49 protein-coding genes and 4 tRNA genes are annotated in these 56,373 nt (G+C 69.5%); 27 read left to right on the forward strand and 26 right to left on the reverse strand.

Annotated elements, in window-relative coordinates:
• From ACFO27_RS00005 to ACFO27_RS00015, 3 genes are all read right to left on the reverse strand, one after another.
• The coding region (locus tag ACFO27_RS00005) for an ExbD/TolR family protein (protein ID WP_376815433.1) at positions 1-464 on the reverse strand (464 nt) is incomplete at its 3' end.
• Position 465: 1 nt separating this feature from the next.
• Entirely contained in the window at positions 466-1,386 is a 921-nt protein-coding gene (locus ACFO27_RS00010; protein ID WP_376815434.1) for a MotA/TolQ/ExbB proton channel family protein, read from the reverse strand.
• A gap of 9 nt (positions 1,387-1,395) precedes the next feature.
• Positions 1,396-2,217, reverse strand: a complete 822-nt coding sequence (locus tag ACFO27_RS00015) for an energy transducer TonB (RefSeq protein ID WP_376815435.1) — start codon at positions 2,215-2,217, stop codon at positions 1,396-1,398.
• Between the two features lie 211 nt (positions 2,218-2,428).
• Between ACFO27_RS00015 and ACFO27_RS00020 the strand changes: the two genes are divergently transcribed.
• Genes ACFO27_RS00020 through ACFO27_RS00030 form a run of 3 tightly spaced genes read left to right on the forward strand, consistent with a single transcriptional unit; the run spans position 2,429 to position 5,540 of the window.
• Positions 2,429-3,592 (forward strand): COG1470 family protein, encoded by a 1,164-nt coding sequence (locus tag ACFO27_RS00020; RefSeq protein ID WP_376815436.1) that lies wholly within the window; start codon positions 2,429-2,431, stop codon positions 3,590-3,592.
• Between the two features lie 14 nt (positions 3,593-3,606).
• A complete protein-coding gene (locus tag ACFO27_RS00025) occupies positions 3,607-4,575 on the forward strand; it encodes an ABC transporter ATP-binding protein (protein WP_376815437.1) in 969 nt (322 codons plus the stop codon).
• Positions 4,572-5,540, forward strand: coding sequence for an ABC transporter permease (locus ACFO27_RS00030; RefSeq protein ID WP_376815438.1), 969 nt, complete (start codon positions 4,572-4,574; stop codon positions 5,538-5,540). Before ACFO27_RS00025 ends, ACFO27_RS00030 begins: the two co-directional genes overlap by 4 nt.
• A gap of 61 nt (positions 5,541-5,601) precedes the next feature.
• On the opposite strand, the gene ACFO27_RS00035 is transcribed toward ACFO27_RS00030, so the two are convergent.
• Together ACFO27_RS00035 and ACFO27_RS00040 are read right to left on the reverse strand one after the other, a co-directional pair.
• On the reverse strand, positions 5,602-6,372 hold the full coding sequence (locus ACFO27_RS00035) for an SDR family NAD(P)-dependent oxidoreductase (protein WP_376815439.1): 771 nt from the start codon (positions 6,370-6,372) through the stop codon (positions 5,602-5,604).
• 382 nt (positions 6,373-6,754) lie between these two features.
• Positions 6,755-6,839 (reverse strand) — tRNA-Leu (locus tag ACFO27_RS00040).
• A 109-nt stretch (positions 6,840-6,948) separates the two neighbouring features.
• On the opposite strand from ACFO27_RS00040, the gene rnr reads away from it, so the two are divergent.
• The 6 genes from rnr to ACFO27_RS00070 all read left to right on the forward strand — a co-directional run bounded on the left by rnr (position 6,949) and on the right by ACFO27_RS00070 (position 12,834).
• Complete coding sequence (gene rnr / locus ACFO27_RS00045) at positions 6,949-9,387, forward strand: ribonuclease R (protein ID WP_376815440.1); 2,439 nt, start codon at positions 6,949-6,951, stop codon at positions 9,385-9,387.
• 138 nt (positions 9,388-9,525) lie between these two features.
• Positions 9,526-10,278: a 23S rRNA (guanosine(2251)-2'-O)-methyltransferase RlmB gene (rlmB, locus tag ACFO27_RS00050; protein ID WP_376815441.1), complete on the forward strand. Its 753-nt coding sequence runs from the start codon at positions 9,526-9,528 to the stop codon at positions 10,276-10,278.
• A 118-nt stretch (positions 10,279-10,396) separates the two neighbouring features.
• Positions 10,397-11,638, forward strand: coding sequence for a cystathionine gamma-synthase family protein (locus ACFO27_RS00055; protein WP_376815442.1), 1,242 nt, complete (start codon positions 10,397-10,399; stop codon positions 11,636-11,638).
• 255 nt (positions 11,639-11,893) lie between these two features.
• Complete coding sequence (locus ACFO27_RS00060) at positions 11,894-12,172, forward strand: HU family DNA-binding protein (RefSeq protein WP_043681629.1); 279 nt, start codon at positions 11,894-11,896, stop codon at positions 12,170-12,172.
• Between the two features lie 101 nt (positions 12,173-12,273).
• Positions 12,274-12,349 (forward strand) — tRNA-Val (locus ACFO27_RS00065).
• 263 nt (positions 12,350-12,612) lie between these two features.
• On the forward strand, positions 12,613-12,834 hold the full coding sequence (locus ACFO27_RS00070; RefSeq protein ID WP_376815443.1) for a hypothetical protein: 222 nt from the start codon (positions 12,613-12,615) through the stop codon (positions 12,832-12,834).
• A 35-nt stretch (positions 12,835-12,869) separates the two neighbouring features.
• On the opposite strand, the gene ACFO27_RS00075 is transcribed toward ACFO27_RS00070, so the two are convergent.
• Genes ACFO27_RS00075 through ACFO27_RS00095 form a run of 5 tightly spaced genes read right to left on the reverse strand, consistent with a single transcriptional unit; the run spans position 12,870 to position 20,973 of the window.
• Positions 12,870-14,219, reverse strand: coding sequence for a TolC family outer membrane protein (locus tag ACFO27_RS00075; protein ID WP_376815444.1), 1,350 nt, complete (start codon positions 14,217-14,219; stop codon positions 12,870-12,872).
• Positions 14,220-14,227: 8 nt separating this feature from the next.
• On the reverse strand, positions 14,228-17,170 hold the full coding sequence (locus ACFO27_RS00080) for an NHLP bacteriocin export ABC transporter permease/ATPase subunit (protein WP_376815445.1): 2,943 nt from the start codon (positions 17,168-17,170) through the stop codon (positions 14,228-14,230).
• 4 nt (positions 17,171-17,174) lie between these two features.
• A complete protein-coding gene (locus tag ACFO27_RS00085) occupies positions 17,175-19,376 on the reverse strand; it encodes an NHLP family bacteriocin export ABC transporter peptidase/permease/ATPase subunit (RefSeq protein ID WP_376815446.1) in 2,202 nt (733 codons plus the stop codon).
• Positions 19,373-20,647: an NHLP bacteriocin system secretion protein gene (locus tag ACFO27_RS00090; protein ID WP_376815447.1), complete on the reverse strand. Its 1,275-nt coding sequence runs from the start codon at positions 20,645-20,647 to the stop codon at positions 19,373-19,375. Before ACFO27_RS00090 ends, ACFO27_RS00085 begins: the two co-directional genes overlap by 4 nt.
• Positions 20,644-20,973 (reverse strand): hypothetical protein, encoded by a 330-nt coding sequence (locus ACFO27_RS00095; protein ID WP_376815448.1) that lies wholly within the window; start codon positions 20,971-20,973, stop codon positions 20,644-20,646. Before ACFO27_RS00095 ends, ACFO27_RS00090 begins: the two co-directional genes overlap by 4 nt.
• A 167-nt stretch (positions 20,974-21,140) precedes the next feature.
• Between ACFO27_RS00095 and ACFO27_RS00100 the strand changes: the two genes are divergently transcribed.
• From ACFO27_RS00100 to ACFO27_RS00130, 7 genes are all read left to right on the forward strand, one after another.
• Positions 21,141-21,788, forward strand: a complete 648-nt coding sequence (locus ACFO27_RS00100) for a response regulator transcription factor (protein WP_376815449.1) — start codon at positions 21,141-21,143, stop codon at positions 21,786-21,788.
• Positions 21,789-21,860: 72 nt separating this feature from the next.
• The gene (mnmH, locus tag ACFO27_RS00105; RefSeq protein ID WP_376815450.1) at positions 21,861-22,937 is read left to right on the forward strand and encodes a tRNA 2-selenouridine(34) synthase MnmH; all 1,077 of its coding nucleotides are present in this window, start codon (positions 21,861-21,863) and stop codon (positions 22,935-22,937) included.
• Between the two features lie 34 nt (positions 22,938-22,971).
• Positions 22,972-24,033 (forward strand): selenide, water dikinase SelD, encoded by a 1,062-nt coding sequence (selD, locus tag ACFO27_RS00110; RefSeq protein ID WP_376815451.1) that lies wholly within the window; start codon positions 22,972-22,974, stop codon positions 24,031-24,033.
• A 25-nt stretch (positions 24,034-24,058) separates the two neighbouring features.
• Complete coding sequence (locus tag ACFO27_RS00115; protein WP_376815452.1) at positions 24,059-25,570, forward strand: helicase HerA-like C-terminal domain-containing protein; 1,512 nt, start codon at positions 24,059-24,061, stop codon at positions 25,568-25,570.
• A gap of 21 nt (positions 25,571-25,591) precedes the next feature.
• The gene (locus tag ACFO27_RS00120) at positions 25,592-26,194 is read left to right on the forward strand and encodes a DNA-3-methyladenine glycosylase I (RefSeq protein WP_376815453.1); all 603 of its coding nucleotides are present in this window, start codon (positions 25,592-25,594) and stop codon (positions 26,192-26,194) included.
• A 28-nt stretch (positions 26,195-26,222) separates the two neighbouring features.
• On the forward strand, positions 26,223-26,678 hold the full coding sequence (locus tag ACFO27_RS00125; protein ID WP_376815454.1) for a DUF3293 domain-containing protein: 456 nt from the start codon (positions 26,223-26,225) through the stop codon (positions 26,676-26,678).
• A gap of 36 nt (positions 26,679-26,714) precedes the next feature.
• A complete protein-coding gene (locus ACFO27_RS00130; protein ID WP_376815455.1) occupies positions 26,715-28,409 on the forward strand; it encodes an FMN-binding glutamate synthase family protein in 1,695 nt (564 codons plus the stop codon).
• 201 nt (positions 28,410-28,610) lie between these two features.
• Here the strand turns inward: ACFO27_RS00130 and ACFO27_RS00135 are convergent, their stop codons facing one another.
• Positions 28,611-30,176 (reverse strand): diguanylate cyclase, encoded by a 1,566-nt coding sequence (locus tag ACFO27_RS00135; RefSeq protein ID WP_376815456.1) that lies wholly within the window; start codon positions 30,174-30,176, stop codon positions 28,611-28,613.
• Between the two features lie 148 nt (positions 30,177-30,324).
• Between ACFO27_RS00135 and ACFO27_RS00140 the strand changes: the two genes are divergently transcribed.
• The 6 genes from ACFO27_RS00140 to ACFO27_RS00165 all read left to right on the forward strand — a co-directional run bounded on the left by ACFO27_RS00140 (position 30,325) and on the right by ACFO27_RS00165 (position 35,301).
• Positions 30,325-30,401, forward strand: a tRNA-Met gene (locus tag ACFO27_RS00140).
• Between the two features lie 68 nt (positions 30,402-30,469).
• On the forward strand, positions 30,470-31,345 hold the full coding sequence (locus tag ACFO27_RS00145) for a DMT family transporter (RefSeq protein ID WP_376815457.1): 876 nt from the start codon (positions 30,470-30,472) through the stop codon (positions 31,343-31,345).
• A gap of 158 nt (positions 31,346-31,503) precedes the next feature.
• Positions 31,504-31,830: a BON domain-containing protein gene (locus ACFO27_RS00150; RefSeq protein ID WP_376815458.1), complete on the forward strand. Its 327-nt coding sequence runs from the start codon at positions 31,504-31,506 to the stop codon at positions 31,828-31,830.
• Positions 31,831-31,845: 15 nt separating this feature from the next.
• On the forward strand, positions 31,846-32,595 hold the full coding sequence (locus tag ACFO27_RS00155) for a hypothetical protein (protein ID WP_376815459.1): 750 nt from the start codon (positions 31,846-31,848) through the stop codon (positions 32,593-32,595).
• Between the two features lie 142 nt (positions 32,596-32,737).
• Positions 32,738-34,261: a GGDEF domain-containing protein gene (locus tag ACFO27_RS00160; protein WP_376815460.1), complete on the forward strand. Its 1,524-nt coding sequence runs from the start codon at positions 32,738-32,740 to the stop codon at positions 34,259-34,261.
• Positions 34,222-35,301, forward strand: a complete 1,080-nt coding sequence (locus ACFO27_RS00165; RefSeq protein WP_376815461.1) for an ADP-ribosylglycohydrolase family protein — start codon at positions 34,222-34,224, stop codon at positions 35,299-35,301. Before ACFO27_RS00160 ends, ACFO27_RS00165 begins: the two co-directional genes overlap by 40 nt.
• Before the next feature lie 8 nt (positions 35,302-35,309).
• Here ACFO27_RS00165 and ACFO27_RS00170 read toward each other — a convergent pair whose 3' ends face one another.
• The 7 genes from ACFO27_RS00170 to ACFO27_RS00200 all read right to left on the reverse strand — a co-directional run bounded on the left by ACFO27_RS00170 (position 35,310) and on the right by ACFO27_RS00200 (position 41,235).
• The gene (locus ACFO27_RS00170) at positions 35,310-36,041 is read right to left on the reverse strand and encodes a hypothetical protein (RefSeq protein ID WP_376815462.1); all 732 of its coding nucleotides are present in this window, start codon (positions 36,039-36,041) and stop codon (positions 35,310-35,312) included.
• Positions 36,041-36,973, reverse strand: a complete 933-nt coding sequence (locus tag ACFO27_RS00175; RefSeq protein ID WP_376815463.1) for a 2-hydroxyacid dehydrogenase — start codon at positions 36,971-36,973, stop codon at positions 36,041-36,043. The genes ACFO27_RS00170 and ACFO27_RS00175 overlap by 1 nt, the downstream gene beginning before the upstream one ends.
• A gap of 4 nt (positions 36,974-36,977) precedes the next feature.
• A complete protein-coding gene (locus ACFO27_RS00180; RefSeq protein ID WP_376815464.1) occupies positions 36,978-37,892 on the reverse strand; it encodes a M14 family metallopeptidase in 915 nt (304 codons plus the stop codon).
• Between the two features lie 108 nt (positions 37,893-38,000).
• Entirely contained in the window at positions 38,001-38,672 is a 672-nt protein-coding gene (locus ACFO27_RS00185) for a methyltransferase family protein (RefSeq protein ID WP_376815465.1), read from the reverse strand.
• Positions 38,673-38,724: 52 nt separating this feature from the next.
• Positions 38,725-40,047, reverse strand: a complete 1,323-nt coding sequence (locus tag ACFO27_RS00190) for a sensor histidine kinase (RefSeq protein WP_376815466.1) — start codon at positions 40,045-40,047, stop codon at positions 38,725-38,727.
• Positions 40,044-40,763: a response regulator transcription factor gene (locus tag ACFO27_RS00195; protein ID WP_376815467.1), complete on the reverse strand. Its 720-nt coding sequence runs from the start codon at positions 40,761-40,763 to the stop codon at positions 40,044-40,046. The genes ACFO27_RS00190 and ACFO27_RS00195 overlap by 4 nt, the downstream gene beginning before the upstream one ends.
• A gap of 262 nt (positions 40,764-41,025) precedes the next feature.
• Entirely contained in the window at positions 41,026-41,235 is a 210-nt protein-coding gene (locus ACFO27_RS00200) for a hypothetical protein (RefSeq protein ID WP_376815468.1), read from the reverse strand.
• A 233-nt stretch (positions 41,236-41,468) separates the two neighbouring features.
• Here ACFO27_RS00200 and ACFO27_RS00205 point away from each other — a divergent pair, with 233 nt between their 5' ends.
• The 4 genes from ACFO27_RS00205 to ACFO27_RS00220 are packed head-to-tail and all read left to right on the forward strand — an operon-like array spanning position 41,469 to position 46,775.
• Complete coding sequence (locus tag ACFO27_RS00205) at positions 41,469-42,959, forward strand: GGDEF domain-containing protein (RefSeq protein ID WP_376815469.1); 1,491 nt, start codon at positions 41,469-41,471, stop codon at positions 42,957-42,959.
• Positions 42,960-42,974: 15 nt separating this feature from the next.
• Positions 42,975-43,703: a response regulator transcription factor gene (locus ACFO27_RS00210; RefSeq protein WP_376815470.1), complete on the forward strand. Its 729-nt coding sequence runs from the start codon at positions 42,975-42,977 to the stop codon at positions 43,701-43,703.
• The gene (locus ACFO27_RS00215) at positions 43,700-44,812 is read left to right on the forward strand and encodes a FecR domain-containing protein (protein WP_376815471.1); all 1,113 of its coding nucleotides are present in this window, start codon (positions 43,700-43,702) and stop codon (positions 44,810-44,812) included. Before ACFO27_RS00210 ends, ACFO27_RS00215 begins: the two co-directional genes overlap by 4 nt.
• A 49-nt stretch (positions 44,813-44,861) precedes the next feature.
• Positions 44,862-46,775 (forward strand): CHASE2 domain-containing protein, encoded by a 1,914-nt coding sequence (locus ACFO27_RS00220; RefSeq protein WP_376815472.1) that lies wholly within the window; start codon positions 44,862-44,864, stop codon positions 46,773-46,775.
• Between the two features lie 61 nt (positions 46,776-46,836).
• On the opposite strand, the gene ACFO27_RS00225 is transcribed toward ACFO27_RS00220, so the two are convergent.
• The 3 genes from ACFO27_RS00225 to purB all read right to left on the reverse strand — a co-directional run bounded on the left by ACFO27_RS00225 (position 46,837) and on the right by purB (position 48,987).
• A complete protein-coding gene (locus tag ACFO27_RS00225; RefSeq protein ID WP_376815473.1) occupies positions 46,837-47,079 on the reverse strand; it encodes a hypothetical protein in 243 nt (80 codons plus the stop codon).
• 366 nt (positions 47,080-47,445) lie between these two features.
• A tRNA-Lys gene (locus ACFO27_RS00230) sits at positions 47,446-47,521 on the reverse strand.
• An 89-nt stretch (positions 47,522-47,610) separates the two neighbouring features.
• Positions 47,611-48,987, reverse strand: a complete 1,377-nt coding sequence (gene purB, locus ACFO27_RS00235) for an adenylosuccinate lyase (protein ID WP_376816366.1) — start codon at positions 48,985-48,987, stop codon at positions 47,611-47,613.
• Positions 48,988-49,268: 281 nt separating this feature from the next.
• On the opposite strand from purB, the gene ACFO27_RS00240 reads away from it, so the two are divergent.
• A complete protein-coding gene (locus ACFO27_RS00240; RefSeq protein WP_376815474.1) occupies positions 49,269-49,883 on the forward strand; it encodes a glutathione S-transferase N-terminal domain-containing protein in 615 nt (204 codons plus the stop codon).
• Between the two features lie 79 nt (positions 49,884-49,962).
• Here ACFO27_RS00240 and mnmA read toward each other — a convergent pair whose 3' ends face one another.
• From mnmA to ACFO27_RS00265, 5 genes are read right to left on the reverse strand one after another with little or no spacing between them, the layout of a single operon-like run.
• The gene (gene mnmA / locus ACFO27_RS00245; protein ID WP_376815475.1) at positions 49,963-51,081 is read right to left on the reverse strand and encodes a tRNA 2-thiouridine(34) synthase MnmA; all 1,119 of its coding nucleotides are present in this window, start codon (positions 51,079-51,081) and stop codon (positions 49,963-49,965) included.
• Complete coding sequence (gene glcF / locus ACFO27_RS00250) at positions 51,074-52,303, reverse strand: glycolate oxidase subunit GlcF (protein WP_376815476.1); 1,230 nt, start codon at positions 52,301-52,303, stop codon at positions 51,074-51,076. Before glcF ends, mnmA begins: the two co-directional genes overlap by 8 nt.
• Positions 52,304-52,312: 9 nt before the next feature.
• Complete coding sequence (glcE, locus tag ACFO27_RS00255) at positions 52,313-53,407, reverse strand: glycolate oxidase subunit GlcE (protein ID WP_376815477.1); 1,095 nt, start codon at positions 53,405-53,407, stop codon at positions 52,313-52,315.
• An 11-nt stretch (positions 53,408-53,418) separates the two neighbouring features.
• Positions 53,419-54,915, reverse strand: a complete 1,497-nt coding sequence (locus tag ACFO27_RS00260) for an FAD-linked oxidase C-terminal domain-containing protein (RefSeq protein WP_376815478.1) — start codon at positions 54,913-54,915, stop codon at positions 53,419-53,421.
• Between the two features lie 16 nt (positions 54,916-54,931).
• Entirely contained in the window at positions 54,932-56,344 is a 1,413-nt protein-coding gene (locus ACFO27_RS00265) for an FAD-binding oxidoreductase (protein ID WP_376815479.1), read from the reverse strand.
• Positions 56,345-56,373: the final 29 nt, after the last annotated feature.

Genomic DNA, 56,373 nt, shown 5'->3' on the forward strand with positions numbered 1-56,373 from the left:
GGCGCCGGCGCGGCGGCGGAGCCTTCGGGCGCCTCGGCGCCCGGGGCCGCCTGCCCCGGCGTGGTGACGAAGCCCAGGCGCTTCATGCCCGCCTGGCGGGCCGCGCCCATGATGCGCGCCAGCAGGCCGTAGCGGGTCTCCACGTCGGCGCGGATGCGGACTTCGGGCTGGGGATCGGCCCCGGCCTCGCCGGCGAAGCGGGCGGGCAGCTCTTCCTCCGTGATCGGCTGCTCGTTCCAGAACAGCGCCCCGGACGGATCGATGGCCAGGTCGATCACCACGGGCTTCTGCTCCACCGGCTGGGCCGTGACCTGGGGCACGTTGATGCGGATCGAATGGCTGAGCAGGGGCGCCGTGATGATGAAGATCACCAGCAGCACCAGCATCACGTCGATCAGCGGCACCATGTTGATCTCGGACATGGTGGTGCCCGGTCCCTTGGAATCGAAGCTGCCGAACGCCATGTCAGGCTCCCCGGTGGCTGGCCAGGCTGATGGTCCGGCCGTTGCGCTCGTGGCTGCCGTCGGCCACCTGCTGGCCAGTGGTCAGGAAGGTGAACAGGTCGTGTGCGAAGGCGTCGAGCTGCGCCAGGTAGACGCGGTTGACGCGCACGAAGGCGTTGTAGCCCAGCACGGCGGGGATGGCGACCGCCAGGCCCAGGCCGGTCATGATCAGGGCCTCGCCCACGGGGCCGGCGATGCGGTTGATGGTGACGCCGTCGGTCATGCTGATGCTCAGCAGGGCGTGATACACCCCCCACACGGTGCCGAACAGGCCCACGAACGGCGCGGTGGACCCCACGGACGCAAGCACCGTCAGGCCGTTTTCCAGGCGCGCCGTCTCTTCGTCGATGACCTTGCGGATGGTGCGCGTCACGAAGGCCGCGGTGGAGCCGCTTTCCTCCAGTTTGAGCGCGCCGTACTTGGTGTGGTGCTTCTGGGCGTGGATGGCGTGGCTGGCCAGGTGGGCGAAGGGCTCGTCCGCCCCATGCGTGGAAATTTCATTCTCCACCTGCTCCAGGGAACTGGCGGCCCAGAATTCCGACAGGAACTTCCGCGACCGGCGGCGGATGCGCAGGTGCGTCAGCCCCTTGGCCAGGATCAGGTACCAGCTCGCCAGGGACATCAGCATCAGGAAGACGAACAGGGACTTGCCCACCGCGTCGCTCTGGCCGATGAAATGCAGCACCCCCTGGCCGCCCGTTTCCACGGCCCCGGACGACAGCGCCGCCTGGGCGGCCGTCGCCGCCCCCGTGGCAGCCGCGGTCGCCGCCGCGTCGGCGGCCGCCGATACGGCCGGCGCCGCGCTCGCGGCGGCCTGGGCGGCGTCCGTCCCCACGGCCTGGGCCAGCGTCAACGCCGCGCTCCCGATCAGATCAAGCATCATGTTCCTGTCCTATAAGACGAAATCGAAAGGAATGTCCACCAGCGCCTTGTAGGCGATGCCGTTTTCCGTATACGGACGGAAACGCGCCTGGCGCATGGCATCCACCGCCGCCTCGTCCAGGCGCGCATGCCCGGAGGAAGTGCGCACCGACACATTGGCCACCTGGCCCAGCGGAGAAATCAGCACGCGCAGCACCACCCGCCCCTGCTCGCCCCGGCGCTGCGAGACGCGGGGATACACCGGGCTGGGCCGCTTGCCCAGGTAGTCCACCTGGCCGATGGTGCGAGGCCGGTCGGGATCCACGGGCACCGGCTCGCCGCGCGCCTCGGACGCCTGCCGCGCGCCGCCCGCCGCGGCGCTCGGCGCCGCGCTGACCTGCGGCGCGGGCGGCGCGGGCCGGGGATCAGGCTTGTGCACGGGCTTGGGCCGGGGTTTCGGCTTGGGTTTGGGCTTGGGCTGCGGCTTGGGTTCCGGCGGCGGCGGCTCGGTGATGGATTCGGGCTCGGGCGTCTCGACGACCGGTTCGGGTTCGGGCTCGGGTTCCGGTTCGACTTCCGGCTCGGGTTCGGGCTGGATGACCGGCTCGGGTTCGGGTTCCGGTTCGGGCGGCGTTTCCACCGGCGGCTGGGGCGCGGGCGCGGCCGCCGGCTCGGGTTCGATCGCCGGCCCCAGCTCCACGAACTGCACGTCCAGCGCCTCGGGCTGGCCTTGGGCGACCTCGACCACCGGCGCCGACAGCACCATGGCCAGCACGGCCGCGTGCAGACCCAGGGCCACGCAGGCGGCGACGATCTTCAGCGGGGAAAGGCGCGAGGAGAAACCGGAGGGCATGGACCAGCGGACAGCGGGAAGCGAGAACAAGATCTTAGCAGAAATGATAACGGTTCTCAATACAAGAACTACTCTCGGCGGACATTCGGCCCGTGAAGAAACGAAAAATTACATTTTTCATGAAACTTGAAACCGCAACGACCTGTCCCTTCGATCTGGAGACCGGATCCGGACCGGGCAGATCAACCAGAACCAGAGACTGAGCGACACCATGTCCAGACACCTCGCATTGTGGGCCGCCGCGTTGTGCGCCCTGAGCTTCCAGGCAGCCGCCCTGGCCGCGGAGACCGCGCCCGCCGGCATCTACCTGTCCACCGACTATCCTTCCCTGACCCTGAAGGCCGGCGAGACATCGACCATCGCCCTGCATCTGCGCAACCGCGCCACACCGCCCGAGCGGCTGGCGCTGTCCGTGGACGGCGTGCCCGCCGGCTGGAAGGCCGACCTGCTGGGCAACGGCCGCCCGGTCGGATCGGCCATGCCTGGAAGCGATGATACGCTGCCCCTGCAACTGCGACTTGACATCCCGCAAGGCCAGGCCCGATCGCGCCATACGCTCACCGTCCACGCCGACGGCGCCCAGCGGCACCTGAGCCTGCCCATCGACGTCACCCTGGCCGACCAGTTGCCCGCCCAGCTGTCGATCCAGCCCGAACTGCCGCAGCTCACCGGATCGGCCCGCACGGCCTTCAACTACCAGCTGACGGTGAAGAACGACAGCGGCCGCGACGTCCTGGCGAGCCTGACGGCCCGCGCCCCGCAGTACTTCGACACGTCCTTCACCGAGGGCTACGGCACCCAGCAGATCAGCGCCGTCCCCGTGAAGGCCGGCGAATCCAAGACCGTCAAGCTGCACGTGCGCCCGCCCGCCTCGGCGCAGTCCGGCGAGCACGCGATCCAGGTCAGGGTCGCCGCCGACGGCGCCGAGGCGTCCACGGACCTGAAGCTCGACATCACGGGCCAGCCGGCGCTGGACCTGTCGGGCCGCGACGGGCTGATGAGCACCGACGCCCAGATCGGCGAAACCCGCGACATGCCCCTGGTGCTGCGCAACGACGGCACCGCCGCCGCCCAGGACATCGCGCTGGACGGCACGGCGCCCTCGGGCTGGAAGATCGAGTTCGAGCCGTCCCGCGTCGCCCTCCTGGCGCCGGGCAAGACGACCGAGGTCCAGGCCCGCATCACGCCCTCGGCCCAGTCCCTGGCGGGCGACTACATGGTCAAGCTGCACGCGCGCTCGGCCGGCCAGTCGGCCGACGGCGACCTGCGCGTCTCGGTGACGACGTCCGGCCTGTGGGGGGTCAGCGGCGCCATCCTGATCGCCGTGGCCCTGCTGGCGCTGCTCGGCGCGGTCGCCCGGTACGGCCGCCGATGAACGGGCCGGCCGCCATGAACGCGTCCGCAGCCCCCCTCCCGCCCCGGGACGCCCCCGCCATCGACGCCCGCGGGCTGGGCAAGGACTACGGCGGCCGCGCCGTGGTCCAGTCGCTGAATTTCCAGGTGCGGCCCGGCGAGGTCTTCGGCCTGCTCGGCCCCAACGGAGCGGGCAAGACCACCACGATCCTGATGCTGCTGGGCCTGACCGAGGCCACGCGCGGCCAGGTGCGCGTGCTGGGCGAAGACCCCTGGCGCAATCCGCTGGCCGTCAAGCGCCAGGTCGGCTACATGCCCGATTCGGTCGGCTTCTACGACCACCTGAGCGCGCGCGACAATCTGCGCTACACCGCCCGCCTGCTGGGCATCCCCCGGCGGGAACGGGACGAGCGGATCGCCGACGCCCTGGAGCGCGTCAGGCTGCTGGACCGCATCGACCAGCGCGCGGGCACGTTTTCCCACGGCATGCGCCGCCGCCTGGGCCTGGCCGAGATCCTGCTCAAGCGGGCCGCCATCGCCATCCTGGACGAGCCCACCTCCGGCCTGGACCCGCAGTCCACCGAGTCGTTCCTGCGCATGATCGAATCCCTGCGCGACGACGGCGTCACCGTGCTGCTGTCCTCGCACCTGCTGGACCAGATGCAGCGCATCTGCGACCGCGTCGCCCTGTTCAACGCCGGACGCATCGCGCTGATGGGCCCGGTCCGGGACCTGGCCCGCCAGGTGCTGGGCGGCCACAGCCACGAGGTCCACATCCACGCCGACGGTCCCGACCTGCGGTCCGTCCTGGCCGCCGTCCCCGGCGTGGGCGGCGTGCGCACGGAAGCCCCGGGACACTACGTCCTGCAGGCCGAAAGCGACGTGCGCGCCCAGGCCGCCCAGGCGGCGGTCCTGGCGGGCGCGCAGCTGCGCGACCTGGCCGTGGACACCCCCAGCCTGGACCGCATCTACCGCCAGACCTTCACCGAGGACACCCCGACATGAGCACGACCCGCATCGGCTCGCCCTGGCACGGCCTGGGCGCCGTCCTGTCCAAGGAACTGGCCGACCACCTGGGCAGCGCCCGCATGCGGCTGCTGGAATGGCTGGTCGTCCTGACCGCGGCCGCCGCCCTGTACGGCGCCATCGAAGGCATCCGCCAGACGACCTCGTCGGATCCCTTCGTCTTCCTGCGCCTGTTCACCGACGCGCGCGCGCCCCTGCCCTCCTTCGCCGCCCTGCTGGGATTCCTGATCCCGCTGGTCGCCATCGGCCTGGGATTCGACGCCATCAACGGCGAGTACGGCCGCCGCACCCTGAGCCGCATCCTGTCGCAACCCCTGTACCGCGACGCCCTGCTGCTGGGCAAGTTCCTCGCCGGCCTGGGCGCGCTGGCCATCAGCCTGGTCTGCCTGTGGCTGCTGGTCATGGGCGCCGGCCTGATCCTGCTGGGCGTACCCCCCAGCGGCGAGGAAGTCGTCCGGTCCCTGGCGTTCCTGGCCGCGGCCCTGGCCTACGCCGGCGTCTGGCTGGCCGTCGCCCTGCTGTGCTCGGTACTCTTCCGCTCGGCCTCGACCTCGGCCCTGGTCGCCCTGGGCCTGTGGCTGTTCTGCGCCCTGCTGTGGCCCATGCTGGCCCCAGCCCTGGCCCGGGTGATCGCCCCGCCCGACCTGGCGACCCTGATGGGCGGCGGGCTCGACCTGCATGCCGTGGCCTGGCAGAGCGGCCTGTTGCACATCTCGCCAGCCACCCTGTTCGACGACACCGCCATCACCCTGCTGAGCCCCGCCACCCGCAGCCTGGGACCGGTGTTCCTGTCGCAGCTGCAGGGCGCCCTGCTGGGCAGCCCGCTGCCCCTGTCCGAAAGCCTGGCCATCGTCTGGCCGCAATTCACGGGACTGATCGCGGCGGTCGTGCTGCTGTTCACCCTGGCCTACATCGCGTTCCAGCGGCAGGAGGTCCGGGCGTAAGAAGCCGTGGGCCGAAACGCATGCCACGCGGAAGGCCGCGCCCGCCATGCGGGCGCTCCGCTCACTGGTCCCGGGTGATGGTCAGCGCGGAGAACGACTGCGAGGTCGGCATGACCTCGATGGCGTTGACATTGACGCGCGGCGGCAGGGAGGCCACCCAGGCGACCGTCTCGGCGATGTCGTCCGGACTCAGCGGATGGGCGCCGACGTAGACCGAATCCGCCTTCTGCCGGTCGCCCCGGTAGCGGGTCAGGGAAAATTCGGTGTCGCCGCACAGCCCGGGCTGCACGTCCGTCACCCGCACCCCCGTGCCCGCGAGGTCGGCGCGCAGATTGCGGCTGAATTGCGCCACGAAGGCCTTGGTGGCGCCATAGACGTTTCCGCCCGGATAGGGATATTTGCCGGCCACCGAGCCGATGTTGACGATCAGCCCGCGCTTCCTGGCCACCATGCCCGGCAGGAAGGCGTGCGTCATCAGCGCCAGGCCGGTGACGTTGGTGTCGATCATCGTCCGCCATTCCCGCAGGATGGCTTCCTGGGCCTTCTCGGTCCCGAGGGCCAGGCCGGCGTTGTTGACCAGCACGTCGACGTCGCGCCAGTTTTCGGGCAGGGATGCCTTCATGGCGGCGATCGCCTGCTCGTCCCGCACGTCCAGGAATACCGGCAGGACGGCATCGCCATGCTGCCGCTGAAGCTCGAGCAAAGGCTCCATCCGGCGAGCGGCGGCGATCACCCGATAGCCGTCGCGCAGGAAACGCTCGCAGATCGCGCGGCCGAAGCCCGCGGAAGCCCCGGTGACGAGGGCGATCTGTTGCTGTGTGGAATCGTTCATAGGTCCTCTGAATGCTCCGCCTTCGCGCCGGTCGCCGGACCGGCGGCCAAAGTTGCGATGGTACTACTTCAGAAAACATCCCGGACCGCGGGCAGCCGGCGCGCACAAGCAAAAGGCCCCGTAAACGAATTCACTTCCAGCCCGGACAATCAGCCGAAGACGGCCTGGAGGGCGCGCCAGCGTTGGTGCCGGGTGCTTTGGCGTCAGATGCCCAACCAAGGCACCCAAACAGGCACACAAAAACAATGGCTTCAACGGAGCGAACATCGGGCGCCATCGAACCCACTGAAAGCAAAAACCCGCAGAACCTAGTGGTTATGCGGGTTTCGCTTTTTGATGTCGGAGGACATCGGACTACATTGGACTTCTCAAAACAGAGAAGTGGTGCCCAGGAGAGGACTCGAACCTCCACACCTTGCGGCACATGGACCTGAACCATGCGCGTCTACCAATTCCGCCACCTGGGCACAGCATAACGTGTATGCTATTGCTTTCGCCGATCCGCCGTGCTGTTTTTGCGCGCCGTTCAGCGAAGACAGAACTATACAACACAATTTTTTTGGATGCAAACAGCCTTTGAAAAAGCGAACCAACAACGACAATAACCGCGACGCTTCCAACCCGCCAGCGAGCAGTCTTCCCTCTGATTTCGACCCCGACGTTCCCTCCCGGGAGCAGGTGCTGGACACCCTGCGCAAGGCCGGCAAGCCCCTGTCCCCGGAAGCCCTGGCCGACGCCACCCACGCCACGATCCCCCTGTCCACCGGCTTCATCCGCCGCATCAAGGCCATGGAACGCGACGGCCAGTTGCGCTACAACCCGCAGGGAAGGTTGCAAATCTGCAACAACACCCATTTCATCACCGGCGTCGTCCAGGGACACCGGGACGGCTTCGGCTTCCTGGTTCCCGACGAGGGTGGCCAGGACTTGTTCCTGTCGCCCCACGAAATGGAAAAAGTCCTGCACGGCGACCGGGTGCGGGTGAAGGAATCCGGCGAATTCCGCGGCCGCCCCGAAGGCGTCATCGTCGAAGTCCTCGAACGGCGCACGCTGAAGCTGGTCGGCCGATTCCTGAAGGAGCACGGCGCCTTCATCGTCGCGCCCGAGGACCAGCGCATCAAGCACGACATCCTGATCGCGCCCCAGGACACGGCGGGTGCCGAGCCCGGCCAGGTGGTCACGGTGCAGATCCTGCGCCAGCCGGCCAGCCACATCCAGCCCCTGGGCCGCGTGATCGAAGTCCTGGGCGAGATCGACGATCCCGGCATGGAGATCGAGATCGCCGTGCGGAAATTCGACGTGCCGGTGGAATTCTCCGACGCCACGCGCCGGCAGTTGGCCTCAATCCCCGACCACGTGCGCGCGGACGACTGGGCCGGACGTGTCGACCTGCGCGACGTGCCCTTCATCACCATCGACGGCGAGGACGCCCGCGACTTCGACGACGCGGTGTTCTGCATGCCCGCCGACCTGGGCACGGCCAAGCGCGCGCGGCCCGGCTGGCGGCTGCTGGTCGCCATCGCCGACGTCAGCCACTACGTGCGGCCCGATTCGGCGCTGGACGAGGACGCCCTGAACCGGGGCACCAGCGTGTATTTCCCGCGCCGCGTCATCCCCATGCTGCCGGAGGCCCTGTCCAACGGCATCTGCTCGCTGAACCCGGACGTGGACCGCCTGGTGATGGTGTGCGACATGATGATCCCGGCGGGCGGCGCCAAGGCGGGCACCGTCACCGCCTACCAGTTCTACGAAGCCGTCATCCATTCCCACGCCCGCACCACCTACACCGACATCTGGGCGGCCCTGCAGCAGCCCACCGGCCCGGCGGCGCAGAACCTGGGCGATCTGCTGCCCCACGTGCAGACGGCCTACGACCTGTTCCAAGCCTTCGAGCAGGCCCGGCGCAAGCGCGGCGCCATCGACTTCGACACGATCGAGACCCGCATCGTCTGCAACCCCCTGGGCCGCATCGAACGCATCGAACCCTACGCACGCAACGACGCCCACCGCCTGATCGAGGAATGCATGCTGGCGGCCAATACCTGCGCGGCGGATTTCATCGTGCGCAACAAGGCCCAGGCGCTGTTCCGCGTGCACGACGGCCCGACGCCGGAAAAGCTGCAGACGCTGCGCGACTTCCTGCGCCACCTGGGCCTGACCCTGGACGGCGGCGACGATCCCTCGACCGCCGACTACGCCCGCCTGATCCTGGCCAGCCGGGCACGGCCGGACTTCGCCTCGATCCAGACGATGTGCCTGCGCTCGATGCAGCAGGCCATCTACAGCCCCGAGCAGACCGGCCACTTCGGCCTGGCCTACGAACACTACGCGCACTTCACCTCGCCCATCCGGCGCTACCCGGACCTGCTGGTGCACCGCGTGATCCGGGGCATCCTGCACCAGCGCCGCTATCAGCCGCCCGTGCCGCAGGACCTGCCCGTCGACCCCGCCCTGCCCGCGAAGGTCCGCGAACGCGACGCCTGGGAAGCCCTGGGCGCGCTGCTGTCGGCCCGCGAGCGGCGTGCCGACGACGCCTCGCGCGACGTCGAGGCCTGGCTGAAATGCTGGTTCGTGCGCGAGCACGTGGGCGAAGTCTTCAGCGGCCGGATCAGCGCCGTCACCAGCTTCGGCGTATTCGTCACGCTGGACACGCTCTACGTGGAAGGGCTGGTGCACATCTCCGAGCTGGGCGGCGACTACTTCCAGTACAACGAAGCCCTGAACGAGCTGCGCGGCGAACGCACCGGCCTGCGCTACCAGTTGGGCGACGCCCTCCAGGTCCAGGTCTCCCGCGTGGACCTGGAGGCCCGGCGCATCGACTTCCGCCCGGTCAAGGGCGAGGACTTCAAGTCGCTCCAGGCCGAGATCGAAGGCGAGCCCCGCTCCGCCTCCCGGCCGCACAAGAAGGCCGCCGGCGCCAAGCCCGCCGCCCTGCGCGGCACCACGGCCCACCAGCGCCGCGCCGAGGCCAAGCGCGCCGCGCGCCAGGAAACCCCGCGCAAGCGGCGGTCCTGACCCGGCCCGCGGCGGAGCCGCCGCCCGCTCCGGCCGCACGGAGCGGCGGCCCCCCCCCGCGCCCGCACTACAATTCCAGGCACGGCCCGCCGCGAAACACGGCAGGCCGCTTCGTCCACCCCTGATAGGCTTCGTCCGATGTCATCCCAACAAATCCTGGCCGGCTTCCATGCCGTGCAGGCGCGCCTGCGCCACGCCCCGGACTCCATCCGCGACGTCTACCTGGACACCGCGCGCCAGGACGCCCGCATGCAACGCTGCATCGAACAGCTGGAAGCCGCGGGCGTGCGCTGGCACGCCGCCGACGCCCAGCGCCTGGAGGGCCTGGCCCACGGCGTGCGCCACCAGGGCATCGTCGCCCTGGCGCGCCCCCGGCCGCTGGCCGTATCGGTCGACGAGGTCCTGGACGCCCTGGAGGACCGCGGCGAACCGGCCCTGCTGCTGGTGCTCGACGGCGTCACCGACCCGCACAACCTGGGCGCCTGCCTGCGCACGGCCGACGCCGCCGGCGTGCACGCCGTCATCGCCCCGAAGGACCGGGCCGTCGGCCTGAACACGACGGTCCAGCGCGTGGCCTGCGGCGCGGCCGACACCGTGCCCTACCTGACGGTCACCAACCTGGCGCGCACCCTGCGCGCCCTGCGCGAGCGCGACGTCTGGCTGGTGGGCACGGACGACGCCGCCACGCACAGCCTGCACCAGGTCGACGCGCGCCGGTCCATGGCCTGGGTGATGGGCGCCGAAGGCGAAGGCATGCGCCGCCTGACCCGCGAGACCTGCGACGAGCTCGTATCCATCCCCATGCGGGGCTCGGTCGAAAGCCTGAACGTCAGCGTCGCCAGCGCGGTCTGCCTGTACGAAACCGTGCGCCAGCGGCTGGCGCCGGCCTGAGCGGCCACCGCGCGGCCCCGGGTCGCCCCAAGGCAAAAAAGCGCATAATGTCCGGGCCGGCGCGCCCGCCCCCCCGGGCCGCGTCCCTTCCCTTTCAATCCGACCGCACCGCCTTCCCATGTCCGATCAAGGCTTCACCACCCGGCTCGTCCATGCCGACCACCGCGCCCAGCTGGAGCACGGCGCCATCCACCAGCCCATCCATCCGTCCACCGAATACGCCTACACCGACGCGCGCGAGCTCGCCGCGGTGTTCCAGGGCAAGGCCGGCTACACCTACGCCCGCCAGGGCACGCCGACCACGGCCTCTCTGGAGGCCAAGGTCACGGACATGGAGCGCGGCCAGGCCACGGTGACCTTCGCCACCGGCATGGCGGCGCTGAACGCCACGTTCTTCGCCCTGCTGCGCCAGGGGGACCACCTGGTCGCCAGCAAATACGTCTTCGGCAACACCAACAGCCTGCTGATGACGCTGGAAAACTTCGGCGTGGAACTGAGCCTGGTCGACGCGACCGACGCGGCCCAGGTCGAAGCGGCGATCCGGCCGAACACCCGCATGGTCTTCGTCGAGACCATCGCCAACCCCGGCACCCAGATCGCCGACCTGAAGGCGATCGGCGACCTGTGCCGCGCGCGCAGGCTGGTCTACGTGGTGGACAGCACCCTGTCCTCGCCCTACCTGGCCCCGGGCCGGGACTTCGGCGCGTCGCTGGTGATCAATTCCCTGTCCAAGCACATCGGCGGACATGGCAACGCCCTGGGCGGCGCCGTCACCCAGACCGGGCTGTACGACTGGACCGATTTCCCGCACATCTACGAGCAGTACCGCAAGGGCGACCCGCGCGGCTGGGGCCTGCTGCAGATCAAGAAAAAGGGACTGCGCGACATGGGCGGCACACTGTCCTCGGACGTGGCCCACCGCATCGCGGCCGGCGCCGAGACCATGGCGCTGCGCATGGACCGCATCTGCGCCAACGCCCTGGCGCTGGCGCGCTTCCTGGAAACGCATCCGCACGTCAGCCGGGTCCGCTATCCCGGCCTGGCCAGCCACCCCCAGCACGAACGCGCCACGCAGTGGTTCGGCGGCCGCTACGGCGGCCTGCTGGGCGTGGAACTGCACGACCACGTGGACGTCTTCGACTGCCTGAACCGCCTGCGCGTCGCGGCCCTGGCCACCCACCTGGGCGACAACCGCACGCTGGTGCTGCCCGCCGCCCACACCATCTACTACGAGATGGGCCCGGAACGCCGCGCCGCGATGGGCATCCCGGACGGTTTCCTGCGCATCTCCGTGGGGATCGAGGACGAAGCCGATCTGATCGACGATTTCGCGCGCGCCCTGGACGCCGACCAGGCCTGATTCCAGGTTCGGGGTATACCCCTACCCGGTGTTGGGATTTTTAACAAACGTCAGGAAACACGCGGGTTTCCAGTGATTTGTTCTTGACACCCCAGGCTTTCGAAGGCTTAATACGCCTTAGCCTTCGAACCGGCCAGGATCCCGCCGCCCCGCGGCCGAGGAAACCGGATCGGCTTGGCTGCGACAGACCATCATCCATCAAACGTCTGGCGGATCGTCCGCCAGGCCACAATAAACCTCAGGGGTATTTCATCAATGAACAAGACCGAGCTGATCGAGCACATTTCCTCCAAGACCGATCTCTCCAAGGCTGACGTGGGCCGCGCCCTGGAAGCCTTCGTGGGCGCCGTGAAGACCACCCTGAAAAAGAAGGGCTCGGTCACCCTGGTCGGCTTCGGCACCTTCGCCGTGTCCGAACGCGCCGCCCGCACCGGCCGCAACCCGCGCACCGGCGAAGAGATCAAGATCAAGAAGGCCCGCGTGCCGAAATTCCGTCCGGGCAAGGCCCTGAAGGACGCCGTGAACGCCAAGTAATCCGGCGCTTCATGCACAAAGGCCACCGCATCGTCGGTGGCCTTTTGTCTTTTCAAGCTAAAATGGCGCGCCTGCCCGCCATCCGGCGGGCCCGCAGGTCCGGGTGCTTAGCTCAGTTGGTAGAGCGGCGCCTTTACACGGCGTAGGTCGGGGGTTCGAGCCCCTCAGCACCCACCACGGATCCGGCCACAGCCTTTCGGGCAGATTGTGCCGTGACCCGTCAAGCATGCTTTGCCACGTGGAAAGCCCATACTTGCTTTCACGTCGGGCGACATTCATTGCAGAACCCCATCATGCACAGCGGATGCAAGCATGGCTCGCAAGAGCCATTGAGCCATCCCGCCTCCGTCCCTATACTGGGCTCATCTTGTCCTGCCCTCCACAGCGGAGCGGCGGCTCTCCATTCTCTTTCTTCAACCCGACCATCAAGGAAGATACGCATGAACAGCAAAGAACTGGCGACCAAGCAGCAAGAACCGATCGCCTCGGAACCTGCCCTGAAACAGCAGCCCGAACAGGCCGAAAGCCTGGGGCAGGCGGGCGTCGCGCTCACCGAGGAGCAACTCGCCGGCGTGGCGGGCGGCATTCTCAAACAGACACTCCGTCCCAATCCCGGTGTCGTCAAGCCTGTCCATGTGGGTGAAAAGCCCATCAAATTCTGACGGGCCGGCTGCTGGCCGACGCCTCCCCCGCCACGCTACCGGGTAGCGTCGCGCAACGCAGGCAAGGCCAGGCCCTGCGCAGTCAGGCGCCCCTGCGCCGCCAGCAGGCGCAGATGCGACAAAGCGGCCTCGGTACGGGCGCGAACCAGCGAAGTCTCGGACTGGAACAGTTCCTGCTTGGCGTTCAGCACCTCGATCAGCGTCAGCTCGCCCAGGCCCGCGTGCGCCTCGCGCACGCCCTGATAGGCCAGCTTGTTGGCCTCGATGGCGACGTTGAAGGCCTCGATCTCGGCCTGGGCGGCATGCAACAGACGCCACGCATCCGCGGCGTCGTAGCGCGCCTGCAAACGCGAATCTCGCCATTGGGACTGCAGCTGAATGGCGCGCTGCGCGCTGCTGCGCACTTGCGCCCTCTGCACCCCGGCCTCGTACAGTGGAATGCTCAAAGTCAATTGCACGGATGCATCCCGCTGGCTGTGAAATTGGTCGGTGGGGTTCCGGGCCCAGGCGCCTGCGGCCTCAAGGGTCACACTGGGCTTGAGCTTGCCCTTGGCGATCTCGACATCGGCGCGCGCGGCCTGGGCACCGTCGTAGGCACTGCGCACCGCGGGAAACTGTTCAGAGGCATCCGCCAAGATGAGCTCGAGGCTGTCGGGCAAGGGGGGCAGATGCTCGGGAAAGAGCAGCTCGCCGGGCATTTGCCCGACATGCCGCAAATAGGCGCGGCTGGCGGCCTCGAGCTCGCCCCGGATGCGATCCAGCTGCGCGACGGCGACCGCGTGCCGCGCACGCGCCTGGGCCAACTCGGTGCGGGTGCCCAGCTGCTGGCTGAAGTATTCGCTGCGATATTCGACCTGCCTGGCCAGGCTGCGCTCATTGTCCTCGTTGAGCGCCAGCAACTGGCGATATTGCAGCACATCCAGGTAGGCGGTGGCGACATCCATCAGGACGGCCTGCTCGGTTCCCAGCAAATCGGCACGGCCCTGCCGGGCACGCGCCTGCGCGGCCTGGATCGTGGGCTGGGCCGTCCAGTTCAGCACTGGTTGGCTGGCCCGGATACGCACATCGGACATCGCCCTGTCGGCCGAGGTCGACGGCCCATTGTCGATGGTGTACGCATCGATGCGGCGCCCCGTTCCCCCGGTCAGCGACAGGCTGGGGCGCCAGCCACCCCGCGCCCCGTCGACCTCGGCGTCCAGGGCGCGCAGATTGGCGCGTTGCGCGTCCAGCGCGGGGTGGCTGGCGTAGGCGCTGGCCATCGCCTCGAACAAGGTTTGGGATCCTGCGGGGCTGGCCAGCAAACAGCACGACAGGCCGGTCGAAAGCAACCAGGCCCGGCGGGCGCGGGCCACTGCAAACCTACCGGAAGGCCATGCCAGCATCATACGGATCCTCATGCGATCTGGGCGGCCGCCAGGGCGGCAAACCGCCCATTCATCCGCATCAGTTGTTGGAAATCCCCCTGCTCGACGACGCGGCCCGCCTCAAGGACATAGATCCGATTGGCCTTGGCGACGGTACTGAGCCGATGCGCAACGACGATTCGCGTCACCGACAGCTTGTCCAGGCTTTCGGTGACGATGGCCTGGACGCGGTTATCCAGCGCACTGGTGGCTTCGTCCAGGATCAGGATGCGGGGCTTGTTGATGACGGCGCGCGCAATCATCAGGCGCTGCATCTGCCCACCCGACAAGGAGCCGCCCTCGGTCACCATGGTGTGCATCCCCATGGGCATGCGCTCGATGTCCTCGGCCAGGCCCGCCTCGCGGGCCGCCTCCCAGGCTTGCTCCAGGCCGTTATCGGTGGAGCCGACAATGTTTTCATACAGGCTTCCGGGCATGGGCCGGCTGTTTTGCAGCACGATCCCCATCTGGCGGCGCACCGACAGAATGTCCAGTTCGTCCACGTTCTTGCCATCCAGCAGCACATTGCCGCCCGCCACGGTTTCGAAACCCAGCAACAGCCGGATCAAGGTCGATTTCCCGCAACCGGACGCGCCGACGATCGCAATGAATTCGCCCGCCTTGGCCGACAAGGACACATCATCCAGAACCAGGGGTCCGTCCGGCGCGTAGCGAAACGAGACCCGATCGAAGTGGACGGCGCCCGACAGCACGCCCGGATCGTCCCTGCCCTCGCTGAGCTCGGGCAGCGTGGTCATGATCGGCATCACGCGCTCCAGCAGGGGTTGCGCCTTCAGCAAGGCCGCGATCGTATTGGCCATCTGGGTGACGCTGCCGTTGAAATTATTGAAGGCGCTGAGAAAGGCGGCCAAGCCACCCACCGCCAAAGGGCTGACCTCGTCGGGAGCCCGGAATTTCCCCAGAATCAGGAAAAAAAGGATCAGCGGCACCAAGCCAAACAGGGCACTGAGCACAGCCTGCAGATTGCCGTAGCGTTCGGTGCGCGCCCCCAGCCGACGATATTCCGAAAACAGGCCCGCCCAGCGGGAAAAGGCGCGGCCCTCGGAGGCCGAAAGCCGGATCTTGGCAATACCGGTCACCAACTGCAGAACCAGGCTTTGCAAGCGGCCGTCATAGCGGGCCAGCGTGCGTTCATGACGCAACTGCAGCCAGATCAGAAGCAGGGAGCACACGGTATACAGAGCGGTTGCGCCCACCGCCCACAAGCCCAGCCGCCAGTCGTAATACAGCAGCAATGCAAAGCTGAAAACAGCAAAGATCCCGCCGATCAGCGCCTGCGAAGTGCTGCTGGAGATCAGCTGTTCGATCTGGGTGACCGCACCCGCGCGCTGGGCCAGGTCCCCGGCCGAATAATCCCGGAAAAAACCCACCGGCAGGCGCAACAGCCTGTCGATGATGGCGGCTTGAAGCGCAGAGCCCGCCCGAGCCCTGAAACGGCTGAATGCCAGGGCGCCCACATACGACATGATGAAGGTGGTCACACCCAGGATGACCAGGATCAAGCCGACCTGCACCAGATGATTCTGATCGTGCCCGGGAATCACGGTATCGATCATATAAGCCGCGGCAACCGGTACCGCCAGCCCCAGCAGGGCCGCCACCAGGCCTGACAGCACCACCGCCCACAAATCGCCGCGCCCGCGCCCCCAGACAAACCGCAACAGGCCCCGCAGGCCCAGCGTGCCTGAAGGCAAGGGGGCCGTGAAGGCATAAGCATCGGTCGCGAGCACATCCAGCGCGGCGCGCCCCCTGAGAGTTTGCCCATGACTGGGGTCGAAGACTTGTACCCCCTTGCCCGCACCCGGCAGAATCGCCAGGGGCCGACCGTCGTCGTTGGCAAAACCCAGCATGGCCTGGGTTTCGTACGTGTCCCAACCGGCGCGCAACCGGACGCTGCGAAACCGCAGCTGGCTGGCTTGCGCAATGGACGGCAGGTCGACGGTCGACTCCGTAGCCCCGCGCGACCAACGCGAGGGCATCCGGACCTCGAAGCCTTCCACGCGGCCAACCGCCCGCATGGCCTGAAACAACGGGGGCTGACCGCTCACGGCTGCCCCGCGCCCGGCAGCCCCCTGCCCCAGCACACCCAGCAACTGGTCGAGACCTTGCTGCCAATCGCGGCCTGCGGCTTCCGATTGGCGGCGCAAGCGATTGAGCTCGTCGACGTCGGCCAGCATCAGGCTCAAGCGCGCTGTGGACAGCAAGAGCGCGTGCAAAGTATCCAGGCCCGCCCACAGCCGCCCGTCGGGCAAGTAATACCCGCTGTTGCGCCCAGTCGTGGACAGGGGCTGGCTGTTTTGCAGCCAGCTGGCCGGTCCGAGGGGCACCAGGCCATCGCCCGGGCCCTCCGGCAGTTTCTGGACATCCAGAAACAGTACCGTATCGCGCGGCACTTCGAGCCAGATCACACCTTGCGCGCTGGCCACCCGTTGGTGCGCCGCAACCGTCAGTTCGGCATCGGCGTCCGCCAACACATGAAGCACAGGGCCAGACCCCGACAAGCGGGCCAGGCCTTCGGAAATCGCAAGAATCCACTGATCGATGGGCTGTGCAAGCTCGAGCGCGGAGGCGCCCTCGATCCGCCGCAGACGATCCTGCGGGATGCTGCGGATTTGGGTATCGACATGGGGGACGGCCAGCAAGGCGTGCCCTTGGGCCGGATCGATCGCATCCGGGGCTATGAGCCCGAACAACAGCGTGCCCGCCTCGACCGTTGCAAAATGCCGCCGGACCCCTTGCGCGGTGCCATCGATCATCTCGACCAGGAACAATTCGATCCGCCCGTGCTCCAGCCACCAGCAGGTTTGCGGTTGATCCAGCAGAAAAGGGGTATTGCCGGCCACCGCCAGGGGCGCCGACATCTGCAGCACGGCCCGCAGGGCCGGACCGGGATCGGGGCCCTTCAGGCCCACCGAGTCAGTTCTCGATGAGGCCACGATAGATGCCGTCCTTGTGCATCAACTGCTGATGCGTGCCGCGCTCGACCACCTGGCCGTGATCCAGCACAATGATTTCATCACAATCCCGAATGGTGCTGAGCCGATGGGCAATGATGATGCAGGTGCAGCCACGGCGCCGCAGATTGGACATGATGGCCTGTTCGGTCATGGTGTCCAATGCGCTGGTGGCCTCGTCCAGGATCAGCACCGATGGGTTGCCGGCCAGCGCCCGGGCGATCTCGAGCCGCTGGCGCTGGCCGCCGCTGAAATTGCGGCCATCCTCCTGGATCCGACCCTCGTAGCCGCCGGGGCGGCTCATGATCACGTCGTGGATCAAGGCGTCCTTGGCCGCCTGGATCACCTGATCCAGCGGCATGGAATCATCCCACATGCTCAGATTGTCGTGCACCGTGCCCTCGAACAGCACGATTTCCTGATCAACCACCGACAAGGAACGACGCAGCAAGGGCCGTGGCCAATACGCCGCCGGACGCCCGTCGAACAGGATGTCGCCCGACCAGGGCTCGAGCATGCCCGAGATCAGGCGCCCAACGGTCGTCTTGCCGCTGCCCGAGCCCCCGACCAGCGCAACACGGCCGCCCGGCGGCACCTGGAGGCTCAGCCCATCGATCAGCGCCGGACTCAGGGGCGAATACGCCACCGTGACGTCGCGCAGCATGACGCTGCCCGACAAACGCATGGGCATCCCGCCCTCGGGGGCGGGCTGCGGCTCGAATTCGCGGGCCAAGGGGTGACGCAAGGTGTCATCGATCTGCGCCACCGGCCCTTGCGCATTGCGTATCGCGCCCGCGATTTGCATGAGCTCGCTGATGGGCGCGGTAAATGAACCGATGATGAAGGTGAAGGCCACCAGCATGCCGACGGTCATTTCGTCATTGATGACAAACAGCCCCCCCAGCGCCAGCACCGCCGCGCCGGTCAATGCGGCTGTCAGGGGCGGCAGCGCGGCCAGCAAGGTCTGCAGATGCGCCACGCGCTGCTGGGCGTTGATGAACAGCGCCTGCAGTCCAGACCATTTGCTGAAGAACACATCGTCAACGCCCGTGGCCTTCAATGTTTCGATCATCTGCAAGCCCTGCATCACCTTGCCGTTCATCTTGACGGCCTGCAGTGCGATGCTTTCAGAGGATTCCCCCAGGCGCCTTTGCAGATAGACGAAAACCAGCACATTGGCGCTGGCCAGCAACACACAGACCAGGGTCAGCACGGCGTGGTATTGCACCATCAATGCCGCAAAGAACACCACGCTGGTGACGCTGATGGCCAGCCGGCCAAGCTGCTGTGATGCCAGGTTGACGATGTCCTCGGCCAGCGGCAGGCGGGCACTGATCATGCCGCCGTGGCGCTGCGCGAAAAACCCGGGCGGCAGACGCAGGACATGCCAGATCAGGCGCCCGCCCAGCACCAGGCCCAGCTTCAGGTGCAGGCGCGTCGTCAGATGCGCCCCCAGCCACGTGGCCAGACCCATGGCAAAGGCCGCACCCCCCATGGCGATCAGCAGCGGCACCAGCCAGTCAGGCAGGTCCTCGATGATGAAGTAATCGATGAATACCCGGCTGAAGGCCGGCACGACCAGCATGGCACCGACCATCAGGACGCCGATGCCGATGATCACCGCCAGCGCTGGCAGGGAACTCCGCACCAGCGCCATCATGGCCGGGAGGATGCGCCGGGGCGAGCCACCCCGCTGAAAGGAATCGTCCTTTTCAAAGACCAGCGCAATGCCGCTGAACATGCCGTTGAACTCGGCGGCGCTGACCTTGCGCCGCCCCACGGCGGGATCATTCAGATAAGCCCAGCCGGGCTCCAGACCTTCCAGGACGACGAAATGGTTCATGTCGACAAACAGGATGGCCGGCAGGCTGATCGAAGCCAGCCCTGCGGGCTCCAGGCGCAAGCCCTTGGCCTTCAGGCCCAGACTGCGCGCGGCCTTGACGACATTGACGGCCTTGCTGCCATCGCGCGACACGCCGCACAACACCCGCAGTTCCTCGAGCGGCACCCAGCGGCCGTGATGGGCCAGCACCATGGCCAATGCGGCGGCGCCACACTCGAGTGCTTCCATCTGCAAGATGGTGGGCGTTTTGACCCTGGGGGTGCGGGGAAGGGAAAAGCTGTCCTGCAGGTCTGCCGCCGATGTGCCGCCGAAAATGCTCATTGCCCCCCCAGCCAGCGGAAGATGTAGTCGAAGGCCGGCAAGACCAGACTGATGACGCGGCGGCGGCCCACGACCATGTCGGCGGCGGCGATCGTGCCCGCATCGATACGGATGTCAGGCCCCGCGCCCGAGGACCATCGATAGCCGGTCGGCGACACGGGGTCGGTCTCGAGCGCCAGTTCGACCTCGAAAGGCGCACCGCTCTTGAGCAGGGAATCGACGAATGTCGCGTTGCTCAGCCGGCGCATCAGCCCCTCGCGGCTGGAAGGTATCCGGGCCACCGACAACACCCTTCCACGAATGAAGCCGTCCTTTTGCAGTTTGGCCGTCGTGGGTATGATGTGCGCCTCCATGCCCGGCAGGATCTTCTTGCCGTGCTGGCTGTGCACAAAAATGATGGCGTGCAATTCCCCTGCCCCGGCGTGATCGTTGGAAGGCAGGACGCGCATGATGACCTGCCCGCTGCTGACCGCATCCCCCGGATTGACGTTGAGCTCGACCACGTCGCCATTGACCGGTGCGATCAGGCTGCGGCTGCGCTCGTAGTCGCTTTGCATGTTCTCAAGCTCGCGCACCAGGGCCTGAACGCGCAGTCCGGCCTCCTGGATCTCCTGGGTCTTCTGCAGTTGCTCGCCACGTTGCTGCACCAGCAACTCGACGCTGTCGTTGCGCTGCTTGGCAATGCGGGACTCCAGTTCAGCCAATTGCGTGTCGACCTCGTTGAGCTTGCTCGACGTCGTGAAGCCCTTGGCCAGCAGCGCCTGGACACTGGCGCGGTGCTGGGTCAGCACCTGCTGCTGTTCTTGCAGCTTGTCCAGTTGCCCGGCCAGCGCCTGGCGTTTGGTCTTGAGCAAATCCGCCTGCATCTGCTGATAGCGCGCGTAGCCGGCTTGCCGGGTCTCGAGCAAACTCCGGGCCCCTTGCAGCTCGGCCTGCTTGGCCGTGATGGATTCCAGGGACGCCGGGCGCCTCAGCAGGGCAACGGTCTGGCCCGCCAGGATGGGATCGCCCAGATCCACCAGCAGGGTGTCGACATGCCCATCGCCGCGCGCGCTGACCACCGCCACGCCATCGGCCGACAGCAAGATGCCCTGCCCCGCCACCGTGATCGGCGCGGTCGAAAAGATGGCCCAAATGAACCCGCCCAGCACCAGCATCGCAACCGCCAGGATGCCCACGGTGTGCACAGGCCGAACGACCTGCAGCACATGATCCAGCTGATCGGGATTGGAGACCTTATCGAGTGCGGCCTGCCGAAAAAGACTGCTCATGCGGCCTGTTTGAACAGCGACAGGAATGCCCGGACCTCGTCATGGCTGGCGGATCGGCCCGTGCCGCCGACGACTGCCTGCAACTGGTCGTCATCCAGGTCCAAAGCATCATCCAGCCGACCCGGTGCGCCATCGACCGCGATGCTGATCGCACGGGCTGCATCGGGGGCGAACTCAATCTGAATACCGACAGGCACGCGAATGCCGACGGCGGCCAAGGCCGCGCGGGCGTCCCTGCGCACAAGCTGATTGAACAAGGCATCCTGCCGGAAACGTTCCGAGAACCGGCTGAGCGCTTGTGCGCCCGATATCATGCGTTCGCTCATGGATTTGCCTCCAGGCCGTGGTTCACCACAGGCCGGTTATAGTTGTTCACCGTTGTAACCCGTAAGGATACTTTTCCGGCGCGGGCAGAGGATACGAGACCTTGGCGATGATCGTCAAATCGCGACGATCATTCTGATGTCAAATACCTGCGAACCCTTTCACACTCATGGCCAACACCACCAAAAAGCTGCTGATCGTGGCAGACGATCACCCCCGGATGCGCGAAGTCCTGGAATACGTGTTGACGAAGTTCCACGGCAGCACCACCGTATACACCGCCAAAGACCCCCGGGAACTGCGGATTCTGGCCGATACACGCCTGGCAGATGTGGGTGAGCTCACGGTGGCCGACGTGTCCATCCCGAATGACTCGCCAGCAGACAGCGATTCATCGACCCAGTCACCGCTGATGGTGGTCTCGATGCAGGAACGCGGCATCACGGCCAATTGGTTTGTCTCGATTCCCTACAACGCCACAGGCGGCGACGATGCCCAAATCCAGGCGGCGATCGACCAGCGACAGGTGGTGATGGACCTGATCGGAAGCCTGCGCGAAGCGGCACTGGCAGCCGGCGAACAGACCGGAGACGCACCCGCCACGCCCAGTCCCGAGAGCCTGACGCGCCTGGGCCTGACCCAGCGCCAGGCCGAAGTCCTGGCCTGGCTGGCCGAAGGGCTGACCAACAAGGAGATCGCCCGCAAGCTCGATGTGTCGGAATGGACGATCCGTCACCATGTCAGCGCCATCCTGATGCGCCTCGAGGTCAGCAACCGAGGGCGCGCGGCGATCTTTGCGCGCCAGCTGGCGACCTGATCACGGCACCCGCCACGGATCCCGCGCCCGCGTGCCGGGCATCCGCGCCCCGGCGGATTTACAATTCCCGCCATGACTTCCACACCGCATCACCAGGGCTCGCAGCGCTGCGGCCTGGACGCCCTCGGCCAGTTCGACGAGATCGTCGACGTGCGCACGCCGGCCGAATACGCCGACGACCACATCCCCGGCGCCCTGAGCGCGCCCGTGCTCAGCAACGAGGAACGCGTCCTGATCGGCACCATGTATGCCCGGGAATCGCCCTTCAAGGCCACGCGCCTGGGCGCCGCCCTGGTCGCGCGCCACATCGCCGAATACCTGGAGACGATCTTCGCCGACCGCCCGCGCAGTTGGCGGCCGCTGATCTACTGCTGGCGCGGCGGCAAGCGCTCGGGCGCCATGACCGCCTGGTTCAACCTGATCGGCTGGCGCGCGCGCCAGTTGGACGGCGGCTACAAGACCTGGCGCCGCCACGTGATCGACACCCTCGCCGAGCGCCCGGCCGGCCTGGACTGCGTCGTGCTGACCGGCCCCACCGGCTCGGGCAAGACCCGCCTGCTGCAATCGCTGGGTGCGGCCGGCGCCCAGATCCTGGACCTGGAGGGCCTGGCGCGCCATCGCGGCTCGCTGCTGGGCGCGCTGCCGGACCGGCCGCAACCCAGCCAGCGCGGCTTCGAGTCCGCCCTGCTCCAGGCCATCGAGGCCCTGGACCCGGCCCGGCCCGTCTTCGTCGAGGCCGAGAGCCGGCGCATCGGCCAGGTGAGCCTGCCCGACACGCTGCTGCATGCCATGCACGCCGGCCGCTGCGTGCGCGTACGCGCGGCCCTGCCGCAGCGGGTCTCGTTCCTGCTGCAGGACTACGCCCACCTGTTCGACGCGCCGGACGACTTCGGCCGGACCCTGGAACGGCTGATCGGCCTGCACAGCCGCCAGACGGTCCGCGACTGGCAGGCCCTGATCGCCGCGGGCCGGCGCGCCGAGCTGTTCCAGGCGCTGGTGGAAACCCACTACGATCCCGCCTACCGCCGCAGCAGCGATACCCACTACGCCGGCCTGGACCGGGCCATGACGTTCGACTACGACCCCACCGCCGACGACGGCCACGCCCAGGCTCGCGCCCTGATCGAACAGTTGCGCGTCCCGGCCTGAACTCCGCCCTTCCCTTCCCGGATCATCCGCCTCCATGAACGCCCCCGACACCACGAATCCCGTTCCCCGACTGACCTCGCTGTCCCACGGCGGCGGCTGCGGCTGCAAGATCGCCCCGGACGTGCTGGCGCGCCTGATGCGCGACGCCCTGCCCGCCGGGGCGTTTCCCGACCTGCTGGTGGGCACGCAGTCATCCGACGACGCCGCCGTCTACCGCATCAACGACGAGCAGGCGCTGATCGCCACGACCGATTTCTTCATGCCCATCGTCGACGATCCGCGCGACTTCGGCCGCATCGCCGCGACCAACGCGCTGTCGGACGTCTACGCCATGGGCGGGCGCCCGATCCTGGCGCTGGCCATCGTCGGCATGCCGATCAAGACCCTGCCGCACGACACCATCGCCGCCATCCTGGCGGGCGGCGCCTCGGTCTGCCAGCAGGCCGGCATCCCCATCGCGGGCGGCCATTCGATCGACTCCGTGGAGCCGATCTACGGCCTGGCGGTCATCGGCCTGGCGCACCCGGACCGCATCAAGCGCAACGACCGCGCCCGCGCGGGCGACGTCCTGATCCTGAGCAAGCCCCTGGGCGTGGGCATCCTGTCGGCCGCCCTGAAGAAGGACCGGCTCGACGCCGAAGGCTACCGCGCCATGATCGACAGCGCCACCCGGCTGAACACCCCGGGCGCGCGCCTGGCCGGGCTCGACGCCGTGCATGCCCTGACCGACGTGACCGGCTTCGGCCTGCTGGGCCACGCCCTGGAAATGTGCCGGGGATCGGGCCTGCGCGCCGAGGTGTCCTACGCCGACCTGCCCTGGCTGGCGCCCGCCCCCGACCTGGCCCGCGAAGGCATCCGCACCGGCGCGTCCGAGCGCAACTGGAACGCCTGCGGCGCCGAGGCCACCCTGGACGCCGGCCTGCCCGACGAGGCCCGCGCCCTGCTGACCGATCCGCAGACTTCCGGCGGCCTGCTGGTCGCCTGCGCGCCGGAGGCCGCCGACGAGGTCCTCGCCCTGCTGCGCGCCGACGGCTTCGCGCGGGCCGCCCGCATCGGGCGCCTGGAAGCCGGCCCCGCCCATATTCGGGTATCCTGATCCAGTCCCCCTCTTCGGAGCCCCCATGGCCGATCCCCTGATCATCGCCCGCAACGCCGACGCCCAGGCCGCCCTGCTGCCCCAGCTGGCCAACCGCCACGGCTGCATCACCGGCGCCACCGGCACCGGCAAGACCGTCACCCTGCAGGTCCTGGCCGAATCGTTCTCGCGCATCGGCACGCCGGTCTTCATGGCCGACGTCAAGGGCGATCTCTCGGGCATTTCCCAGGCGGGCGCCGCCTCGCCCAAGCTCGCCCGGCGCCTGGCCGACCTGGGCCTGCCCGAACCCGCGTGGGGCGGCAGTCCGACGACACTCTGGGACATCTTCGGCGAACAGGGCCACCCGATCCGCGCCACGGTGTCCGACCTGGGACCGCTGCTGCTGTCGCGCATGCTGGACCTGAACGACACCCAGGAAGGCGTGCTGACCCTGGCCTTCCGCGTCGCCGACGACGAGGGCCTGCTGATCCTGGACCTGAAGGACCTGCGTTCCATGCTGCAGTACGTGGCCGACCACGCCGCCGAACTGCGCACCCGCTACGGCCAGGTGTCCCCGGCATCCATCGGCGCCATCCAGCGCAGCCTGCTGCGCCTGGAGTCCGAGGGCGCCGAGACCTTCTTCGGCGAGCCCATGCTCGACGTCTTCGACTGGATGCGCACCGACGCGCAGGGCCGCGGCATGGTCAACATCCTGGCCGCCGACCGGCTGATGCAGTCCCCGCGCCTGTACGCCGTCTTCCTGCTGTGGATGCTGGCCGACCTGTACGAACGCCTGCCGGAAGTGGGCGACCTGGACAAGCCCAAGCTGGTGTTCTTCTTCGACGAAGCCCACCTGCTGTTCAAGGACGCGCCCACCGCCCTGCTGGAAAAGATCGAGCAGGTCGTGCGCCTGATCCGCTCCAAGGGCGTGGGGGTGTATTTCGTCAGCCAGAACCCGACCGACATCCCCGACACCGTGCTAGGCCAGCTGGGCCACCGCGTGCAGCACGCCCTGCGAGCCTACACCCCCCGCGACCAGAAGGCCGTCAAGACCGCCGCGCAGACCATGCGGCCCAATCCCGGGCTGGACATCGAGGCCGCGATCACCGAACTGGCCGTGGGCGAGGCCCTGGTGTCCCTGCTGGATCCCAAGGGCCAGCCCACCCCCACGCAGCGCGTCTGGATGGCCGCCCCCGGCAGCCGCATCGGACCGGCCACGGCGGCGGAACGCCAGGCCCTGCTGGGCGCCTCGACGCTGGCCGGCAAGTACGACCAGGCCCTGGACCGCGAATCCGCCTACGAGATCCTGCTGCAGCGCGCCCGGTCCGGCGCCGAGGCGCCCGCGGGAACCGGGGGCGGCGCCGGCCGCACCGAGCCGGCCGCCCAGGACAATGGCATCACCGGCGTCCTGGGCGACTTCCTGTTCGGCTCCACCGGACCGCGCGGCGGCCGCCGCGACGGGGTGGTGCAGTCGGTCGCCAAGAGCATGGTGCGCAACGCCGCCAACCAGCTGGTGCGAGGCCTGCTGGGATCCCTGGTCGGCGGACGGCGGCGCTGAGCCAGCCAGGACAGGATGTCCATGCCGGCCCGCACTCCCGCCCCCGCTTCCGCCGGACACGCCGCGGCGGACCTCGCGCGCTGCCGCTGGTGCACCGGCGACCCGCTGTACGTGCGCTACCACGACACCGAATGGGGCGTGCCCTCGCGCGATCCCCGGCACCTGTTCGAGATGCTGATCCTGGAAGGCTTCCAGGCGGGCCTGTCCTGGCTCACCATCCTGCGCCGGCGCGAGGCCCTGCGCGCCGCCCTGCTGGACTTCGACCCGGAAGCCCTGGCGCGCACCGACGAGGCCTGGGTCCAGGACCGCATGCAGGACGCCGCCATCATCCGCAACCGGCTCAAGCTGCGCGCCGCCGGCGCCAACGCCCGCGCCTGGCTGGCCCTGCCCGACCCGGTCGGCCTGGTCTGGTCCGTGGTCGGCGGCCGGCCGGTCATCCATCACTACGCCGCCCCGGAAGACGCGCCCGTCGCCGGCCCCGAGGCCGAGGCCCTGAGCCGCCTGCTCAAGCGCCACGGCTTCACCTTCGTCGGCCCGACCATCTGCCAGTCCTACCTGCAGGCCATCGGCTGCCTGATGGACCACACCACGGACTGCCATCGCCATCGGGCGCTGGCGGGATGACGCCCGCGCAAGCGCCCCGCCAGGCCGCATGGACATGGAGCCCCGCGACGCGCCCCCGGCCCAGGCCGATCCGGCCCTGGCACGGGCCTACCGGGCCGCGCACTACCGCATCGACTCCGATCCGCCGCTCGTGCTGCGCATCGGCCAGGCGCACCCGGCGCTGCGAACCCTGTTTCCCCTGGGCGGCGTCTTCCTGACCGCCTGCAACCCGCGCAGCCGCCGCCTGCGCCCCGCCGCCAACGCCCGCCGCATGCGCGCCCTGAGGCGGGCGGTCGAACGGCTGGGCCTCGCCTGGCTGCCGGGCCGGGGCCTGGACCCCGCAGGCCTGTGGCCCGACGAACCCAGCCTGTGGATTCCGGCGCTGTCCCCGGACGAAGGGCTGCGGCTGGCGCGCCGCTTCGGGCAGAACGCCCTGGTCTGGTGCGGACCGGACACGGTGGCGCGGTTGGCATGGGTCAGCCCGCCGGCCGCGCGCATCTGCTAAGGTAGCCGGATCGCCCGATTCCACGGAAGCCCGCCCATGCATTCGATCTTCAGCCGCCACACCGCCTTTTACGCCGTCATCGCGCTCACCGTGCTGTGCGCCCTGCTGGCCCTGTCCTTCAGCGCCGGCTGGTGGCTGCCCTGCCTGCTGTTCCTGGGCCTGAGCCTGCTGGGGGTCTACGACCTGAACCAGACCCGGCACGCCATCCGCCGCAACTACCCGGTGATCGGCAACCTGCGCTTCCTGTTCGAATTCATCCGTCCGGAGGTGCGCCAGTATTTCTTCGAGGACGACACGCTCAAGCTGCCCTTCTCGCGCGTGGACCGGTCCCTGGTGTACCAGCGCGCCAAGCAGCAGATGGACCAGCGTCCCTTCGGCACGCAGGGCGACGTCTACGGCAACGACTACGAGTGGATCAACCACGCCATGGTCCCGGCCCACGTCCGGGACAGCGACTTCCGCACCACCGTCGGCGGACCGGACTGTACGCGGCCCGTGGACCTATCGGTCTTCAACATTTCCGCCATGAGCTTCGGCGCGCTGTCGGCCAACGCCGTCATGGCGCTGAACAAGGGCGCGGCGATCGGCCATTTCGCCCACGACACGGGCGAGGGCGGCGTCAGCCGCTACCACCTGGAGCACGGCGGCGACCTGATCTGGAACATCGGCTCGGGCTACTTCGGCTGCCGCAACCTGGACGGCAGCTTCTCCGAGGAACGGTTCGCCGACATGGCCCGGCGGGACAATATCCGCATGATCGAGATCAAGCTGTCCCAGGGCGCCAAGCCAGGCCACGGCGGCATCCTTCCCGCGCCCAAGGTCACGCCCGAGATCGCCGCCGCGCGCGGCGTGCCGGTCGGCGAGGACTGCGTGTCCCCTTCCAGCCACAGCGCCTTCGGCACCCCCATCGAAATGATGCATTTCATCGTCCGCCTGCGCGAACTGTCCGGCGGCAAGCCGGTCGGCTTCAAGCTGTGCATCGGCCACCCCTGGGAATGGTTCGCCATCGCCAAGGCCATGCTCGCCACCGGCATCACGCCCGATTTCATCGTGGTCGACGGCGCCGAGGGCGGCACGGGCGCCGCGCCCATCGAGTTCGTCGACCACGTCGGCACGCCGCTGCGCGAAGGCCTGCGCCTGGTCCACAACACGCTGGTGGGCATCGGCCTGCGCGAACGCATCCGGCTGGGCGCCTCGGGCAAGGTCATCAGCGCCTTCGACATGGCGCGCCTGATGGCACTGGGCGCGGACTGGTGCAACAGCGCGCGGGCCTACATGTTCGCCATCGGCTGCATCCAGGCCCAGACCTGCCACACCGGCCGCTGCCCCACCGGCGTCACCACCCAGGATCCCAAGCGCCAGCAGGCGCTGGTGGTGGCCGACAAATCCGTGCGCGTGGCCAACTACCACGCCAACACGCTCAAGGCCCTGGGCGAACTGCTGGGCGCGGCCGGCCTGACCCATCCCAACCAGCTGCGCCCGCACCACATCGCGCGGCGCATCGCAAACGGCGAAGTGCGCGTCCTGTCCGCCCTGTTCCCCGACCTGGAAAAGGGCGAGCTGCTGGAAGGCCGGTTCCGCAACACGATCTTCCGCACCGCCTGGCCCATGGCGCAGGCCGAATCCTTCGAACCGCTGTACAGCCTGAGCGCGGCCCTGTCCGGGCACGCCGACACGGCCGTCGCTCCGGACCGGGATCCATCGGCCCCGCGGGAGACCGGCACGGCGTGAAGCCGTCCGCCAGCCGGGCGACGGGCCTCATGGGCCGCATTAGGGAATTCACCTATGGCCTGGATTCCGGGCCGATCTATACTGGAACCGCTACCCGATGGTAGTCCATCACGCCTCAGGGCGTTGACTTTGCACCGCTCCCATGCGGTGCCGCTGCCCAAAGCGGCAGCAAGGCCCCGCCAAAAGGCGGGGCCTTCGCATTCAGGGGCCGCCCGCCAGTTCCACCCGGTTGCGCCCGCCCTGCTTGGCCCGGTACAGTGCCCGGTCGGCGGCCTTCAGCGTCTGCTCCGCATCGCCCCCATCCCAGACCGCCACTCCGGCCGACAAGCTCACGACTTCGTCTCCCAGCATCCGCTCGCGCTCCATCCCGGCCCGCAGGCGCTCCGCGATCCGGGCGGCCCCATCCAGGTCGGTCTCCGGCAGGACCACCAGGAATTCCTCGCCGCCCAGGCGGAACAGCGCGTCGTCCTGGCGCGCCTGCGCCCGCATCAGGTCGGCCAGCCCGGCGATCACCCGATCGCCCATGTCGTGGCCATGGCGGTCATTGACCCGCTTGAAGAAATCGATGTCCAGCTCCACCACGGCGAACGGCCGCCGCAGCTCTTCCAGAGCCTTCAGGGCGACCTCCAGCCCGCGCCGGTTGCCCAGCCCCGTCAAGGGGTCCGTATGCGCGGCGCTGTGGAGCTCGCCCATCCGGGTGCGGACCTGCCCGTATCCTTCCAGCAGGCCCCCGCGCAGGCGCCGCGCTTCCAGGTACCAGCAGTTCACGGCGGCGATCCGCTGCAGGCCGCCGTCCTGGTAACCGTCCCGGACGATCCGCGACAGCTCGCCCAGGGGACGGGAGATCCAGCCCGACAGCAGCCACAGCAGGGCGAGCAGCGCCAGGGCCGGCCATACCGCCAGCCGCAGCACCCGCAGCATCAGATCGTTCAGCCCCCGCAGGGCGGCGCTCACCGGACGCTGCACCACCACGCCCCAGTCGGCCGCGGCCACGTGGGCATATCCGGCCAGCATGTCCACGCCGCGGCTGTTCACCAGCCGCATCTGGCCTGAACGGCCCTTGCCGACGGCCTCGATCACGGAATTGTTCAGCACGACCGTGCCGATGCGATCGGTTTCCGGGTGGTACAGGAGCCGCCCGCTCGAATCGACCACGTAGACATAGGTCCCGTCGCGGAAGTACTGCTCGCTCGCCAGACGCTGCAGGCCGCCGTCGGCCCTCAGGTACATCGTCGCCGACAGGCGGCCCAGGGGATGGCCCGCCGGGTCGAACAGGGGCTGGGAGATCACGATGGCCAGATTGCCCAGCACCGTCACGAACGGCGCGCTGATCGTCGACACCCGCTCGTCGACCAGGCCGCGCCACTGCGCCGAATCCAGCCGGCGGCCCTTCAGGCCGAGCGATTCCGGCGAGGCGGCGCGCACGACGCCCTGCATGTCCACCACCGTCACGGCGTTGAAGCCCAGTTCCAGATGGCGCAGCCGGTCGACCTCGGCCTGCTGCACGGCCGGCGTCATCCCCGAGCGCACCATCAGGCCGGCCGCGTAGGCCAGATTGTTCTGCGCCCGCAGCAGCAGGTCGGACGTCGTCCTGGCGAGCTTGGTGGCGAAGGCCTCGTTGGCGTCCAGCGTGCTGGCCATCAGCTGCTGGCGCTGCACCTGGTAGGCCCCGGCCATCCCGCCCGCCAGCATCACCGCCGCGCTGAATACGGCCAGCAGCAGGATGAGGTGTCGCAGGTTGATTCCGGCTGATCGTCGGATGCGCATCCGCTGGCTCTCCTTCCGGGGACAGCCCCGCCTCGACCTTTACTTTAACCTTGAACTATACGCCAGGCGGCATGGCCCGCCGCGTCATCATGCGCCCCCGCCGGGCGACTTGCGCACCGAAAATTCACCCCCTATAATGGCGTGCTTTGGCGCATTAGCTCAGCCGGTTAGAGCGACGGAATCATAATCCGCAGGTCCCCTGTTCGAATCAGGGATGCGCCACCAGAAATGCCAAGGGCCTAGCGATCACTCGCTAGGCCCTTTTCCATTCCCTTTGGGCCCACCAGCGTTCCATGAGCACGGCAGCATCACCGCAAAGCAGCGTACGGGCCGGCATCGGCTGCATTCTGGCCGGCATATTCTGCCTGACCATCAGCGATGGCTTGGCCAAGTGGCTGGGCGCTTTCTACCCTCCCATCCAGCTTCTTTTTCTGCGCGCGCTCATCGCCCTCCCCCTGGTCGCCGCGCTGGTGCTGTTCCTGGGCGGGCGCGAGGCGCTGCGCACCCGGCACATCGGCGTGCATCTGCTGCGCGGCGCCCTCAACGTAGCCTCCGCTTCCTGCTTTTACCTGGGCCTGACGATGCTTCCGCTGGCCGAGAACACCGCCGTCGCATTCTGCGCACCGCTGTTCGTGACCGCCATTTCCGTCGCCTTCCTCGGCGAAAAAGTCTCGAAAGGCAGCTGGCTGGCCATACTCGCCGGGTTTGCCGGCGTCATGGTCATCGTCCGGCCCAGCCCGGGCAACATCCAGCTGGCCGCCCTGCTGCCGCTGGCCACCGCACTCGGCTACGCCGTCATGATGGTCAGCGCAAAACGCATCAGCGCCCGCGAAAGCATGTTCACGACGATGTTCCACATCGTCCTCGGACAGTTGATATTCGCCGGCCTGCCCCTGGCGATCGTATGGAAGCCGATCGACTGGGCGCATCTGCCCGGCTTCGTCGGAATCGCCCTTTGCAGCACGGCGGGGCTCGGGCTGATCACCCAGGCTTTCCGCATCGCGCCCGCATCGGTCGTGGCCCCGTTCGACTATTTCGGCCTGATATCGGCGGGATTGCTCGGCTGGTTTTTCTGGAATGAACTCCCCGATGCCTGGTTCTACGTCGGCGCGCTGACGATCGCCGCCAGCGGCATCTACGTGGCCCTGTCGAATGGACGCCGGAAATGAAGAAGCGCGGCGGCCGCGCAAGACCACCGTGATGCGCCGCCACGCTGTATCCACTTGAAATGCCGAAAACGCCCGGACACCCGTCCGCCCCCGCCCCGTGTTACTGTAATTTCGCATTCCCCGCTCTTGCATCCGACCTTTCCACAAGGACGCACACCATGAAATCGAACCTCACCCGCATCATCGCCATCGCCGCGATGGCCGGCGCGGCCACCGTCATGATCTCGGGCTGCTCCGTGGCCCGCAAGCAGGAAACCGTCGGCCAGTACATCGACGGTTCGGCCGTCACGGCCGAAATCAAGGCCAAGCTGGCCAACGACCCCGCCACCTCGGCAGCGAACATCAACGTCAAGACCATCGACGGGGGCGTGGTGCAGCTGTCGGGCTTCGCCAAGTCCCAGCACGAGAAGGACCGCGCGGGCGAACTGGCCCGGTCGGTCAAGGGCGTGACCCAGGTGCACAACGGCCTGGTCGTCAAACCGTGAGACAATGCGGGCGCCATGCCTGACGCCCGCCCCGACCTCGCCGATCCGCTCGCCGCGCTGGCTCCGCCCGGAGTCCAGGCGGAAGCCGCCGACCTGGCCCGGGACGCCTTCACCCGGGCCTTCCGCCATGCGGCGGCAGAATCTTCCCCTTTCCCGCTGGACGCGCTGCGGACGCAATGCCTGGACTGGGTCCGGGCCGACCCCGGCGCCGAGGCGCGCGCCTTGCGGATGGCGCTGCTGCTGGCCGGGCTGGACCAATGGGGGCTGGCGTTCAGCCAGGCCTTCGGCATCCAGGCGATCCCGCCCCTGACCGCGCTGATCGGCGCCCTACGCACCGGACTGGACCCCGAGGAAGACGTCCAGTTCCAGCGGCAGTTCGAACGCCTCGACGCCACCGAAACCGCGGCCATCGACTTCAAGATCGCGCTGCGCCGCCAGATCCACCTGGCCCTGTGGCACGCCATGGGAGCGGGCGAAAGCCTGGAGGCGGTCGAGCCGGTGATCCAGGCCCTGGGCAGCCAGTTGCTGGCCCTGGACGCGGGCATGCCGGAACTGGGCTGGCGCCTGGTCGCGGACACGCTGGCCCATATCCAGATCCGCTTGCTGGAGGAATCCGGCGCCGCCGGGCTGGCCCAGTCCGGCACGCAATGCCTGTTCGCCTCGCTGCGCCAGGCATGGCCCAAGGAACACCACGACCGCGTCATGGCCCAGGCCACCCAGGCCGTGCTGGCCTGGCAGCGGGCCCGCCGGCCATCGGCCGGCTGACCGCGAATCGGGGGCCGGAACCAGAATCCCGGCCCTTCGCGGAAAAATCCGGGGACGCTAGGGCATACCACGAGAGACAGAGCGGCCATGCTCTGTTACATTTGGGATGCGGCACCCCACCCACCCAGATTTCCGCTCGATCATGTCCCCGGTTTTCCGTCCCCGCACACGATGCTGCCGGAGGCCCGTCCAGGCTGCCCTGGTCGCGGCGATCGCTTTCCTGTGCGCGCTCCTGGGACAACTGACCCGGCCCGAAGACGGGCTGTCGATCCTGTGGCCGGCCAACGCCCTGCTGGCCGGCCTGCTGATCCGCCACCCGTCCCTGGCCCGCCCGCCGTCCTGGGCGGGCGCGCTCTGCGGCCTGGCGCTCGCGAACGTCGTCCTCGAAGGCCTGCGCTGGCCTGCCGCCCTGAGCTACGGCGTCACGGACCTGTCGGGCGTGTTCGTCGCCTGGATCATCCTGTCGTCCGACTGGTCGCCCCCCCGATTGCGCAGCCCCCGGGCCATCAGCCAGGTGCTGGCGGCCTGCGTGGCGGCGGCGGCCGCCAACGCGGCCATCGCCCTGGCCCTCACGCCCTGGCTGCGGCCCGACGCGCAATGGCCGACGGTCGCCCTGAACTGGTTCTTCGGCCAGTTGCTCAGCTACAGCGCCTTCCTGCCGCCGATCATGCTCCTACCCCGGCGCCTCAGGCTGCGCGGGGACCGCCGCCGATCCTGGGCCTCCCTGCTCAAGCGGATGGGCAGCGGAACCCTGCTGCTGCCCTTCGCCGCGCTGCTCGCCAGCCTGTCCCTGTGCTTCCTGCTGGGCGGCCCGGGCGCCGCCGCCTTCCCCATCCCGGCCCTGATGTACTGCGCCCTGGCCTACCGCCAGGGCACGACGGCCTGGATCACCCTGATGACCGCGCTCACCGTGCTGCTGGGCATCGCCAACGGCTGGCTGCCGCTGGGCGAAGGCCATCTCCTGGCGGGCCTCCACGCCTGGGACATGGTGTCGCTGCGGCTGGGGGTGCTGCTGCTGGTCGTGTCGCCCCTGCTGGTATCCGGCATCCTGGCGGCCCGCAGCGACCTGATCTCGTCCCTGAACCTGGCCCTGGACCACGACGGCCTGACCCGCGCGCTGTCGCGCCAGGCCTTTCTGCGCAGCGCCGACGAACATCTGGGGCGGACCCCGGCGCCGCCCCAGGGCAACGCCCTGCTGATGCTGGACATCGATCATTTCAAGCAGTTGAACGACCGGCATGGCCACGCCGCCGGCGACCGGGTCCTGAAGGCCTTCGCGCAGACCATCCGCACCATCGTCCGCCCTCTCGACCTGTTCGGCCGCCTGGGCGGCGAGGAATTCGCCCTGTTCCTGCCCGACACGTCGGAACGGGACGCGAACGACATCGCCGAACGCCTGCGCTTCTGCGTCGAAAGGCTGGAAGTCCCCCTGGACGACGGACCGCCGCTGAAGATCTCCGTCAGCATCGGCACGGTGCACGACTCGCGCACGCCGCTCGCCTCCCTGTCCGAGCTTTTGGCGTATGCTGATCGGGCGATGTACCAGGCCAAGCGCGGCGGACGCAACCGGGTGCACGCCCATGGCGGCCCCGCCGCCCAGGCATCGGATGCGACGGAGGACCCGGCATGGCACCCACCCTTGAACAACGCGCCCAAGGCGCCCTGATCGGCGCCTACGTCGGCGACGCCCTGGCCCTGGGGCCGCACTGGTACTACGACCTGGACGCCCTGCGGCGCGACTACGGCGACTGGATCGACGGCTACACGGATCCCCGCCCGGACCGCTACCATGCCGGGCTGCGGGCCGGCCAGTCGGGCCAGGCCGGCTTCATCCTGGACCTGCTGACGGAATCCCTGGACGCGCGCGGAGAATACGACGAGGCGGATTTCTGCCGCCGGCTGGACCAGGACTTCTTTCCCCTGCTGGACGGTACGCCCATGAACGGGCCGGGCGGCTACACCAGCCAGTCGATCCGCGAGACCTGGCGCCTGCGCGTGGGCCAGGGCCTGCCCTGGGGCCGGGTGGCCGGCCTGGCCGACACCACCGAGGCGGCCGAACGCATCCTGGCCCTGGCCGTGCGCTACGCCCGCCAGCCGGCCGACCTGGCGCGCCACTGCGCCGCGAACACGGCACTGACCCAGCGCGACGCCACGGTGATGGCCATGACCGTGGCCTACGGCTGCGTGCTGGGCAGCTTGGTGCGCGGCGAGCCGCTGGACGCGGCCACGTCCGACCGTCTGATGGCGCTGGTGCGCGACGGCGCCCTGCCCTTCCACAGCGTGACCTCCGCCGGAGAGAACACCCCGCCGCCGGGGCCGGAGGCGCCCAGGACGGCCGGCCAGTTCCCCTCGCCGGACGCCCTGCTGACGGTGTCCTGCGTCCTGCGCGCCGTCCAGGATCCGGGCATCCGCGTCGATCCGGCCTGGAAGGCGTCGCTGCTGTACGGCATGCCCTGCGCGGTCTACCACCAGTTCCCCGCCGCCTACTACCTGGCCGGCCGCTTCCAGGGCGATTTCGAGTCCGCCGTCCTGCACGCCGTCAACGGCGGCGGCCAGAACCAGGCCCGGGCAATGCTGACCGGCGCCCTGTGCGGCGCCATCGGCGGCATCCAGGCGATCCCGGTCCGATTCATCGAACCCCTGGAACACGGCGCGCGGCGCCTGGAGCGCGCCGGCCGGCTGGCCCGCCAGGCCGCGGCGGCCTGACGTCCCGGTCAGCGCACCGGCAGGAAATTGAAGAACAGCAAACCCTGCACGTAGTTGATGCCGATGCGGCGCAGGCCCTCGTCCTGCAGCGAGGCCTCCAGGTCCAGGCGGGCGACGATGCGTCCGAACTCGCGCTCGAAGCTCAGGTTGGCCACGCCGTCGCCCAGCTCATTGGACAGCAGCAGCGGCCGCCCCTGGGCATCGCGCCGGCTGGACAGCATCCAGGCGGCGATCTCGACGTTGCGGGCGGCGTTGAAGACGTGCCGGGCCTGGACCGAATCGCCGACGTGGAAACGGGTCAGCCCGCCGTGCGCCGCGATGATCATGCTGGACAGCCCCAGTACGAACGCCGCCGCACGGTCTCCCGGATAGCGCGGGTCCATGGCGACCGACAGGACCTCGATGTCCCGCAGCCCATCCAGTTCCTTGGGCACCTCGCCGCGATGGATGCGCGCGCGGCCCTGCTCCAGGGCGGTCTTCAGGTCCGTGAATCCGGCCTTGCGCCATTCGCCCGGATTGCGTCTGTACAGCTTTTCCAGCAGGCGGTCCAGGCTGTCCAGGTTGTCGCGCATCGCCAGGGTCTGCAGCCGATTGATGTCGCTCTGGGCGAACTGGTCGGCGGACATGGACTCGCCTTGCAGCCCCGGATCGGAAGGAGCCGCGCAACCGGCCAGTGCCAGCAGGCCGGCCAGCCACCACGCGCGCCAGCGGACGGATCCCGGGAGGCGCGCGCCGGCCATCAGTATTGCCGGTCCCGGTCCACGATGCCTGTGATCGGCTCGCCCCGGTCCAGGGCGCGGATCTTGCCGGCGATCTGGCGCACCGTGCGGTCCATCAGGCTGGCGCCGGCGACGTGCGGCGTGACGCGGATGCGCGCGTCGGTCCAGAAGGGATGGCCGGGCGGCAGGGGCTCGCGCTCGAAGACGTCCAGGGCCGCCGCCCGCACGCGGCCGCTGTCCAGGGCGGCCAGCAGGTCGACTTCGACCAGGTGCCCGCCCCGGGCGATGTTGATCACCAGCGCGTCGGGCCGCAACTGCTCGAAGGTGCGGCGGCACAGGATGCCCCGGGTGGCGTCGGTCAGCGGCAGCGCGTTCACCAGCACGCGCGTGCGCGCCAGGAACGCGGCCAGGCCGGCCTCGCCGCCGTAGGACTCGGCGCCCGGCACGGCGCGGCCGCTGCGCGACCAGACCGCCGTCGGATATTCCAGGGCGGCGCAGGCCTGGGCGACCCGCGCGCCCATCGCCCCGGCGCCCAGGACGCCGACGGTCCAGGCGTCGCGGTCGATGTCGTCCAGGGGCCGCCAGAGCCCCTCGGCCTGCTGGCGCTCGTAGCGGCCGAAGTCGCGCGATTCGCGCAGCAGATGATAGAGCGTGTATTCCGCCATCTGCACCGCCATGCCGCCGTCCTCCAGCCGCACCAGGGGCAGGCCGGCCGGCAGGCCCGGCAGGCGCAGCAGGGCGTCGACCCCCGCGCCCAGGTTGAACAGGGCGCGCAGCCTGGGCTCGCGGACGAACAGATCGGCCGGCGGCGCCCAGACCACGGCGTAATCGGCCCGGCCTTCCGGCTGGCCGTCGCCCCACAGGCGCACCCGGGCTTCGGGCAAGGCGTCGCGCAGGGCCGCCGCCCAAGCCTGCGGGTCGGCTTCCAGTGCCGATGCGAAGACGATATCCATGCCGTCAATGCTCCAGGGCGTAGTCCAGTGCCGCGCGCACCGCCGCGGCCTGGGCCGCGTTGCACTGGTCCGGCGTCGCGCGCGGGCTGTCGGGATAGACCTCGGTCGTGGTGCGGTAGGGCGCGTCCGTGATGCCGGCGCACAGCCCCAGGGACCGCAGGGCGTAGCGGATGACGCCCGGGGCGACCACGGGCGAACCGATGATCTCGCCGCGCGCGTCGGCGGGAGCGATGTGGGTGACTTCGGACACGGCGCGGATCACGGCGGCCTGGAATCCGGGCTGGGGAGACTCGGTATCGTCCACCAGATAGAAGCCGTCGGGGATGCCGCCCGGCGTGAAGGGCCGGCCGTCGCGCGCCGCCAGGGCGGGCCGGAACTCGGATTCGTCGCTGTCGGTGGTCTCGTGCAGGTCGATGTGCACCCGTACGCGGTCCGCGAACGGCGCCACCAGCGCCATCAATGCCGCCGACTCCGGCGCGGGGCTGCCGGGACGGAAGGACCGGTTCGGATCCAGCGCCCGGGGATTCCAGCGGTGGATGCGCTCGTAGCCCCAGGGGCTGACGCAGGGAACGATCATCAGGTCCAGGCGGCCCGCGTAGTCGGCCGCGTGCAGATCGGCGAAGCGCAACGCGCCGTGCACGCCGCTGGTCTCGTAGCCGTGGACCCCGCCCGTGACCAGCGCCGCCGGCCGGTCGTCGCGCCAGCCGCGGCTGCGCAGCGCGAACAGGGGATAGGTATCGGGCGCATAGTCCAATTGGCCATACGGCACGACGTCGAAACGATCGCGCAGGCGATCGATCGCCGCCAGGACTTCATCGGCATAGCTGCGCCGGCGCCGCTGGCGGGCGCGCCAGGCGGCGATTTCGGCTTCCCCCCAGGGAACGCCGGGGGTGCCGATCGGGTAGAACGGGGGCTGCATGGGCCGGACTCCGGGCATGAAAAACTGCGTGGAACTTTAGCACAGGGCCCCGCCGCGCCTGCGCCCGCGCCCGGGCGGGAACGGACCCGTGCCTGGCCCGCGAACCGCTCAATACAACCACAGCCGGACATGCACCCAGCCCGCTTCCTGAGCGGCCTCGATGGCCTCGAACACGGGGATCGACAGGAAATATGGCAGGGCGTCGCGCACCGTGTTCCAGACGCCCTGGAGATCGACCGTGACGTGCCGCGGCGAACGCCAGGCGGCCGGACGGGGCAGGAACCGGGGCACCCGCGCGCAGTAGTCCTCGAACGGCGCGCCGAAGGACGCGCGCAGCATCCGCTCCTCCTCGCCCACGATCCAGCGGAACACCGTCCAGACCGCCAGGGCCAGGGCCAGCCCCGCCGTCAGGCTGCCGGTCTGCAGGCCGATGCCCAGGACGGCCAGGATGGAGAAGACGTACAGCGGATTGCGGCAGACCGAGTAAGGCCCCTCGGCCACCAGGTCGGCGCCCTTGCGTCCACCCAGGTACAGCATGCAGGCGCAGCGCCCCAGCAACGCCAGCGCCATCAGGATCAGGCCCGCCCATTCCAGGCCCTGGTTGACCCAGCCGGCCTCCGGCCAGGCGGAACCGATCCAGGGCAGCGCCAGCACGGCCAGCACCCCCAGGACGCCCAGCGCGCGGCGGCGCAGCACCTGGGCATGAGCCAGGCGTTCCCAGACGGAATCGATGTCGGCTTTGGAACGGGCGGCGGGGGAAGTGCAGGCGGACGAAGACATGATGGCTCCTGGTCGGACAGCGCCCACCATAGTCCCGGAGGCCACGAATCCGCTACGAATCCAACTGACCGGAAGCTGAACGGAAGTCCAGCCTGAAGATCGTCCCGCTATCGGGACCGCCATGGACCGAGTCCACGCTCAGCCGCCAGCCCCGCAGCTCGCAGACACGCTGGGCTATGCCCAGGCCCAGGCCATGGCCGGTTTCGGACGCGCCCGCCGCGGACAGGTCCGTCCGGCCGGCGCGCCACTCCCGCATCCGCGCCAGGCGCCCGGGATCGATCCCCGGCCCATCATCGCGCAGGATCAGTGCGCCGTCCTCGTCCAGGCCGACCCGCAGGGTGGCCGGCGCGGCGTGCTCGATCGCGTTGCGCAGCAGATTGCGCAGCACGATCAGCAGGGCGTCCGGATCCAGGAACCGGCTCTCGCCCGGCGGGATGCGCGGATCCAGCGCCAGGCCGCGCGCCCGGGCCATGGGCTCCAGAGCGAACCAGGCCTGCTCCAGGGCCCGCGACAGTTCGACGCGGCGCACCCGGGCCGGATCGGCGCTGTTCAGGGCCGCCGCGCCCGCCAGGCTGCTGGCGGCGGCGTCGACCTGGACCATCATGCGCGCCAGGCGCGTCTCCAGGGGCGTCCCCGGACCGGCGTCCAGCCGGGCCATTTCGCAATCGGAGCGCAGGGCGGCCAGCGGCGTGCGCAGCTCGTGACCGAGATTGGCGGCGAACTGGCGCTCGAACGCCACGGACCGGTCGATCCGGTCCTGGATGCGGTTGAAGGCCCCGATCAATTGCAGCGCCTCGTCGCCCCCGGGCGCCTCGCCGGCGAACGCCCCGCCCTCCCAGGCCGAGAGCCGGTCCGATACGGCGCGGATCGGCGCCACCACCCGGCGCGCCAGCCGCCGGGCCAGCAGCCAGGCGCAGATCAGCGCCAGCACGGCCCCGCCCGCCAGGATCCAGCCGAAGGACCGGACCCGGTCCTCGTGCGCGGTGGCGTCGTAGCGGACATAGAGGAGACCCTGGGGGACGGTCTCGACCCAGGTGTGCCACGTCCGGCCCGCCTGCACGATTTCCCGCCCGCCCGGCCCCGCCGCGAACATGCCTTCCAGGGGAGGCGGCCGATCCGCCGGCAGCACCCAGGTCTGGACGCGCCCTCCTTCGCTCCAGCGCGGCGGCAGGATCGCCGGCACGGCCAGCCCCGCTCCGAGGTCGTCGCGCAGGGCCGCGATCTGGCCCGACAGGACTTCGTCGACCAGGTCGTCCTCCATGCGGGCGAAAGTCTCGTAGGCCAGCAGGCTGATGACCAGCAGGAATACGGCGGCGGTGCCGGTGACGGCCCAGGTGACCCGCCGGGCCAGGGAGGACGACTGTTTCAGCCTCATGCCGCATCCCCGCCGTCCGCGTCGTCCGGCGCGGGCGTCAGACGCCAGCCCCGGCCGGGCTCGGCCACGATGCCGGGCCCTCGCCCAGCGCGCAGGCGGCGGCGCAGCAGGCGTACCTGGTCGTGCAGGGCGCGGTCGGACGGCGGCCCGTCAGGCCACAGCGCCGCCGTCAGGCGGGCATGGGTCGCCAGGCCGCCCGGCGGACGCATCAGGGCCGCCAGCAGCAGCACCGACTTGCGCGGCAGGGCCAGCGGCCGGCCGGCCAGGGTCACCGCCTGCGCATGCGGGTCGTAGCGCAACTCCCCGAGGACGAGGGAATCCGATTCGCCGCTTCGCTCCCGACGCGCCAGGACGCGCAGCCGCGCCGCGACCTCGGCCAGGGAAAAGGGCTTGACCAGATAGTCCTCCGCCCCCAGTTCGAAGGCCAGGAGCTTGTCCTCGAGCCGTTCGCGCGCCGTCAGCACCAGCACGGGCCGCCACAGGACGGATTCCCGCCGCATGGCGCGCAGCACGTCCAGTCCGCCCAGGCCGGGCAGGCCCAGGTCCAGCACCACGACATCGAAGACCGACTCGCGCAGCAGGGCCAGCGCCCCATGGCCGTCATAGGCCACGTCCGGCGCCATGCCCTGGCGTTCCAGGTAGCCGTACAGATTTTCCGCCAGCGTCGGCTCGTCCTCGACGATCAGGACACGCGGGCCGTCGGCCGCGCCCGTCATGGCCAGGGCCTGTCCATGCTAGCCAAGAAACCCGGCCCGTCCGGTTTCCAGGCTGCCCGGCACGTCGTCATTGGCGACCGCCAGGGCCGCGGCCAGGGTAGATCGCAAAAAGGAACGGCGGGAGGACGCCGCCGCTTCCACGCAGGATGTCGAATCGCACATTCCAGAATCTCCGGCAAGGGGTCTCGGGTACGATCCGCGCAGGCATCGCGCAGCCATGATAACCAACCACCGCGGCGCCTGGAAAGCGACGGCCGGGCGGCTATGCGCCCGATTCCAGGCCGGACGCGGACTCCGCGTCCAGATACTCCCGATAGCGCCGGTATTCCTGCTGCGAGCAAGCTCGCACGTTTCGCCTCAGCCAGGCGCCGGCGTCCTCCACGTGGCCTCCGGCGCCGGACGCCTGAGGCGATCCCGCCGGGCGCGCGCCGGGCCATTGCTTGCCACCGATCTCCTGGTTCATGCGCGTCATTCAAGATTTATCCAAACGACACGCATTATTTCACCCCATCCAGGTCATGTACCAATAAAAAATTGCAAACAAATCCGGACCCCTGAAAAATTCCTTTTCCAGGAAAGCGGTTCCCACGCAATCCGAAAGATTAAAAAACGTCAGGAAACGCTGCGGTGCGGCAACACTCTGATAAATTCAGACATGCCATGCTCACCCAAGCCTCACCGGATATGTTTCAGGCCTTTCGCCGCATGCCTCTCAGCGGCTGGCACGTGCTTCAGGTCGCCGCGCTCACGTTCCTCGCCGCCCTGGCGGGCCTGCTGACCCAGCCCGTCTCGGGGCTGTCGGTCCTGTGGCCCGCGAACGCCCTGCTGGCCGGCCTGCTGCTGCGCAACCCCGGGCTGGCCGGTCCGGCCTCGTGGGCGGCGGCGGGCGCCGCCCTGGCGCTGGCGGGCCTCGCCTGGGGCGAAGCGCCCCTCCAGGCGCTGGCGTACGGCCTGGCGAACCTGGCCGGCGCCTTTGTCGGCTGGCGGCTCCTCGCCACGCCCGGCGCCCTCTCCAACCTGCGCCAGCCGCGCGCCGTCCTGCGGATCCTGCTCGCCTGCGCCGCGGCGGCCGCCACGCACGCGGCCGCCGCCGGGCTGCTGGCCCCCTGGCTGCGGACGGACGCCTCCTGGACGACCCTCCTCGCCGACTGGTTCCTCGGCCAGCTGCTCAGCTACTGCGCCTTCCTTCCCCCCATCCTGCTGCAGCCCGGAACGAATCGCCGGGACCGCCGCCGCGCACCGCACCGCGCACACGCAAGACTCGAGGCCCTGGCGCCGTTCGCCTCGCTGGCCGTCGGGCTCGCCCTGTGCTTCCTGGTCGGAGGCCCGGGCGTCCTGGCCTTTCCGATCCCTCCCCTGCTGTACTGCGCCCTGGTCTACCGGCAGCACACGACGGCCTGGCTCGCCCTGCTGGCCGTCCTCGCCATCACGCTCGGCACGGCCTTCGGCTGGATCCCCTTCGGCAACGGCCCCCCGCCCCCCGGCGCATTCCCCTGGAATGTGGCGTCCCTGCGACTGGGCGCGCTGCTGCTGGTGATCGCGCCCCTGATCATGTCCAGCGCGCTCGCGGCCCGCGGCGACACGATCTCCGCCCTGAACCGCGCGCTGGACCACGACGTGCTGACCGGGACGCTGTCGCGGCAGGCCTTCCTGCGCGGCGCCCAGGAATGCCTGCAGGGACCGGCCACGCCCCGGGGCACCGGCCTGCTGATGCTCGACATCGACCGCTTCAAGCGGTTGAACGATACCCATGGACATGCGGCCGGGGACCTGATCCTGCAGGCCTTCGCGCGAACGATCGGCGCCGCCATCCGCCCGCGCGACCTGTTCGGCCGGATCGGCGGAGAGGAATTCGGCATCGTGCTGCCCGATACGGCGCCGGCGGACGTCGCCGCCATCGCCGAGCGGCTGCGCGCCTGCGTGGCGGACACCGTGACGATCCCCGCCGAAGGAGCTGCGCCCATCCGCATCACGGTAAGCATTGGCGCGGTGCACGATTCGCAGCAGCCCCAGGCCACCCTCCATGCGCTTTTGTCGTATGCTGACCAGGCCATGTACCGGGCCAAGCGCAACGGCCGCGATCGCGTCTGCGTCCATGGCGATCCGGCCGCGGTCGCCGAGGTCCGGGACGGCGCTCCCGCGGCCCCGCAAGCGCCCCCGGCCGGAGAATCCCTCCGGCATCGTCACACACCCTAGCGTTCGAAACCCTCCATGCCAGATCCGACCCCTCTCATCGCCCTGCTGGAAGACGATCCCGCCCAATCCGCATGGATGCGGCAGACCCTGGCCGACGCCGGCTATTCCTGCGAGGCGTTCGTCGAAGGCGGCGCCCTGCTCGCGGCGCTGCGCGCCCGCGCGCCTTTCGCCCTGCTCCTGCTGGACTGGGAACTGCCGGGCATCAACGGCATGGAAGTCCTGCGCTGGGTCCGCGCCAACCGCAGCGAAACCCTGCCGGTGATCTTCGTCACCAACCGGACGCTGGAAAGCGACCTCATCGAAGGCCTGAACGCGGGCGCCGACGACTACATCGGCAAGCCCTGCCGGCCCGGGGAACTGCTGGCGCGCATCGGCGCCCAGATGCGCCGCCACCGGCCCTCCGCCAACCCGGACGGGGACTTCAGGCTGGGAGACTTCACCGTCGACATGGCCACCCGGCAGATCCGGCTGCGCGACGAACCCATCGCCCTCACGCCCAAGGAATTCGACCTGGCGGCCCTGTTCCTGCGCCATCCCTGGCGGCTGTTCTCGCGCGACGACCTCAGCGCGCTGATATGGAACCGGGAAGTCCCCAGCGCCTCGCGCACCCTGGACACCCATCTGTCGAACATCCGCAAGAAACTGCGCCTCGGGCCGGCCACGGGAACCCTGCTCTGCGCCTCCTACGCGCTGGGCTACCGGCTCGAGCTCCTGCCGTCCTCCGACCAGGCATCCCTCCCATGACCGGTCCCCGTCCGCCGTCCGCCGTCCCGGGCGCACGCGCCCTGGCGCTGGCCCTGCTGGCCGCCTGCCTGTCCCTCCCGCCGAACGCGCACGCCCGGCCCCTGGGCGCCCAGGGAGACGACTTCCTGTACCAGGTGGAACCGGGCGACACCCTGGAACAGCTCGCCCGGCGCTACACCCTGCAGGCCGGGCACTGGCCCGCGCTGCAGCGCCTGAATCAGATCGGCGATCCCTACCGCCTGCCGGTCGGCAAGGTGCTGCGCATCCCCCTGTCCCTGATCCCTGAACAGCCCGCGACGGCCACCGTCATCCATGCGATCGGACGCGTCACGGCGGACGGACGGCCCGTGAAACCGGGCGACGTCCTGCGCGCGGGCCAGTCGCTGCGCAGCGCCGAGGACGCCTCCGCCACCCTGCGGCTGGAAGACCGGAGCCTGCTGACGCTGCCTCCCGGCACGACGCTGCGGCTCCAGCGCCTGCAGTCCTTCCAGGGGACGGGACTGACGGACACCCGGGTCGGCCTTGACCGGGGCACGCTGGAATCCACCGTGGCCCCCGAAGGATCCGGCGTCGGCCGCTTCGAGGTCCGCACGCCCGCCACCGTCACGGGCGTGCGCGGCACCCGCTTGCGCATCCATGCCGACGCGTCGGGATCCCGCCACGAAGTCCTGCATGGCGGCGCGGCCATCGAAGGCCCCGACCGGACCGAACAGCGCCTCGAACCGGACCGGGGCGCCGCCTACGACGCCCGCGGCGTCCTGCTGGGCGCGCACCCGCTGCTGCCGCCTCCCGCGGACCTGAGGATTTCACGGGACGGCGGCCAGCGGCTGGACTTCACGCCCATTCCCCAGGCGGCCGCCTACGCGATCCGGGTCACCCTGGACGCCGACGGCACACGCCTGGAATCCAGCCAGCGGGTCGCCGGCCCCGGCGCGCCCATCCACTCCCGCAGCGGCGGAACGCGCTATGTCTTCGTACGGGGCATCGATACCCTCGGCATCGAGGGCCGCGATGCTATCCTGGCCGCCCAATCGCTGAACACCGGCCTCACGGCCAGCGACGGCTCCCCGGTCCTGGCGGCCGACGGCACGCCCGTGACGCTGGACTAGGGCCTGTCCACACGCACCGGGGAGTCGCGAAGAAGCCATGATCACCGGCATGCGGCGACGCCTCCTGCTCGAATGGCTGGCCCTGGTCGCCACGCTGGCCCTGCTGTCCACCGCGCTGACGGTCTGGAAAGAGCTGCCGGGCATCCGGGACATCAACCACCGGGTCTACGACCTGAGCATGCAGGCGGCCCGGAACCCGTCCCCCAGCCCGGACATCGCGATCATCGCCATCGACGACGCCAGCATCGACACCCTGGGCTACTGGCCCTGGCGCCGCTCGGTCCACGCGGCCCTGCTCGACCGCCTCCACGGCGCGCGCGCGGTGGGACTGGACCTGATCTTCTCGGATCCCCATCCCGCCCATCCGCAGGACGATTTCGTCCTGGCCCAGGCCATAGCCCGGCACGGGCGCGTCGTCCTGCCCGAAGTCCTGAGCCCGGACGGCCGGCACCGGATCGAGCCGATCCCCCCGCTGGCCAAGGCGGCCGCGGCCCTCGGCCGCATCGACGCGCGGCCCGACCCGGACGGCACGCTGCGCACCATCGAGCCGCGCCGCACCCCGGCGGACGGCGGTCCGCCCCTGGCGCACTTCAGCCTGGCGCTGGCCCGCGTCACCGGCCAGGAGGCCGCCGTGGCCCGGACGCTGGCCATTCCCCCCGACACCGCCATGCGCGTCCATTTCACCGATCCGGCCCGCCGCCACGCGCTCTATCCCTATGCCGCCGTGCTGAACGGCCAGGTTCCCGAAGCCGCGTTCCAGGACCGCATCGTGCTGGTCGGCGCCTGGGCCTCGGGGCTCGGCGACCACCTGTCGACTCCCGTGGGCGGCTTGACGGCGGGGGTCTCGATCCTGGCCGACACCCTGCAGAACCTGCAGGATGGCCTCTGGATCCGCATCGCCCCGACGTGGCTCACGGCGCTGGCGGGGCTGGGGCTGATCCTGCCGGTCTGCCTGGGCCTGGGCGTCCTGTCCGCGCGGCGGGGACTGGCCGGCGTGCTGGCCGCCAGCATCCTCTTCCTGGCCATGGACACCCTGCTGCTCCAGCAGGCCGGGTACTGGCTGCCGCCCGCCGGCATCCTGGCGGCCCTGGTCCTGGCCTATCCCCTGTGGAGCTGGCGCAGCCAGGAAGCCTCCCTGAGCCACATCGACGCCGAACTCGAGCAACTGCGGATTCCGCTGCGGCTGGCCGATCCCGGGCCCGACGCCGCGTCTTCCGGGCAGGCCGGCCCCGACACGCTGCCCGAGCGGGCCGTCCGCCTGCACCAGGCGGTCACGCGCCTGAAGCAGGCCACCCGGGCCCAGGAGGAAACGCTCAGCTTCCTGTCGCACGACATGCGATCCCCCCAAAGCGCCATCCTGGCCATCATCGAGCTGCGGCGCCAGGCGCCCGACCGATGGACCGAGGAAGCCGTCCTGGCGCACATCGAACGGCAGACGCGCGCCACTCTGGACCTCGTCGACCATTTCGTCCAGTTGGGACGCGCCGAATCCGCGCCCCTGAACCGGCACCCCGTCTATCTGGACGACCTCATCCAGGAATGCTGCGACCGGCGCTGGCCGCAGGCCGAGCGGCGCGCGATCGCACTGCGCTTCGAGGCCCGGCACCCGGAAGCCGTGGCCGACATCGACGCCGAGCTCATGGGCCGGGCCATCGGCAACCTGCTGGACAATGCCCTGCTCTACAGTCCGGCGCACAGCGCCGTCGAATGCTCCCTGGAATCCGACGGACGCCGCTGGCGCATCCACGTCCAGGATGCCGGCCCCGGCATTCCACCCGAACAGATGGAACGCCTGTTCTCCCGCTTCCAGCGCCTGCCCGGCGACGCGCACAAGCCGCCGGGCAGCGGCCTGGGGCTGGCCTTCGTGCGGACCGTGGCGCAGCGCCACGGCGGCCAGGCGTCCTGCGCCAGCGTCCCCGGCCAGGGCGCCCGGTTCACGATCAGCATCCCCATGGAAAGCTGAGAGCCTCCGGGACGCGCGGGCCGGCGCCCGGCACGAGGTTGCGCGGCAAGCCCGCGGACGATTACCGTCCGGCGTTGCGGCGCAGCCGTTCCAGCGCGGCCCGGTTCAAGTCCTTCGCCTCCTGCTCGGCATAGTCCCGCTCTCCGGGCTCGTAGGAGCCTTCATAGAGGCACCGGCTGCGGTTCCATTGGCAATCGCCGCCCCGCTCCGACTGCCTGGCCGGACCTCCACCCCCGAAGCAGCCGGACACCAGCGCGGCAAAACACAGCGCGACGCTGCATCGGATCACGATTCGGCCGGACATGTTTCCTCCTTCTGCTGGAATATGCCTGCCTTTTTATAACAGGTTCCCGCGGGCTGGCCGGGGCCGCGGCGGCGCGACGCCTCGCGATTTTGTCACCGCCTATTTCCCGAACGGCCGGCAAAAGGCCGGTCCCGGTTCCGGCAACTCGCGCCCGGAACGCGATCATCCCCTACTAGACTACTTAAGAATGGAGATGCTCTCGCGCAGGGCTTATGGGCCATGAGTGCCCATCCCCCGTTAATGGGGTAGAGCCGGGATAGCCTGCTACAGGAGGTGATCGGAGCTGATTGGCGCAGCCCAAAAATGCCTACATGGAGACCAGATGCGAAAAGGCCAGTTCCGAAGAACTGGCCTTTTCATGATTCCTGGTGGGCTGTGAGTGACTCGAACACTCGACCGACGGATTAAGAGTCCGCTGCTCTACCAACTGAGCTAACAGCCCGTCGCAATGATTTTGCGAAGAACGAAACTATACACCTTTTCCCGGACTCGCGCAAAACGGCTGCGGCGGGGCCGGGCGCAAGACCCCGCCTACACCGCCGCCGCCAGCCGGGCCGCCAGGCCGACGTAGCTGCGCGGCGTCATCGCCAGCAGCCGCGCCTTGGGCTCGGCGGGCAGGTCCAGGCCGGCGATGAATTCCCGCAGGGCCTGCTCGGTGATGCCCTTGCCGCGCGTCAGGGCCTTCAGTTGCTCGTAGGGCTGCGGCAGGCCGTAGCGGCGCATCACCGTCTGCACGGGCTCGGCCAGGATTTCCCAGCAAGCGTCGATGTCGGCGTCGATGGCGCCGGGATTCAGTTCCAGCTTGCCCAGGCCGCGCAGGCAGGCCTCGTAGGCCACCAGGCCGTAGCCCAGCGCCACGCCCAGGTTGCGCAGCACGGTGGAGTCCGTCAGGTCGCGCTGCCAGCGCGACACCGGCAGCTTTTCCGACAGGTGGCGCAGCATCGCGTTGGCCAGGCCCAGGTTGCCTTCGGAATTCTCGAAGTCGATCGGGTTGACCTTGTGCGGCATGGTGGACGAGCCGACCTCGCCGTCCTTCAGGCGCTGCTTGAAATATCCCAGGGAGATGTAGCCCCAGACGTCGCGGTTCAGGTCCAGCAGGATGGTGTTGGCGCGGGCGATCGCGTCGAACAGGGCCGCCATCCAGTCATGCGGCTCGATCTGGATCGAATAGGGGTTCTGGGTCAGCCCCAGGCCGCCCAGGACTCCGCCGGAGAACGCGGGCCAGTCGATTTCCGGGTAGGCCGCCAGGTGGGCGTTGTAGTTGCCGGTAGCGCCGTTCATCTTGGCCAGGGGCTGCACGGCGCGGATCGCGTCCAGGGCGCGTTCCAGGCGGGCGACCACGTTGGCGAATTCCTTGCCCATGGTGCTGGGCGTGGCCGGCTGGCCGTGCGTGCGCGACAGCAGCGGCTGATTGGCGTGCCGGTGCGCCAGTTCGCGCAAGCGGGCGGCGACCGATTCCAGCGCCGGCACCACGCACAGCGTGCGCGCCCGGCCCAGCATCAGGGCGTGCGAGGTGTTGTTGATGTCTTCCGAAGTGCAGGCGAAGTGGATGAATTCGGCCGCCCGGGACAGCTCGGCGTCGTCGGCCACCTGTTCCTTGAGCCAGTATTCCACCGCCTTCACGTCGTGGTTGGTGGTGCGCTCGATGGCCTTGATGCGGGCCGCGTCGGCCTCGGAGAAATTGTCCACCAGCGCCCGCAGCCGCGCGCGCGCCGCAGCCGGGAAGGCGGGCAGCTCGGGCAGGCCGGCGTCGGACAGGCCGATCAGCCAGGCGATCTCGACTTCGACCCGGTGCGCCATGAAGCCGGCTTCGGACAGGAAGGGCCGCAGGGCGTCGGCCTTGGCCGCGTAGCGCCCATCCAGGGGCGACAGCGCGTTCAGCGCGCTGAGGGAAGAATCAATATGCATCATCGACGGGAAGAGAAGGCGCGGCCGCCCGGATACGAGGCCGGAGCGCGCGGGACAGTGGAACGAACGGCGACCAGGGGAGGCCCCGGATCCGGGGGACCGGCGAGGCGCGCCCCAAGGCAGGATTCTAGCACCCGCCCCGCCCGCGCTTCCGGGCGGGGCGGATATACCACACCACGCCGGCGGCGCTTCGTAAAAAAAGGTCAAAACACCCCGGGCATCCCGGGGTCCGGGGACCCGTCCTGCTATACTTTTCGAGCCCTGGACTCTCTCGCCTCCCCATGAAATTGATCGGTTCCCTGACCAGCCCCTACGTCCGCAAGGTCCGTATCGTGCTGGCCGAGAAAAAGCTCGACTACGAGCTGGTCCTCGACGACCCCTGGGGGCCCGCGACCCACGTCACGGCGCACAATCCCCTGGGCAAGGTGCCCTGTCTGATCATGGACGAGAACGGCGCGCTGTTCGACTCGCGCGTCATCGTGGAATACCTGGACACGCTCTCGCCGGTGGGCCGGCTGATCCCGCCGCCCGGACGCGAGCGCGTGGAAGCCAAGCGCTGGGAAGCCGTGGCCGACGGCATCATGGACGCCGCCGCGGCCGCCTTCATGGAAACCCACCGCCGGCCCGAGCCCCAGCGCAACCCCGACTGGGTCGCCCGCCAGCACAGGAAGATCCGCGCCGGGCTGGACTACATGGAACAGCTCCTGGGCGAACAGTCCTACTGCATGGGCGTGAACCTGTGCCTGGCCGACATCGCCGTGGGCGCCGCCCTGGGCTACCTGGACCTGCGCTTCCCGGACATGGACTGGCGCGCCAGCCACCCCCACCTGGCCCGCCTGACGGAAAAGCTCGACGCGCGGCCGTCGTTCGCCACGACCAGGCCGCCCGCCGCGTAGATCCCGCGCGCCCAAGACGGCAAATCCCCGCGCGGACCGCGAGCCCGCGCGGGGATTTTCATTTCCGCCCGCGCAAACCCTAGACGATGATCCCGCCGCCCAGGCAGACGTCGCCGTCGTACAGCACCGCCGACTGGCCCGGGGTCACGGCCCACTGGGGCTGGTCGAAGCGCAGCGCGAAATCCGCCGCGCCCTCCCCCGCTTCCAGGGCGCAGGCGGCGTCGGCCTGCCGGTAACGGGTCTTGGCGGCGTAAGCGCCGGGGACCGGCGGTTCGCCCGCCACCCAGCTGGCGTCCTGGGCGTACAGCCGCTCGCTGAGCAGCCAGGGGTGGTCATGACCCTGGACGACGTACAGGACGTTGTTCGCCAGGTCCTTGCGGGCCGCGTACCAGGCGTCGGCCGTGCCGTCCTCGCGCTGGGCGCCGCGTACCCCGCCGATGCCCAGGCCCTTGCGCTGGCCCAGGGTATGGAAGGCCAAGCCCTGGTGGCGGCCGATCTCCCGCCCCTCGGGGGTCAGCATCGGCCCCGGCTTCACAGGCAGGTAGCGGTTCAGGAATTCCCGGAACGGCCGCTCGCCGATGAAGCAGATGCCTGTGGAGTCCTTCTTGGCGGCGTTGGGCAGGCCGATCTCGCGCGCGATGCGGCGGACCTCGGTCTTGGGCAGCTCGCCCAGGGGAAACAGGGTGCGCGCCAGCTGGTCCTGGTTCAGGCGGTGCAGGAAATAGCTCTGGTCCTTGGTGCCGTCCAAGGCCTTCAGCAGTTGGCTGCGCGGGCCCGCGGGCGTGTCGATGCGCCGCACCCGGGCGTAGTGGCCGGTGGCGATGTAGTCGGCGCCCAGCCCCATGGCGTGGTCCAGGAAGGCCTTGAACTTGATTTCGGCGTTGCACAGCACGTCCGGATTGGGCGTGCGGCCGGCGGAATATTCCCGCAGGAATTCCGCGAACACCCGGTCCTTGTACTCGGCGGCGAAATTGACCGCCTCGATGTCCACGCCCACCACGTCGGCCACGCTGGCGGCGTCCAGCCAATCCTGGCGCGACGAGCAGTATTCGCTGTCGTCGTCGTCCTCCCAGTTCTTCATGAACAGGCCGACCACCTCGTAGCCCTGCTGCTTGAGCAGCCAGGCCGACACCGAGGAATCGACCCCGCCCGACATGCCGATGACGACCCGGGCGCCGCGCGCGGGCCGGTCAGCCATGGAGGGCCTCGTCCACGGTTTCGATCCAGTGGCGCACCGGCGTGCCGGTGCCGCCCTGGAGATGGCAGATGCAGCCGATGTTCGAGGACACGATGGTCCCGGGCAGCGTCGCCTCGATCGCCCGCAGCTTGCGGTCGCGCAGGGACTTCGACAGCGCCGGCTGGGTGATCGAATAGGTGCCCGCCGAGCCGCAGCACAGGTGCGATTCGCCGAAGGCCTGGAGATCGAAGCCCAGGTCGGCCAGCAGCCGCTCGGTGACGGCGCGCAGGCCCTGCCAGTGCTGCAGCGTGCAGGGCGGATGGAAGGCGCTGCGGCCGGGCGCGCGGCGCATCTTCGCCCGGACCTCGGCCGCCATCGGCGCGAGGAACTCGGCGATGTCCTTGACGTAGGGCATCAGGCGCGCGGCGCGTTCGGCGTAGGCCGGGTCGTGCTTCAGGTGATGGGCATAGTCCTTGATCATGCCGCCGCAGCCCGAGGCGTTGACGATCACGGCCTCGACCTCGCCGGATTCCAGCAGCGGCAGCCAGGCGTCCACGTTGGCACGCATCTGGTCGCGGCCGGCCTCCTGGGCGTCCAGGTGGAAATTGATGGCGCCGCAACAGCCCGACCCGGCGGCGATGCGCGTGCCCACGCCGACCGCGTCCAGCACGCGCAGCGTGGCGGCGTCGATGGAGGGCATCATGGCGGGCTGGACGCAGTTGGCCAGCATCAGCACCTGGCGCGCATGGCGGCCGGGCTCCGCCGGCAGCGGCCCGGCCGGGCGGGCTTCCGCGATCTTGGAGCGCAGCACCGCCGGCAGCGCGGGCCGCACCCAGCGTCCCATCCGGTACAGGGGACCGAACCAGGGCGAGCCCATCAGGCGGCGCAGGGCGCCCCGCATCAGGCGTTCGCGCAATGGACGGCGCACGCGCTCGCTGACGATCTGGCGGCCGATGTCCACCAGGGCGCCGTACTGGACGCCCGACGGACAGGTGGTCTCGCAATTGCGGCAGGTCAGGCAGCGGTCCAGGTGCTGCTGGGTGACGAAGGTGGGCTCGGCGCCCTCCAGGACCTGCTTGATCTGGTAGATGCGCCCGCGCGGGCTGTCGAGTTCGTCGCCCAGGATCTGGTAGGTCGGACAGGTCGCCAGGCAAAAACCGCAATGCACGCAGCGGCGCAGGATTTCATCGGCGTCCCGGCCGAAATCGGTGTCGCGCGCCCAGTCCGCGAGTTGTGTCTGCATGGTGGATCCTCAGAGTTCCGGGTACAGCCGATGGGCGTTGAAGATTCCGGCGGGATCGAATTCCCGCTTCAGCCGCCGGTGGATCTGCAGCACGCCGTCGGCCAGGGGGTGGAAGGTCGGCACGCCGGCGGGCGCGCCTTCGCGGCGGTACAGGCAGGCGGAACCGCCCAGCGACTGGACCCGGTCGCGCAGCGCCGCCGCGTCGTGCGGCCCGGCCAGCCAGCGCAGGCAGCCCCCCCATTCGTGCAGCACGGGCGCGAGGCCCAGCGCGGGCGCGCCGGCGGGCAGGACGATGCGCCACAAGGGCCGCTGGCGGAAAAACGCGTGCGTCTGGTCGCGCAGGCCCAGCCAGAAGGCGTCGGCGGCCTCGCCGGACAGGCGTTCCCCGCCGATCTCCTCCAGGCCCTGGCGCACGGCCGATTCATTGCCCGACAGGCGCACCGAGAGTTTCCCTCCGGCACCCGAGGCGTCGGCCACCCAGGCCGTCGCCGACACCGGCAGCGGCCGCGACCGCCAGCGCAGGCACAGGCCCAGGGCGGAGGCTTCGTCCAGCGCCAGGACGCAGGTGGCCTCGCTGCGCGGCCGGGGCGCGACCTTGAGCGAGACTTCGACCAGCGCCCCCAGGACGCCCAGGGAACCCGCCAGCAGGCGCGAGACGTCGTAGCCGGCGACGTTCTTCATGACCTCGCCGCCGAAACGCAGCACGTTGCCGTCGGCGCTCAGCAGGCGCGTGCCGAGCACGAAATCCGCCAGCGAACCGGCCGCCATGCGGCGCGGGCCGGACAGGCCCGAGGCCACGCAGCCCCCCAGGGTGCCGGCGGCGCCGAAGCGCGGCGGCTCGAAGGCCAGCATCTGGTTCCGCGACGCCAGCAGCGCCTCGATTTCCGCCAGCGGCGTGCCGGCCCGGGCCGTCAGCACCAGTTCGGACGGCTCGTAGCTCACCACGCCGTGATAGGCCGACAGGTCCAGCCAGGACACGGCGCCCTCCGGCGGCAGCGGGCCGCCATAGAACAGCCGCGTGCCCCCGCCCCGGATCAGGAGCGGGCGCTGGGCCGCGCGAGCGGTCACGACCTGCTCGCAGAGTTCGGACAATACGAATTCCATGGCGGAGAATCCTAGAACCGGGGGATGTCGGGGAAGCGGATGTCGCCCTGGTGGACGTGCATCTTGCCGTATTCCGCGCAGCGCACCAGCGTGGGAATGAGCTTGAGCGGATTGAGCAGCCCGTAGGGATCGAAGGCGCGCTTGACCGCCGAGAAGACGTCCAGCTCGTCGCGCGTGAACTGCGAGCACATCTGATTGATCTTCTCCAGGCCCACGCCGTGCTCGCCGGTGATGGTGCCGCCCACCTGGACGCACAGTTCCAGGATGGCGGCGCCGAAGGCCTCGGCGCGTTCGACTTCGTCGGGCTGGTTGGCGTCGAACAGGATCAGGGGGTGCAGGTTGCCGTCCCCGGCGTGGAACACGTTCGAGCAGCGCAGGCCGAACCGGGTTTCCATCCCGGCGATGGCCGCCAGGACCTTGCCCAGGTGGCGGCGCGGGATGGTGCCGTCCATGCAATAGTAGTCGGGCGAGATGCGCCCGGCGGCGGGAAAGGCGTTCTTGCGCCCGGCCCAGAACTTCAGGCGTTCCTCTTCGGACGAGGACGTCTGCAGCCGGGTGGCGCCGGCTTCGCGCAGCAGGGCCTCGACGCGGGCGATTTCCTCGGCGACCTCGTCGGGCGTGCCGTCGGATTCGCACAGCAGGATGGCCTCGGCGTCCAGGTCGTAGCCGGCCTTCACGAAGGGCTCGACCATGTGCACCGAACGCTTGTCCATCAGTTCCAGCCCGGCGGGGATGATGCCGCCCGCGATGATGCGCGTGACGCCCTCGCCCGCCTGCTCGACGCCGGGGAAGCTGGCCATGACCACCCGCGCCAGTTGCGGGCGCGGGATCAGCCGCACCGTGACCTCGGTGACCAGGCCGAGCATGCCCTCGGAGCCGATGAAGGCCTGCAGCAGGTTCAGGCCCGGGGCGTCCGGCGCCTCGCCGCCGAGCTCGATGATGTCCCCTTCGATCGTGACCACGCGCACGCGCAGCACGTTGTGCACCGTCAGGCCGTATTTCAGGCAATGCACGCCCCCGGAGTTTTCCGCCACGTTGCCGCCGATGGAACAGGCGATCTGGCTGGACGGATCCGGCGCATAGTACAGGCCGTGGGGCGCGGCCGCCTCGGAGATCGCCAGGTTGCGCACGCCGGGGCCGACCACGGCCACGCAGGTCTCCGGATCCAGGCGCAGGATGCGGTTGAGCTTGGCCAGACCGACGACCACCCCCTGGGGATGCGGCGTGGCGCCGCCCGACAGCCCGGTGCCCGTGCCGCGCGGCACCACCGGCACATTGTGTTCGTGGCAGGCCTTGAGGATGGCGACGACCTGGGCCTCGTTTTCAGGCAGCACCACGACGGGAGGCTGCTCGCGGTACAAGGCCAGCCCGTCGCATTCGTAGACGCGGGTCTGGTCGGGCCGGGTGAGGATGCAATGCGCCGGCACGTCGCGCGCGATGCGGGCGAGGAAGCCGGGGAAATCGGGCACGGTGGCGTGCCGTTCGTCCGTGGAGCTTGCGATGTCCATGGGATTCCTTCAGCGCCTAGGCGGCCGGCGGCAGGATCTTGCCGGGATTGAGCACGTTGCGCGGATCCAGCGCGGCCCTCAGGGCCGCCATTACGTCCAGCGCGTCCTGGCCGTGCTCGGCCCGCATGAAGGCCTGCTTGTGCAGGCCGACCCCGTGCTCGCCGGTACAGGTGCCCTGCATGGCGATGGCGCGCGCCACCAGGCGCTGGTTCAGCCGTTCGGATTCGGCCCATTCGTCCGGATTGTCCGGGTCGAGCAGCATCAGCACGTGGAAGTTGCCGTCGCCCACGTGGCCCACGATGGTGTAGGGAAAGCTCGCCTGGTCCAGCTCGCGCGCGGTTTCCCCCACGCACTCGGCCAACCGGGAGATCGGCACGCACACGTCGGTCGTGCTGGAACGGCAGCCGGGACGAAGTTGCAGGCCGGCGAAATAGGCGTTGTGCCGCGCCGTCCACAGGCGGCTGCGGTCCTCGGGGCGGTCGGCCCATTCGAAGTCCTGGCCGCCGTGCTCGCGGGCGATGGCCTGCACCGATTCGGCCTGCTCGCGCACCGAGGCCGGGCTGCCGTGGAATTCGAACAGCAGCAGCGGCGATTCGCGCAGGTCCAGGTGGCTGTAGCGGTTGGTCGCCCGCACGGCATGGGCGTCCATGAACTCGATCCGGGCCACCGGCACGCCCGTCTGGATGACCTCGATCACGCTGTGGACGGCGGCGTCCAGGTCCGGGAAATTGCAGATCGCCGCGGACACGGCCTCCGGCTGGGGATACAGGCGCACGGTGACTTCGACGATGATCCCCAGGGTGCCCTCGCTGCCCACGAACAGGCGGGTCAGGTCGTAGCCCGCCGAGGACTTGCGTGCCCGGCTGGCGGTCTCGATCACCCGCCCGTCGGCCGTGACGACCTTCAGCGACATGACGTTCTCGCGCATGGTGCCGTAGCGCACGGCGTTGGTGCCGGAGGCGCGGGTGGCCGCCATGCCGCCCAGGCTGGCGTCGGCCCCCGGGTCGATGGGGAAGAACAGGCCGGTTTCCCGCAGGGATTCGTTGAGCTGCTTGCGGGTCACGCCGGCCTGGACCGTGGCCGTGAAGTCCTCGGCGTGCACGGCCACGATCCGGTTCATCCCCGACAGGTCCAGGCAGACCCCGCCCTGGACCGCCAGCAGGTGGCCCTCCAGGGACGAACCCGCGCCATAGGGAATCAGGGCGATGCCGTGGTCGTGGCAGTGGCGCGCCACCCAGGCGACCTCGTCCACGTCCCGGGCGAAGACCACCGCGTCGGGCGGCATGGCCGGATATGGGGACTCGTCGCTGCCATGGTGCTCGCGCACCGCCCGCGCCGTGGAGCAGCGCTCGCCGAAACGCGACTGGAGCGCCGCCAGGAACCCATCCGGCAAGGGCCGGGACCGCTGGGCGATGTGCAAGGTATCCATGTCCGATCCTGTCTTCTCGAAAACCGGTG

Origin of the sequence: Castellaniella denitrificans (assembly GCF_042653765.1) — a bacterium.
Taxonomy (GTDB): domain Bacteria; phylum Pseudomonadota; class Gammaproteobacteria; order Burkholderiales; family Burkholderiaceae_B; genus Castellaniella; species Castellaniella denitrificans.

Bases quoted from the DNA above. Each gene is read 5' to 3' on its own strand.
- glcF (WP_376815476.1), bottom strand. From the start codon at position 52,303: ATGCAGACACAACTCGCGGACTGGGCGCGCGACACCGATTTCGGCCGG.
- ACFO27_RS00265 (WP_376815479.1), bottom strand. From the start codon at position 56,344: ATGGATACCTTGCACATCGCCCAGCGGTCCCGGCCCTTGCCGGATGGG.
- ACFO27_RS00165 (WP_376815461.1), top strand. From the start codon at position 34,222: ATGGCACCCACCCTTGAACAACGCGCCCAAGGCGCCCTGATCGGCGCC.
- ACFO27_RS00150 (WP_376815458.1), top strand. From the start codon at position 31,504: ATGAAATCGAACCTCACCCGCATCATCGCCATCGCCGCGATGGCCGGC.
- ACFO27_RS00135 (WP_376815456.1), bottom strand. From the start codon at position 30,176: ATGCGCATCCGACGATCAGCCGGAATCAACCTGCGACACCTCATCCTG.
- ACFO27_RS00160 (WP_376815460.1), top strand. From the start codon at position 32,738: ATGTCCCCGGTTTTCCGTCCCCGCACACGATGCTGCCGGAGGCCCGTC.
- ACFO27_RS00200 (WP_376815468.1), bottom strand. From the start codon at position 41,235: ATGACGCGCATGAACCAGGAGATCGGTGGCAAGCAATGGCCCGGCGCG.
- mnmH (WP_376815450.1), top strand. From the start codon at position 21,861: ATGACTTCCACACCGCATCACCAGGGCTCGCAGCGCTGCGGCCTGGAC.
- ACFO27_RS00010 (WP_376815434.1), bottom strand. From the start codon at position 1,386: ATGATGCTTGATCTGATCGGGAGCGCGGCGTTGACGCTGGCCCAGGCC.
- ACFO27_RS00020 (WP_376815436.1), top strand. From the start codon at position 2,429: ATGTCCAGACACCTCGCATTGTGGGCCGCCGCGTTGTGCGCCCTGAGC.
- ACFO27_RS00215 (WP_376815471.1), top strand. From the start codon at position 43,700: ATGACCGGTCCCCGTCCGCCGTCCGCCGTCCCGGGCGCACGCGCCCTG.
- ACFO27_RS00130 (WP_376815455.1), top strand. From the start codon at position 26,715: ATGCATTCGATCTTCAGCCGCCACACCGCCTTTTACGCCGTCATCGCG.
- selD (WP_376815451.1), top strand. From the start codon at position 22,972: ATGAACGCCCCCGACACCACGAATCCCGTTCCCCGACTGACCTCGCTG.
- ACFO27_RS00180 (WP_376815464.1), bottom strand. From the start codon at position 37,892: ATGCAGCCCCCGTTCTACCCGATCGGCACCCCCGGCGTTCCCTGGGGG.
- ACFO27_RS00060 (WP_043681629.1), top strand. From the start codon at position 11,894: ATGAACAAGACCGAGCTGATCGAGCACATTTCCTCCAAGACCGATCTC.
- ACFO27_RS00145 (WP_376815457.1), top strand. From the start codon at position 30,470: ATGAGCACGGCAGCATCACCGCAAAGCAGCGTACGGGCCGGCATCGGC.
- ACFO27_RS00170 (WP_376815462.1), bottom strand. From the start codon at position 36,041: ATGGCCGGCGCGCGCCTCCCGGGATCCGTCCGCTGGCGCGCGTGGTGG.
- ACFO27_RS00240 (WP_376815474.1), top strand. From the start codon at position 49,269: ATGAAATTGATCGGTTCCCTGACCAGCCCCTACGTCCGCAAGGTCCGT.
- ACFO27_RS00195 (WP_376815467.1), bottom strand. From the start codon at position 40,763: ATGACGGGCGCGGCCGACGGCCCGCGTGTCCTGATCGTCGAGGACGAG.
- ACFO27_RS00100 (WP_376815449.1), top strand. From the start codon at position 21,141: ATGGCCAACACCACCAAAAAGCTGCTGATCGTGGCAGACGATCACCCC.
- ACFO27_RS00035 (WP_376815439.1), bottom strand. From the start codon at position 6,372: ATGAACGATTCCACACAGCAACAGATCGCCCTCGTCACCGGGGCTTCC.
- ACFO27_RS00070 (WP_376815443.1), top strand. From the start codon at position 12,613: ATGAACAGCAAAGAACTGGCGACCAAGCAGCAAGAACCGATCGCCTCG.
- ACFO27_RS00185 (WP_376815465.1), bottom strand. From the start codon at position 38,672: ATGTCTTCGTCCGCCTGCACTTCCCCCGCCGCCCGTTCCAAAGCCGAC.
- ACFO27_RS00225 (WP_376815473.1), bottom strand. From the start codon at position 47,079: ATGTCCGGCCGAATCGTGATCCGATGCAGCGTCGCGCTGTGTTTTGCC.
- ACFO27_RS00155 (WP_376815459.1), top strand. From the start codon at position 31,846: ATGCCTGACGCCCGCCCCGACCTCGCCGATCCGCTCGCCGCGCTGGCT.
- ACFO27_RS00085 (WP_376815446.1), bottom strand. From the start codon at position 19,376: ATGAGCATTTTCGGCGGCACATCGGCGGCAGACCTGCAGGACAGCTTT.
- purB (WP_376816366.1), bottom strand. From the start codon at position 48,987: ATGCATATTGATTCTTCCCTCAGCGCGCTGAACGCGCTGTCGCCCCTG.
- ACFO27_RS00210 (WP_376815470.1), top strand. From the start codon at position 42,975: ATGCCAGATCCGACCCCTCTCATCGCCCTGCTGGAAGACGATCCCGCC.
- ACFO27_RS00030 (WP_376815438.1), top strand. From the start codon at position 4,572: ATGAGCACGACCCGCATCGGCTCGCCCTGGCACGGCCTGGGCGCCGTC.
- ACFO27_RS00125 (WP_376815454.1), top strand. From the start codon at position 26,223: ATGGACATGGAGCCCCGCGACGCGCCCCCGGCCCAGGCCGATCCGGCC.
- ACFO27_RS00025 (WP_376815437.1), top strand. From the start codon at position 3,607: ATGAACGCGTCCGCAGCCCCCCTCCCGCCCCGGGACGCCCCCGCCATC.
- ACFO27_RS00055 (WP_376815442.1), top strand. From the start codon at position 10,397: ATGTCCGATCAAGGCTTCACCACCCGGCTCGTCCATGCCGACCACCGC.
- ACFO27_RS00075 (WP_376815444.1), bottom strand. From the start codon at position 14,219: ATGATGCTGGCATGGCCTTCCGGTAGGTTTGCAGTGGCCCGCGCCCGC.
- ACFO27_RS00260 (WP_376815478.1), bottom strand. From the start codon at position 54,915: ATGGACATCGCAAGCTCCACGGACGAACGGCACGCCACCGTGCCCGAT.
- ACFO27_RS00220 (WP_376815472.1), top strand. From the start codon at position 44,862: ATGCGGCGACGCCTCCTGCTCGAATGGCTGGCCCTGGTCGCCACGCTG.
- mnmA (WP_376815475.1), bottom strand. From the start codon at position 51,081: ATGGCTGACCGGCCCGCGCGCGGCGCCCGGGTCGTCATCGGCATGTCG.
- ACFO27_RS00090 (WP_376815447.1), bottom strand. From the start codon at position 20,647: ATGAGCAGTCTTTTTCGGCAGGCCGCACTCGATAAGGTCTCCAATCCC.
- ACFO27_RS00175 (WP_376815463.1), bottom strand. From the start codon at position 36,973: ATGGATATCGTCTTCGCATCGGCACTGGAAGCCGACCCGCAGGCTTGG.
- glcE (WP_376815477.1), bottom strand. From the start codon at position 53,407: ATGGAATTCGTATTGTCCGAACTCTGCGAGCAGGTCGTGACCGCTCGC.
- ACFO27_RS00015 (WP_376815435.1), bottom strand. From the start codon at position 2,217: ATGCCCTCCGGTTTCTCCTCGCGCCTTTCCCCGCTGAAGATCGTCGCC.
- ACFO27_RS00095 (WP_376815448.1), bottom strand. From the start codon at position 20,973: ATGAGCGAACGCATGATATCGGGCGCACAAGCGCTCAGCCGGTTCTCG.
- ACFO27_RS00190 (WP_376815466.1), bottom strand. From the start codon at position 40,047: ATGAGGCTGAAACAGTCGTCCTCCCTGGCCCGGCGGGTCACCTGGGCC.
- ACFO27_RS00115 (WP_376815452.1), top strand. From the start codon at position 24,059: ATGGCCGATCCCCTGATCATCGCCCGCAACGCCGACGCCCAGGCCGCC.
- ACFO27_RS00205 (WP_376815469.1), top strand. From the start codon at position 41,469: ATGCCTCTCAGCGGCTGGCACGTGCTTCAGGTCGCCGCGCTCACGTTC.
- rlmB (WP_376815441.1), top strand. From the start codon at position 9,526: ATGTCATCCCAACAAATCCTGGCCGGCTTCCATGCCGTGCAGGCGCGC.
- ACFO27_RS00120 (WP_376815453.1), top strand. From the start codon at position 25,592: ATGCCGGCCCGCACTCCCGCCCCCGCTTCCGCCGGACACGCCGCGGCG.